The organism is Marinococcus sp. LNHM5E3-2.1 (assembly GCF_056034365.1).
The window spans coordinates 739197-795762 of sequence record NZ_JBQLIB010000001.1 but is presented as its reverse complement, the minus strand read 5'-3'; the positions used below and the strand labels follow the sequence as shown (position 1 = coordinate 795762).

The window sequence follows — 56566 nt, the reverse complement described above, 5'->3', positions numbered from 1 at the left end:
TCAGCGGCTGCCTTTGCAATGGCCAAGGTGCCGAAAAAGATTAAAAAGAAAATTTACACTCTGCGCTACCATGTGGGTGAAGCCGTCATCCATACCGGCGAAAAAATTCAGGGCCCTGCGTATGACCCTGAGCGGACCGCTGCTGATCGTGAGAACAGCGGGGAGCAGCCTTCGTCTGAAACCGGGGAAAGTGCTATAGAAGCTTCTGACAGCAGTGGAACCGAAGACGCCTGGGAGCAGGAAGAAGAGTACGAGGAAGAAAAATTTGAAGGCACGAAAGCCTCGACGCAACAACCGGCAAAAGCAATCAAAAAATTAAAAAAAGCATCCAATGCCTAAGTGAACCTATACTAATTTAATGAGGTGAAGCGAATGGAACCTAAGTTCAAGATTTTTCATAACGACGAAACATTGAGTGAAACGATTGATAAACTTCGCAATGACGGGATCCGGGACGAGGATATGTACATCCTGGCGTACGATAATGATCACGACCGCCGGTCTGCAGGGAGAAAGATTATTTATTTCCATTTTAACCAGTGTACGAATATCTCATCCAATAGACAGCAGCCATCGGAGAAAAGGGCACATACCTCTGCTGCTTACAGGGATTTTGGTGTGCGTTTCGTAATTTATCTCAAAAGTGATCATATTCCCGGAGAATGATTGTATGCTTCTGCGGTTGAAAAATACGAGTGGCACGATGGACGCTCATGCTATGGTGGAGCGGGAGCATTTTTTATCACCTATGAGGAAGGAGACGATAATCTGTCAGGTACTAAGGCGGGAATTCCTCTATAAGACAAGTGCCCGTTGCTGCTTTACAATGAAAGTACATATAAACGGTTAAGACCGCTGGCTAAACAGGCGGCTCATGCCGCTCAGATGCCAACCGAACCTAATTCTATGACGCTTGGAGTGTTTTTTTGACTATTTTACTGACTGCTTTACTTGTGATGATTTTTTCTTTTATTGCCGCTCTGGTTATTACTATTCTCCGCCCGCGTTTATTGGTTAAATCCGTTTTGCCTGCGCTTGCGCTGACATTTGTTTTAGCCGTGATTGCCAGCTACTTTTTCCTTCCAGCCTGGACGATGCTGTCACTGGCTGGGCCCAACCTCGTCGCCCTGCTGGTTTTCAGCGCCATCTTTTACTCCCTGGCCAGGACTTCAGGAGAAGGAGTGCCTGATAAAAGCATCAATATCTCCGCTCTTGGCGGTACGGTGATCCTTCTCTTTCTGATTGTGCTTCTGGTACGGAGCCTGTTTGGCTACGGGGAGACGCACGAAGCGATCGACAACAACAGCCAGGTAGCGGACAATCCCCCTTCGTTTTCCGAGGAGGAGACGCCTGTCCAGGTGGCGCCTGAATCCGCCCGTAATAAAATGCAAAAAGCAATGTCGGAAGTGGAGAACGCGCAGTTTTATGACTTTGGAGACATTCAGGCCCAGGTGATCGACGGGGAGCCGATGTATGTCGCCAATGTGGATTACACGAACCTGTTCCGCTGGTTCCGTGGTGATGGAACGCCGGGATATTTCCAGATTTCTGCGGTCGACCCGAACGACAATCCGACCTTTGTGGAATCGTCCATGCAGTACACCAACAGCAGCTTTTTTAACGAGAAGCTGAACCGGGTGATTTACAGCGCCTTTCCATCCTGGTACCAGAGCGGGAGCACCTATCTGGAGGTGGATGAGGAAGGGAAACCCTGGTACGTTCAAACGGTCTATCAGAACCGCACCTTAACGTGGCACACGGATCATACCAACGCGCAGGTGGTGATCGTTGATCCTGAAACAGGGGACGCGTCCAAGTACAAACCTGATGACGCTCCGTCGTTTGTGGAAAGTGTGTACAGCCCGGCGATGGCGAGTGACATGAACGACAAGTACGGAAAATACGGGCAGGGGCTTTTTAATTACATGTTTGGAAAAGAGGATGTGCTGATTCCAAATGAAAACGGAACCGAGAATAAGGTCACCCCGGTTTTTGATGCAGAGGGAAATATGAGCTACTTTACCGACTTTACCAGCCCGAATGAAGACTCGGACTCCACGCTCGGCGTATCCTTTATTGACGCCCGCACCGGAGAGCTTCGACTGTACAACGGCGAGGAATATACAGGGGCGATGGACACCCAGGGAGCGCGCGGCATCGTGAACCGTCAGTTCCCGGAGAAAGAATGGACCGGCAGCATGCCGATCATGTACAACATTAACGGCAATGCGACCTGGGTGGTTAATACGCTCGATCCGGCAGGTTTGTTCCGGCAGTACGCCTACATTAAAGCGAATGATGCCGACGTATACGCGTTTGGCGACACCGCGCAGGGGGCGCTGGAAAATTATCGCTCCGCGCTTGCCTCTACCGATGAAGGCGTGCAAGCGAGCGAAGCCGACCGGGAAGAAGCGGAAGGAACGGTCGACCGGGTCGTCATCACGTCCGGCGCCGAGGACGCCAATCTTGTCCAGTTTAAGCTTGAGGGCGATGAAACCCTTTATGTCTACAACACCTCCAGTGATGCTGACGCTGTGCTGATGCAGGAAGGCGACGAGATCAGCTTTACGGTCAACCGCAGCGAAGACATTGGCACGGTCCAGGAAATCACCGACCAGCCGTGGTAGGGATTAGCGGCTGGCACGATTCTTTATAATATAAGCAGCGCGCTCTCAGTAATTTAACTGCCCGCAGAGACATGTACGTGTCTTTGAAACGGCCCGGAGCGGGAGCGGTGTCTCAGGGCAATTAAAACAGCACCTACCCGCGGTTTTACAGAGCGGGAGCGTCATTTTTCCGGCGATATGCCGGAAATGATCTGAAAAGACCCCCGAAGGAGTCTTTTTTATTGCTCATGGACACAGAAAACACTTCGAGTTTCAAATGGCTCCAGGGAACGAATGGAAGCAAGAATCGTCTCAGTTGATTTTGAGACAAACAAAAAGCGGAAAATGGGCTTGTGTTGATTAAATAGCAAGGGATATAAACGGCTATTAGGAGCGAGTTAAAAAATGCTTGTAAAAAAATCGAATCTGAAACTGACGGACACGCATCAAAAGTATCTGAACAGCCGTTGAAAATGGCTGGTATCATAGCAGAATCATTCTTTTCATCAGCTGCCGGAAACCGTCATTACAATTAAAAAGTTTGTTGTCAGCTGAAATGAACAATCGTCTTGGATGCGGACAGGAATGCACGCAGTGTAAAATAATGAGCCCGGCGGGGAAAGCTTAGCATGAAGGGTATCAATTATCGCAGTTGACCTGTCGGAGTGACAGTACAGACGATTCAAGGCAAAGCCTGAATAGGAAAGCTGATTCCTGAAAGGGAAGGCGGAGATATAAAGCTAAAATGACAGCCTGACGTAATTCATTTATTTCTAGTTAACATAATATATATTATCGGAAGTTAGTGATATATTGTTTCAATACTAAAGATAACTTCGTGTTTTGAGACAAAACAAATAAAAAGCACCAGTATCATTCTGTACTGATGCTTTCTTCATTCATTGGCTTTTTTGGCATGTTCGTTTACAGCGTGACATCAATCGAAAACAGCTGAAAGCTCACGTAAAATAAACCGGCGATGAGCAAGGCGTTGATCAGCCCTTCGCCAAAGGTGGATCCGGTTTTTGTCGTAAATGGGAACCGAAAGGCATAGTGCAGCGGAAACAGCACATGGACGCCTTTGGTGGTCATCATGTCGAGCACAATATGGCTTAAAATTCCGAGGCTGATGCCCCACTGCAGTGCGAGTCCCCATCCTTCCTGCCACTGGGCAAGGGCCATGAAGACAAGCAGCACGAGCAGAAGGCTGTGGGTAAAGGTGCGGTGCCCCACCAGCTTCGAAATCAGATGGGAAACGCCCGGCACCCGCCTCCCCATCCATGAGTTTGGCTGGCAAATGTCCGGGGCCAGGCCCCCGAAAACCAGGCTTGCGACATAAATACTGGTCTCCCATTCAAAAAAGGCAAACGGCACCGGCGTCAGCCACTGGACGGCCAGGCCGCCGGTGACTGCTCCGATCACATGTGTTCCTGCTTTCATGATTGTTCAGCGTCCTTTTTGAAAGTGATCGGAGTGGGATTTACTGGTACGGAATATCCTTCCATACGGCTTCAATCACTCCGTGCTTTTTCGTATCAATAACATAGGAACCATTGCTGTAACGGTCCACCCGCCGGTATTTTGCCGGGTCAATCGTGACCGTCATATTTTTCGTCCGGGCCTGCAGCACAAATGGCTCGCCATTTAGAATATAGCTCGCGATGATCCGGTGCGGCCTGGATTTAACTTCCTTCCAGAGAACGACCCCCCGCTTGGCCCGGTTCGTTATTGGAATATCATCCAGACTCATGCGTTTAACGCCGCCGCGCTGGGTGACCATGACCGCATCCTCGGTTTTATAGGCCGAGGTTACATGTGCCCCGGTGACCACATCCCCGTCTTTTAAATCAATCGCTTTGACACCGGCCGCGCGGACACCGACGGGAGAAACCTCCTGTTCATGGAAGCGGAGACCGTAGTTTTGATGAGTCGTGAGAAACAGCTCCTGCTCCCCGTTTGTCTGGTACACGGAAAGCACTTCGTCCCCGTCCTTTACATTTACTCCAATCATGGAGCGTCCGTAGCGCGATGCCTGATAGGCGTTCATCGCCGTTTTTTTGATCATGCCCTGGCGGGTGATAAACACAAAATAATCCTCTTCGGTAAACTCCTGGACCGGCACGACGGCCACCAGCGCATCCCCCGGGTCAAGCGGGGAAATGTTGCCGATATGCTGGCCATTATCCTTCCAGCGGATTTCGGAAAGCATATGTACCGGCAGGTAGATAAACTGTCCTTTTTTCGTAAACAACAGCAGCATATCTGTTGTATTCATGTCGCGGAAAAACAACAGGGCGTCTTCCTCTTTCATCCCTGGCGGTTCGGTGTTTGAAGCCGCGTAGGAGCGCTGGCTCGTTCGTTTAATGTAGCCCTCTGCTGTGGCGGTCACAATAACATCCTCGGACGGAATCATCACTTCGCGGTCGATCTTAAGCTCTTCGATTTCCGCTTCAATCACGGTGCGGCGGGTGTCGTCATACTGCTTTTTGACTTCCTGCAGCTCCTTTTTCACGACCTGCTGCAGTTTCTTTTCGCTCGAGAGGATGCCGCGGAGCCGCTTGATTTCCTTTTCGAGCTCTCCGGCTTCTTTTTCGAGCTGGGTAACATCAGTATTGGTTAAGCGGTACAGCTGCAGGTTCACGATGGCCTCGGCCTGGGCATCGGTGAAGGCAAACTGCTCAACCAGGTTTTCCTTCGCGTTTTTCTTGTTTTCCGACTGGCGGATCGTATCAATCACCTGGTCTAGTACGCTGATCGCCTTAATCAGGCCTTCTACGATATGCTGGCGCTGCTCCGCTTTGTTGAGGTCAAACTGGGAGCGATTGGTGACGACACTCCGCCGGTGGCTGATGTAGGCATCAAGCAGCTGCTTTAAATTCATCAGCTGCGGAGTCCGGTCATTAATGGCGACCATATTGAAATTGTACGACACCTGAAGGTCCGTCATTTTGTAATAAAAGTTCAGCACGCTCTGGGCGTCGGCATCTTTTTTGAGTTCAATGACGACCCGGAGGCCGGTCCGGTCCGTGTCATCACGCACTTCGGCGACCCCGTCGACTTTACGGTCAAACCGGAGCTCATCCATCTTCTTTACGAGCGTGGACTTGTTTACTTCATACGGCAGCTCGGTAATCAGAATCTGTTCCCGGCCGCCCCGCACCTGCTCGATGCTCGTTTTGGCCCGGACGACGACTTTCCCCCGGCCGGTCTCATACGCCTGGCGGATGCCTTCCTTGCCCTGAATGACACCGCCGGTCGGAAAATCGGGTCCCTGCACGTACTGCATCAGTTCGTCGGTTGATACCGACGGCTTTTCGAGCTGCGCGACCGCGGCATCAATAATTTCCCCCAGCTGATGCGGCGGAATATCGGTCGCATAGCCGGAGGAAATGCCGGTGGATCCGTTGATCAGTAGGTTCGGAAATTTCGCCGGCAGAACCGTCGGCTCCTCCTGCGTGTCATCAAAGTTGGTCACGTGCTCCACCGTCTGTTTTTCGATATCTTTCAGCAGTTCGGACGAGACGCTCGCGAGACGCGCTTCCGTGTAACGCATGGCCGCCGGCGGGTCGCCGTCGACGGAGCCGTTGTTGCCGTGCATTTCGACGAGCGGGGCACGCACCTTCCATTCCTGGCTCATCCGAACCATGGCTTCATACACGGAGGAATCCCCGTGCGGATGATAGTTCCCGATGACGTTCCCGACCGTTTTTGCTGCTTTGCGGAATGGTTTATCCGCAGTGTTGCCGTCCTGAAGCATTGCAAACAGAATCCGGCGCTGCACGGGCTTTAACCCGTCGCGTGCGTCCGGGAGGGCACGTTCCTGAATAATGTATTTGCTGTAGCGCCCGAAGCGTTCGCCGAGAACGTCTTCGAGACGAAGATCCAAGTATTGTTCTGCATCAGCCACTTACGGTTCCTCCTTAATAATCTGCAAATCAGTGTTATCCAAAATATTCAAGTCTTCTTCCATACCGAACGCCACGTTGGATTCAATCCACTTGCGCCGGGGCTCCACTTTATTGCCCATCAGCGTGGATACGCGACGGTCCGCGCGGGCGCCGTCCTCCACGGTTACCCGGATGAGGGTCCGGCTGTCCGGATTCATGGTCGTCTCCCACAGCTGGGAGGCGTCCATTTCCCCGAGGCCCTTGTAGCGCTGGATGGCGTATCCTTTACCAATGCGCTGAATAGCTTCCTGGAGGCCATTCTCCTCCCAGGCGTATTCGGATTTCTGCTTGGGGCCGCTTCCTTTGCTGACCTTATAGAGCGGCGGCAGGGCAATATAGACTTTCCCCGATTCCACGAGCTCCCGCATGTAGCGGTAGAAAAACGTCAGCAAAAGCACCTGAATATGAGCACCATCGGTATCAGCGTCTGTCATAATCACAACCTTGTCGTAGTTCCGGTCTTCGAGGGTGAAGTCCGTGCCGACACCGGCGCCGAGGGCATAGATGATGGTCCGGATTTCTTCGTTTTTCATAATATCATCGAGCTTCGCTTTTTCCGTGTTAATGACCTTGCCGCGCAGCGGGAGCACAGCCTGAAATTTACGGTCGCGCCCCTGCTTGGCCGAGCCGCCGGCCGAATCCCCTTCGACGAGATACAGCTCATTGCGATCCGGGTTTTTGGACTGCGCCGGGGTGAGCTTGCCGCTCAAGAGCGCGTCTTTTTTCCGGTTCTTTTTACCATTCCGGGCTTCCTCCCGGGCTTTGCGCGCGGCTTCCCGCACCTGGGCGGCTTTGATGGCTTTTTTGATCAGCATTGTGCTGACCGTCGAGTTTTCCTCCAGAAAATACGTCAGGCGGTCCGTAATGTACTGATCCACCGCGGAGCGGGCCTCCGGCGTACCAAGCTTGCTTTTCGTCTGCCCTTCAAACTGCAGCAGATGCTCCGGAATCCGGATGGAGACCACGGCGGTCAGCCCTTCACGGATGTCACTGCCGTCGAGGTTTTTATCTTTCTCCTTTAACAGCTGCAGCTTGCGGGCGTGTTCGTTGAGCACCCGGGTAAACGCCGAACGGGCGCCGGACTCATGCGTACCGCCGTCGCGGGTACGGACATTGTTCACAAACGACAGCATGTTCTCCGTATAGCCGTCGGTGAACTGAAACGCAAAGTCCACCTCGATATCCTGGGCCTTTCCTTCAAAGGACACGACCGGATGCAGGGTTTCCTTGTCTTCGTTTAAATACTCCACAAACGCCTGAATGCCGGTGTCAAACTGAAACTCTTCGGTCACCGGTTCTTTGTCACGCTTATCATGCAGACGGATGCTTGTGCCCTTCAACAGAAACGCAGCTTCGCGCAGACGTTCTGCCAACACATCAAACTGGTAGTGCACCGCGTTGAACATGGAAGCGTCCGGCTTGAACCGGATCGTCGTCCCGGTTTTTTTGGTATTCCCCTTCTGTTCAAGGGTCGTCACCGGACGGCCGCCGTTTTCAAAGCGCTGCTCGAAAATCTGGTTGTCCCGGTAAATAGTGACTTCAAGCCATTCCGACAGGGCGTTGACCACCGAGGCCCCGACGCCGTGCAGCCCTCCGCTTGTAGCGTAGCCGCCCTGGCCGAATTTCCCGCCGGCGTGAAGCACGGTCAAAATCACTTCCGGAGTCGGCTTGCCGGAGCTGTGGGTGCCGGTCGGCATGCCCCGGCCGTGGTCGGATACAGAGACGCTTCCGTCCTTGTGCAGTGTCACTTCGATCACGCTGCCATAGCCGGCGATCGCTTCATCGACCGAATTATCAAGAATTTCAAAAACAAGATGGTGAAGCCCGCGGCTGTCCGTGCTGCCGATGTACATGCCCGGACGTTTCCGGACCGCTTCGAGCCCCTCCAGTACTTGAATGGATTCATCGTTATATTGATAGGATTTATCTGCTGCCACTCCTGTCTCTCCCTTCTTCGTTCTCCGTTCTAGTTATATTTCATACTAACACAGTTTGTCAATGAACGGGAACATATGTTTCAATTTCGGGGCCATCCCTTCTGCAGACAGGAAAACCTTGGCAGGAAAGTCCCGCCAAGGTTGGATGCTGTTCGGTATAATCGGTGCTTACGCGATGGCATGCTCCACTTTAATGCAGCGGTCCATGATCACCGTCATGCCTGCATTGGCCGCAATATCGTACGCTTCCTCGCTCACCAGGCCGAGCTGGGCCCAGAACACGTCTGCGTCCACCTGGGCTGCTTCCTCGGCCACGCCTTTGAGGAACTCGCTGCGGCGGAACACATTGACGATATCAATGTGGCCCTCAATGTCCTTCAGCGAGTCGACGGCCGGAATGTCAAAGACTTTTTCCACCGTCGGATTGACTGGAATGATCTCATAGCCCGCTTCAAGCATGACTTTGCTGATCTGGTAGGACGTCCGGTACGGGTTATCCGACAGGCCGACGACCGCGATGCGTTTGCTTCGGTCGAGAATGGCCCGTATTTCTTGTCGTTCAGGGTTTTTCATTGGTTCTGCCTCCTTGAGATACGAATCTACTGCCTGTTAGTTGCTGCCAAGCAGGTTGTTTTCTTCGAGGTAGTCCCGGGCTACTTCCCGGTGGTCGGCGCCTTCATAGTCCACCTCGTAGTTCATTTCCTGCATTTCTTCATTGGTAATCTGGCCGCCGAGGCGGTTTAATGCTTCTTCGAGACCAGGGTTGTCATCCAGGGTTTCCTGCTTTAACAGCGGAGCCCCCTGGTACGGCGGAAATACATTTTCATCGTCTTCAAGTACGGTAAGCCCGTACTCTATGATATACGCATCGGTGGAGTAGGCGTCAATCAAATCGATCTGGCCTTCCTGCAGAGCATTGGAACGAAGGCCGGCGTCGAGGGTTTCCACTTCGTCAAACTCAAACCCGTATGCGTCTACAATAGCGGGATAGCCATCGGTCTGACGGTCGGCGAACTCAAAGGTAAACCCGGGCACAAGCTCATCGGTGTGCGGCTCGAGATCAGAGATGGTCTCAATGCCCAGGTCTTCAGCTTCCTCTTCGCGGAGCGCCAGAGCATACGTATTGTTGTACTCCATCGGCTCGAGATAGGCGAGGTCGTCATCGGCAAGCAGAGTGCGCGCTTCCTCGTATACTTCTTCCCGGGTGCTTCCGGCCGGCACGCCCTGGTCATACAGGTTGGCGGTAACGGTACCGGTGAACTCCGGATAAATATCAATGTCATCGGACTCCAGGGCGTTAAACGCAATGCTTGTACTGCCCAGACCGGCCTCAATGCTCGTATCGAGGTCGGTGTTTTCCTCAATTAACAGCGAATACATGTTGGCGAGAATTTCAGGTTCGGCTCCTTCCTTCCCGCCGATGACGAGCTCTTCCTGCTGGGTGGAGGCAAGCGCCGGCGTGATCACCACTAACAGAGCTACGCCGAGAACGACAGCAACCGGAGCGAGCGCTTTGCCCTGGGACGTGCGTTCCGTGATCCGCAGCACCAGGTCAAAAAACAGAGCCAGAAGGGCTGCTGGAATGGCGCCGAGCAGGATGTAGGCGTTGTCCGCGCGGTCGATGCCCGTCATGATGAAATCGCCGAGGCCCCCTGCGCTGATCAGAGCTGCCAGAGTGGCGGTCCCGACGATCAGCACCATCGAGGTCCGGATGCCGGCCATGATCACCGGCATGGCCATCGGCAGCTCAATTTTACGCAGGCGCCGGAAGGAATTCATCCCCATGCCGGTGGCCGCTTCCACGAGGGCCGGGTCCACGCCGGCGATGCCGGTGTAGGTGTTGCGCAGAATCGGAAGCAGCGCGTAGGCGGTCAAAGCGACCACAGCCGGCACGGTGCCGATCTGGTTCAGAATGAGAATCATGAACCCGAGCAGGGCGAGACTCGGAATCGTCTGCAGCACCGCGGCGATCCCGATGATCGGTTCGGCAATCGACCGCCGACGGGTCAGGAGCACCCCGACCGGAACCGCAATAAAGGAGGCGCACAGAAGCGAAATCAGGCTCATGTTGACGTGCTCCCAGACGAGGGTCCAGAACTGTCCCTGCTCGTCGGTGAACAGCTGATACGTATTTTCGAGTAAGTTCATGCCTCTGTGTCACCTCCTGCAGATGCGAGTTTCGCTTTTTGCAGAAACTGCATCACGTCCTTATAGCTGAGCGCTCCGACGAGCCGTCCTTCTTCGAGTACCGGCAGCGCTTCGGCATCAGTGTCATTAAAGGTCCTGAGGGCGTCATACAGTACATGATCCGGGGAAATCACGGTTTTCTGGGACGCAATGGAGTCGCCGTCCCGGCGGCCGAGAAACGTATCGTTCTGATCGAAAATATACAGTGGAGCCGGATACAGCGGCATTTCGGGCATGTCATGGACACTTGCAATGTACTGGCTGTCGCGGCCGCTCATGACCGAACGGACCGGGGTGTCCCATTCGTCCCGGCGGTCTCCGATAAAGTCTCGCACAAAATCATTGGCCGGCTCATTTTTCAGCTCACGCGGCGTGCCAATCTGGACGATGTCACCGTCTTTCATGAGGCAGATCCGGTCGCCGAGGGCAAGCGCCTCGTCCATGTCGTGGGTGACGAAAACAATCGTTTTTTGAATGTTCTGCTGCAGGGCGCGGATGTCCTCCTGCAGCTGTTCCCGGCTCAGCGGGTCGAGGGCACTGAACGGCTCATCCATCAGGATAATATCCGGATCCGCGGCGAGGGCCCGTATCACCCCGATTCGCTGCTGCTGGCCGCCGGAGAGCTCCGACGGCTTCCGGTTGCGGTATGTATCCGGGTCGAGGCCGACCATCTGCAGCAGTTCATCGACGCGTTCTTTGATCTCGTTTTTCTTCCAGCGCCGCATTTCCGGAACGACCGCAATGTTTTCGGCAATGGTCATCGTCGGAAACAGAGCAATCTGCTGCAGCACGTAGCCGACGTTCCACCTCAGTTCATGGCGGTCCCAGTCCCGGATGTCCTTGTCCTGAATCCGGATCGTACCGGTGCTTGGTTCGATCAGCCGGTTGATCATTTTCAGCGTGGTCGTCTTGCCGCACCCGCTCGGGCCGATCAAGACGAAAAATTCCCCCTGCTCGACCGTGGCGTTAAAGTTTTGAACGGCCGGGTCGTCGGCACCGGGAAACGTCTTTGCAATGTCAGTGAATGTAATCATGCCAATCCCCCTATTATGGTTCTGTTGCAAGGGACATCTAAATTATTAGAGTCTCTACTTTATTTCACAAAAGTGCATCCTTCAAACGTCCCGGGGCGGAACCCCCGCTGCATAGGGCAGCGGGATTAGGACCAGCGGTACAGGCTCTGGTATTTATGAGACAGGTGGGCAAGCAGCGGCTCCGGGTTGGTCCCTTCCCCGGTAGCGGCTGCAATGATGTCGGCCGGCCGTTTCATCCGGCCGTGCTGGTGCACGTGCTCGGTCAGCCAGTGCCGGATTGGTGCGAGGTCACCGCTTGTGATCAGATCATCGAACGCCGGCAGGTCACGCACCATGGCCTGCTGGAGCTGGGCCGCATAGATATAGCCGAGCGCATAGGACGGGAAGTAGCCGAAGGCGCCGCCCGCCCAGTGCACGTCCTGCAGTACCCCCTCTGAGTGGTTCGCCGGCACGACGCCGAGGTACTGCTTCATTTTTTCGTTCCAAGCCTCCGGCAGGTCCTTCACCTGCAGGCTGCCTTCGATCAGAGCTTTTTCCAGCTCGTAGCGGAGAATGATATGCAGGGAATAGGTCATTTCATCGGCTTCAATCCGGATCAGGGACGGTTCGACGCTGTTGACGGCAAAGTAGAAATCGTCGAGGGCCACGTGCTGAAACTGGCCGCCGCTGAGCTCCTGGAGCCTGCCGTAATTGTTTTCCCAGAACGAGCGGGTCCGCGCCACGAAATTTTCCCAGAACAGCGACTGCGATTCATGGATGCCCATCGACGCGCCGTCCGCCAGAATCGTTCCGGCCAGATCTGCACCGAGGTTTTGCTCATACAGTGCATGGCCGCCCTCGTGGATCGTGCCGAAGACGGCGGTGCGGAAGTCGGATTCGTCGTATTTGGTGGTGACCCGCACGTCGTTTTGGTTCAGGCCGACGGCAAACGGGTGCACGGTTTCATCAAGCCGGCCGGCATCAAAATCGTACGTCATCTGCCGGAGCACATGCTCACTGAAGGCCCGCTGCCGGTCCTTCGGAAAATGGGCATGCAGAAACGATGTGTCCGGCCGCACCGATGCTGCTTTTACTTGTTCCACAAGCGGCATCAGGCCGTCGCGGAGCCTGGAAAAGGTCGTATCCAGGGTAGAGACCGTCATGCCGGGCTCAAAGTCATGCAAAAGCGCGTTGTACGGGTGTCCGTCGTAGCCGAGATAATCCGCGAACCGGCGCTGGTAGGCTACGATTTCTTCGAGGTACGGTCGGAACCCTTCGAAGTCCCCGGACGCTTTCGCCTCTTCCCAGTACGATTCCGTTTTGGATGTAAGTGTCGTAAACGCCTGATACTCGTCGCGGGGCAGACGCTCCATCCGTTCCACTTCCGTGAGCGTTTCCTCCGCGGCTCTCCGGGTGACCGCAGACACCTGCGAGGCTGCCTCCGGCTCAAGCAGATACTGGCTCATTTCCTTCAGGCGTCCGGAGGTTTTCCGGGCAAACAGCTCGGTGGCAAGGGCCCCTACTACTTCGGAGCGTTCCTCCACCCCTTTTTTGGGCGCTCCGGTCCGTGCGTCCCATCCGAGCAGGCTGAGCGCCTGATTGTAAGCGTCCAGGCTGCGCTGTTCGGTCAAAAAATCCCTTTCGATCTGTACATAATCCGGCATCGTGATTCCTCCTTGTTATGAACTCTGTTTGTTGTGACTCTCTCCTTCATGATATAACAAAGAGTGGAAGGGAGCGAAAGATACGTATGCAAATGACAATTACGGAAGAAGCAGGCCGCCACTACAAGCAGGAAATGGACCTGGCCGACGGGGCGGCTGTACGCCTGTTTGTCCGCATCGGCGGTGTGGGTTCCGGCGGGTTTTCCATCGGGGTGGAGCCCGGGGACCCGTCCGCCGCCAGTTACTGGACGGAAGCGGGCGGTCTGCGTTTTTTTGTGGAACCGCAGGACCAGTGGTACCTCGACGGCATGACCATCAGCTATCATCCGGCCATCGACTACCTCCATTTTGACAACCCCCGGCTCGGGGATACTGATCACCCGAACAATTAGGACGGGCGGGGCGGCCGTGGCCCCCAGTACTGGTAATAATCCGTTTTGATGTTGCCGTTGTAGAGCTTGCGCCGTTTGGTCGCCTGCCGGCCGAACAGGGATTCAAACCGTTCATGGGACGTGAGCACGTAGTAGGACCAGGTCGGTGTATCCCGGGCGATGCGGCCGAGCGCCCGGTACATTTCCTCCACCTCTTCCATTTCCCCGATTCTTTCCCCGTACGGCGGATTACTGATAACGGCGCCGTACTCGCTCTTTGGCTTAAAGTCCCGCGCCGCCATCTGCTTGAACGTGATCAGGCCGTACATGCCGGCTTCTTTGGCGTTTTCCTCCGCAACTTCGATGGCCTTCGGATTCAGATCGGTGCCGGTAATCATAAGCGGCTGTTCGTCGCGGATGAGGTCCTCGGCTTCCTGGCGCGCCGCCTCCCACTGCATGGCTTCGGCCCATGGCCACGTTTCGCTCGCAAACGAGCGGTTCACGCCGGGGGCCATGTTCTGGCCGATCATGGCAGCTTCAATGGGGATCGTGCCCGAGCCGCAGAATAAATCGACGAGCGGGCGGTCCGGATGCCAGTTGGCAAGCATAATCATGGCTGCTGCCAGCGTTTCCTTGAGCGGCGCCTGGGCATGCGTTTCCCGGTAGCCGCGCTGGTTCAGCCCGGCCCCGGACGTATCGAGCGACAGCACGGCTTCGTCCTTATGCAGCGCCACCTCGAGCTTAAAAAGCGATCCGTTTTCCGGAAACCATTCGCTCTCATAGGACTGCTTGAGCCGTTCCACCACGGCTTTTTTGACGATCGCCTGACAGTCCGACACGCTGAACAGCGTGGATTTGACCGATCGGCCGCTGACGGGGAACTCGGCATTTTCGGGCAGGAACTGCTCCCACGGAAGGGCCTTCGTCTGTTCGAACAGCCCATCAAACGTTTCGGCGGTAAAAGCTCCAATCTTGATTTTCACCCGGCCGGCGGTCCTGAGCCACAGGTTGGCCCGGGCAATGCCTTCAGCGGGGGCTTCAAATTCCACCCGGCCGTTTTCGGTGCGCAGGTGCCGGTAGCCGAGCGCTTTGATTTCTTTGGCGACCAGGGCTTCAAGGCCCATCGTCGCCGTAGCGATTAATGTGTATGTTGGTTGGGTCATAGGTTCCTCCTTGGACGTAAAGGTCCGTTCATATCTACTAAAAAAACCCCTGAATTATACTCCAGGGGTTTTGCTTCAAGAAGCCGGGACCGTTCGTGTAAGCCATGTTCTGTTCCCTTGTGCTGCCAGCGGCTGTTCACCTTGCACTCGGGTGGTAATCATCTATCTGCAGAAAAAGTTCTGCCCTTTCGTTCCGTTGAATTTCTTCCGAAAGGCGCCCCTACCTAATTTTGGGTTTCTCGCTCGAGGGGTTTACCGCGTTCCACTCCGGCCGTTTCCAGCCGGACTACGTCACTGTGGCACTGTTCAGGGGACTCCAGCCATATCCGGACGGACACAGGCTGTTTCCCCGCCGTCAGCTCCGAAACGAAGCTGCTCTGACTTATGGTTTCGTCAGACACGAACACTACAGCCATCTCAGGCTGTGCGAGCATGGACTTTCCTCTGTATGGGTACATACAGCGATTACCTGAACGAATCCCGGCTCTTTATGGCCAGGTGCAATTATATCGGTTCCGGGCAGAAGAAGCAAGCAAAGAAACTGGGCATCAGCAGCGATCGGTCTTGCCCGAAGCGAGCACGGCCTGTCTGGCCAGCCGGTCAGCCGCGCGGTTGTCCCGGGAGGGCACCCATTTGAGAAAACAAAGGGGCAGCTCCTCTTCGGCGCGCAGAATTTTGGATAAATACGGCTGATAAAGCTTTCGTTTCACAAACCGCTTTTCCACCGACGCATTCACAAGCTGCGAATCGGTCCGGATCGAGGCCGAATGCCAGCCGCGCTCGCGGCAGAGCTCATACGCCTGCACACACGCTTCAAATTCCGCTTCGTTGTTGGTCAGGCAGCCGAGCGGGCGGGAAAATTCCTCCACGCTGCCGTCATCGTGCTTCACAAATATGCCGATACCGGAAGGCCCGGGCTGTCCGGCGCTCGCTCCGTCAATATGAATCGTCCGCATATGCCCGCGTCCCCGCCTTTAATCGTATAGTTTCTTGCCGAATACTTCTTTTTCGAGGTTCGAGAGCCGTTTTAAAATATCGTAATTGGTTGTCCCGGCGGCCGGTTCGGCTGCGGTGGTGTTCGAAGCGGTGTCCGTACTGCCGGCGCCGCTTTCGGACCGGGTGGAGGTCGACGACGTCACGGTGCGCTGGTAGCGGGAATCCCCTTCCGGCGATGCGGCGGTCCGCTGCTCCGGCGAGCGGTTCAGCTGGTCTTCGAGCTCGCGCACTTTCTGTTCGAACCGTTCATAATCCTGAATAATAATGTCCAAAAATTGGTCGACTTCGTCTTTGTTGTAGCCTTTGACACTGTTTTTAAAATCTTTGTCTAAAATGTCTTTGGCAGATAACTGTGTCTGTTCCATCAGCAAGGACCACCTCTGCTTTATTTGTATGATACATTCGCGGCCGCCGGCACCTGCCGGGCGGATAACCGCGTATTTATCTGTTTATATTCTTTCAGAATACATAAAAAAAGTCAATTTCCTTCCCGGGACTACCCGTCCCACTCCCGTTCCGCTTCCTCGCGCACGGTTTCCTCAAGGTCTTCCGGCACGATGGTATAGACCGGATAATGATCGCTCTCCTGCCGTCGTTCGGCGGAGGCAAGCATATACCTGGGCACGCCCTCCTGTTCCTCGTCATACAAAATCAGAAGAGCGTCCGTATGGGAAATAATAAAGTCGTTTTTGGCCTTCAGCTGCGACGGATTGACGTACGGGCGCTTGGAAATCGCGTCCACGTAGTCTGCGCTCTGCTTCAGCTCCGCGTAAGCGGTGCGGACGTGCTCCGGCCAGATGGAGTCCTGTTCAAGAAACGGCTCAAGCACGGCGAGCTGAATATGGTCATACTCCTCCCGTAAGCTGTTCCATGCTTCAGCCGCCCACCATTCCACGCCGGGCTGCCCGGAAATAATCAGCCATTCGCTTCCCTCTTCAATCAGCGCCCGCAGCCGCTTTTCGAGCGTTTTTCGGATGTAGGCAATCTCTGGGGCGTCGTCTTTGAAGATGCCGAGCTCTGCCGGCTTGTACCCGGTCGCTGCGAGCCGCCTCAAGACGTCCGCCCCCGTTTGTTCATCAGCCGCTCAAGCCGTTTGTGCAGGTCCGCCTGCTGCCCGGCCGGAAGCGTGATCCCTGCCCGTTCGGCCTTGCTCTGGACCCCTGCGGCGTACAACAGCGCCCGTTCGGGGTTTTTCGCCTGGTGCTCTTCCCATTTGGCAAGCTCCACGCCAGCCTCAAGCGTATACCGCGAATCCTCGTTGCGCTCCCAGACCTTTTCAAACCAGGGAATGGCTTCGGCCTGCCGCTGCTGTTTCTTTAAATTGACGCCGTAGCGGTGCATCGTTTCGCCGTTCTCGTCCCCGCTTTCGACCATTGCGGTGTAGTGCTGGGCGCTTTTCGTCCACTCCTTCTGCTGATCAAACCACTTGGCGACGGCAAGCGATTGTTTTTCACTTGTACCGTCAGCGAGAATTCGTTTGGAAATATCAATGTAAAGCGTGATCAGTGACAAAATATCCTGCTCGTTATGCTCCATAATCCCGGTCACAAACTCGGGAAGCCCTTCGTTCACGTAGTCAAAGTACAGCATCGGCGCGAGGTAGCCCGGGGTGTCGTCGTGGCGGACAAATCCGAGAATATCCCGCTCCACCACGCTCAGCCGGCACGATTCCAGGCGTTCGGCAAACAGGCGCCGGCTCGCATGCAGAAGATCAAAGTGGCCGAAGGCCGGAAGCTTCGGCACCTGGTTGCGCACGAGGGTATGACGGGTCTGCACCTGCGGCCAGTCAAACGATTTGCCGTTGTAGGTGACCAGGTTTTCCGCCGAATAGCACTCGGTTAGAAAATAATGATACAGCGCCACCTCGTGCTCCGGCCCGGGGAGAAAGTACTGCGACACCTCGACCCGGTCCGCGTACACCCGGGCGCCGCCAAGCAGGAAGATGGTGGTGCCGGTCCCCCCTTTCAGCCCGGTCGTCTCGGTATCAAAAAACAGCAGGTCCTCCGGCCGCCGGTTCTCCGGGTGCAGCGGATGAAACGCGGGCTCCTCCTTCCAGCGGTCAAACACGGTAAACAGCTCGCCAAACGAGGCGCTGCCGTGGATATAGTCAAGCGGATACGTTACGGTTCGTTTTAAAATCGTTTCCCCGTCATAATGCTTCGGCACCGCGCCAAATGCTTCCCATTCATCGAGGTGAAAAATCCCTCCCTCCTCCCCCTTTTTTTCTTCGGTAGGAGCGGGCGCAGAAGGGGCTTCCTCCTGCAGATGCGTTTTCATTCGTTTAAGTTTATTTTTCATGCTCACGGTCGGTACTCACCTCCTGTTCGGCCTGAAGCCGGTGAATGAATGCGAGCACGGTCGCTTTCGTGTTTCCGCTCAGCATAATATCCGACCCGATGCAGGACGGGCAGCCGTCCTGGCACGGACAGGCCTCAATCAACGAGGCGCAGTCGCCCAGCACGTCGGGCAGGTCGGTGAAAATGGTGGAAGACAGCCCGACGCCCCCGGGATAGCGGTCGTATAAAAAGATAGTCGGCTGCTCCGAATGGGTCGCCTTCATCTGCGGTACCACGTGAATGTCGGACGGGTCGCACATGACCCGGACGGGCGCCGTGTGCCGGAGCACATTCGCAAGTCCCATCATCGCCTGCTCCAGCGTGTCGCGCCCAAACTCCTGGACGGTATCTTCGGGAAAATGGAGCCAGCAGGCATTTGTATGCAGCTCCTCCTCCGGCAGGTGCACGGTTCCGGAGCCGATGTTTTCAAATGTCGTCAGCTTGATTTTTTTAAAGATGGTCACCTTGGCGTGTACCATCACATCCCCAAAGCCGGCGTGGTACGACGGATAGTCGGACGTTTTATCCTCTTCGAGCACCTTCAGCTCGACGGCCATGTTGGCATCGGTGTAGTAGTCGACCCGCACCTCCTCCACATACGCTTTTTTTTCGTCCCAGTCCAGATAAATGACCTGGTACTGCACGCCCTGGTGAATGTAAATGGCTTCGTCATGCAGCAGAGTCATGGCGCTGAAGCGGTCCATCTGTCCGATCACCTTGGACGCGGACGGCACCGTCTGGTCGATGATGACGACGTTTTCCTGCGAGGCCGAGCGCAGGCTGATGCCGTGCGCCGGAAACGCATCGCTCATCCAGTACCATTTGGAGCCCCGGTGGTGCACGACGTTTTCCTCCGACAGGTACTCGAGCACGTCGTTTACATCAACCCCGCCGAACGTGTCATCGTCCCGGAACGGGAGCTCAAAGGCGGCACATTTCACATGGTCGACGAGAATGATCAGGTTATCGGGATGGATGCGCGCGGTTTCCGGATTTTTCTCCAGAAAGTAATCGGAATGCTGGATCATGTACTGGTCGATCGGGTTGGAGCTTGCGATCATGACGATCAGCGACTCCGACTGGCGGCGTCCCGCACGCCCGGCTTGCTGCCAGGCACTTGCAATCGAGCCCGGGTAGCCGGACATGATGCATACCTGCAGCTGCCCGATGTCGACGCCAAGCTCGAGGGCGTTGGTGGAAATCACGCCCATAATATCGCCGGAACGGAGCCCTTCCTCAATAGCCCGCCGCTGGTTGGGCAGATAGCCGCCGCGGTAGCCGGTCACGAGGCTCTGCTGGCCGGTCTGCCTGCTGTTCAAATGCTGCAGATGACTTAAAATGACCTCCACCATTACCCGGCTCTTCGTAAATACAATGGTCTGGACGTGCTGCTCGAGAAACGTATTGGCGAGTCGGTTAACTTCCGAAAGGACCCCTTTTCGGATATTCATCGCTTCGTTAATGACCGGCGGGTTGTAAAACACGAAATGCTTTTTCCCCTGCGGTGCCCCGTTGTTGTCCACAAGCTCAAAGGGCTGTTCGGTAAGGGTCTCGGCGAGCTCACGCGGATTGGCGATCGTTGCGGAGGTCGTGATAAAGGTCGGCTCTGCCCCGTAGTAGCGGGCAATGCGCAGCAGCCGGCGCAGGACGTTCGCCACGTGGCTCCCGAATACGCCGCGGTACGTATGAATCTCGTCAATCACGATATAGCGCAGGTGCTCAAACAGCGACACCCATTTGGTATGGTGCGGAAGAATCGCCGAATGCAGCATGTCCGGGTTGGTCATGACAATATGGCCGGCGCGCCGGATCGACTGCCGGATGGTCGGCGGTGTATCCCCATCATACGTGTAGCTGTTGATGGAAGCGCCGATCTCCTCGATAAATTCATTGATTTCGCTTTTCTGGTCCTGGGCAAGCGCTTTGGTCGGAAACAGATACAGGGCGCGTGCCTCCGGCTCGTCCATGATCGTCTGCAGCACCGGAAGGTTGTAGCACAAGGTTTTCCCGGAGGCAGTCGGCGTAATGGTGACCACATTGGCCTTGCGTCCGTAAGCTGCTTCAAACGCGGAATGCTGATGGGTATACAGCGAATCGATGCCTCGGGCGACAAGGCCGGCGCGGAGGCGCTCATGCAGCTGTTCCGGGAAAGGCGCTGTTTTAGCGGGCCGTGCTTCCACGGTATGCCAGAATTCTATATTGGGCGCAATGGACGTGTCAGTTTTCATCCACTGCATTAACTCCTGTAAGGATTGTTTTTTCATGGTTGCTCACCTCAGCATATTCCCATTATAGCGAATGTATGTTTGTTTTTCTATCCTGGCTGTTTTTGTTGTTATAACACAGAAAAGGCTTCCCGCCTATTACTGCGGGAAGCCTTTTCGGGACGTGAGCGTTATTTAGTGTTGGTGTGATAGTCATTAATCATATCGAGAATCGTCTGATTTTCCTCTTCCGGGGTATAACGGTCTTCTTTCGATCTTGTGAAATGACGCATCCTAAAATCGCTCCTTTTCGTTAATGTTGTTATAATGTAATTCAAATTATATACCGTTGTTATAATACAGTCAACGGTTATTTCTTAATTTTTTCGAATTTTTTATAAAAAAAGCCCCTCTGCTTGATCGCAGAGAGGCTCTATCGACGGTTCAGCGGGCGGCAGCAGCGCGGATGCAGCCGTCGATTGTTTTTACCAGTGTGTTAATTTCGGGCTTGCTCACCTGGGCATCGGCTCCGACTTTTTCTCCTTTGTGAAACAAATCCGCGGTAATCAGAGAGGAAAAGATAATGACTGGAAGGCTGCGGAGGCTTTCATGGTCCTTGATTTTTTTCGTCAGATGATGGCCATCCATCTGCGGCATTTCAATGTCTGTAATGACGAGATCCGGCAGGTTTGCCGCGGCATCGTCTGCCAGCAATTCCTCCAGATACTCGTACGCTTCCCGGCCGTTTTCAAAGGAGCGGTGCTGTTTGTAGCCGGCTTCTGCGAGTGTATCGACAATCAGATGCTTGAGCACCGGCGAGTCCTCTGCAATTAATACGGTCGTGTTTTCCCGGTCCGGCCTGTACGACGGCAGGTGCTGGTCAAACAGGGTGTCCGGGGAAATGTCGCTGATGATTTTTTCGTAATCAAGCAGAAAGACCATGGCGTGCTCCATTTTTACAATACCGATGGAGCGTGCTTCGAGTCCCTGGGACAGGGCATTGGGCTTTTCAATATCCTCCCAGCTGATACGGTGAATACGGGATACTTCTTCGACATGAAACGCTACCTTCACCTGATTCAGCTCGGCGATAATGTATTTGTCATGCCGGACGTCGTCCGCCCCGTCGTGATGGAGCACTTTTTTTAAGTCGATCACCGGAATCACTTCATTGCGCAGCCGGACAATTCCTTTGACGTGCTCGTGATGGTTGGGCACGGGAGTAACCTCCACCTGATGAATGATTTCGCGGACCTTTAACACATTGATGCCGAATTGACTGCTTCCGACGGAAAAAAGAACGATTTCGAGCTCATTCGTCCCGGATTCTAATAAAATGTTTTTTTCGCTTGCTAAGGACATGCCATTTCCCCTCCTGGTCTCTTTACTTTATATATCGGTCCCTGCCATCAGGTATTAAAGGCATCCAGTCAGGAGTTTTTATTTTTAGATGTTTTTGGCTCGTACGCGGAAGGTATAGGAGTGACAGGAGGCTGATAGAATGAAAGCACTTGTGATAAATGAAGCCGGAGACCCCGGCCAGTTAAAGGAAGCAGACATCGACATGCCGGAGCCGGAAGCTCATGAGCTCCGCATTAAAGTACATGCTGTGGGCTTAAACCCGGTCGATTATAAATTAATGGCGTCCCCTCTACCGGAGTGGTCTTTTCCTCATGTTTCGGGACTGGACGTGTCCGGGGTGATCGATGAAGTCGGCGCGGACGTAACCGATTGGTCAGTCGGAGATGAAGTGTATTATCACGGAAATATGACGAAAGACGGCGGATTTGCTGAATTTACCACCACCCGGGCGGATGTGGTTTCATCGGTGCCGAAAGGCCTGACGCATGTGGAAGCCGCGTCAATGCCAACGGCCGGCTTTACGGCCTACCAGTCGCTGTACCGGAAGGCCCCGCTCCGTCCAGGACAGACGATCATGATTCAGGCCGGATCCGGCGGTGTCGGCAGCTTTGCAGTCCAGCTTGCCAAGCATCTCGGCCTTACGGTCATTTCCACCTGCTCGAGCGAAAATGCGGACTATGTTAAAGATCTGGGCGCCGATCATGTGGTGGACTACCGGAGTGAAAATGTGGTGGAGGAAGTACACAAATGGACGGACGGCCGCGGCGTCGATGTGGTACTTGATCTGGTCGGACAACAAACAGCTACCGAAGCACTGGATTATCTTGCCTTCAACGGTCATTTGATTGCTGTTGTGGCATGGCCGGATCTTTCCCACTACGTAGCGAAAACGCTCGCCCCTTCGATTCATGAAGTGGCGCTTGGATTTGTGTACCGTTCCGATGACGAAGCGCAAATTAAAGATCTCGGTTTTATCGCCCGGGAGCTGGGAGAACTGGCTTCCCAGGGAAAGGTGAAGCCTTCCGTAAGCCGGACCGTCAGCTTCAGTGAGATTCCGGATGCGTTAAAAGATATGCAGGATGGTCACACACGAGGAAAAATCGTGGCATCGTTCGAGGCATAAAATGTTCCAGGGCCCTTTCTCTTATCAGAAAGGGCTTCTTTTTTAGTGATTTTTCTGCTCTTTATAATTGTGTTTTTTCATTTTAATAATAAATACGGTAATTGAAATTTTTATTATTAACCGAACAGCTATGTCCGGTTACCGGCGTGTTGTCGCTCCACCGGTAATAAACCATGGCCGCTGCTCATGCCATTGAATGCTTCCGTTCACGTCAAATGCAGTTGAAACTTCGCGATCCGTCAGGACGTTTTGTTTCTTTCCATCCGCCTGCACCCGGCCGTTTTTCATAATTGTTGCGGCTTCCACAGCTCCCGGCAGTTCTTCGAGATGATGAGTTACATACAGCACGGTCGGCGCATCGGGATGCTTCAGCGACGCTTCAAGCCCTTCGATCAGTTCTTCTCTTCCCTTTACATCAAGCCCGGTGCACGGCTCGTCAAGCAGCAGCAGCTTCGCTCCTGTTGTCCAGGCCCGCGCAAGCATCACCCGGCGCTTCTCCCCCTGCGAGAGCGCTGCATACGGCACGTCCCTGTACTGTGAAACCCCAAACGTGTGCAGCGCATTCTCTGCCCGTGCTGTGATTTCTTCCGGTGCCTGCTCATAAATACCGATGCTCGCAAAATAACCGCTTAACGCGACATTAAAGGCGGTTTCCCCAGCACGGTGCTGGTACTGATCATCCAGGGCATTGCTGACGATGCCAATTTCCCGGCGGAGGTTCTGCATGTTCACCCTGCCGTGACGGCCAAACCAGGTGTGCACTTCTCCTTCAGTTGCCCACACCTGCCCTAAAATTGCCTGCAGGAGTGTGGTTTTGCCGGAGCCGTTTAAGCCGAGAAGCGCCCGGTGCTCGCCTTGATTGACCGTAAACGAGACGTCGTCAAGCCGGACCCGGCCGTTGGTTCGTATGCTGACATTTTTCATCTCCACTAAACGCTCCATCGTCTGGCCTCCTTACGCTTCGGTGTGTTCATACAAATGAATATTGTTTGCGATTGTCTGATTTTTGTTTTTCAGCATCCATTTAAGCGTGGGATGATAGTCGAGCACCGGCGATGGCTCGATCAGGTGCAGGGTATCTTCATCGGCTGCCCGGACTTCCGGCGAGGTTCCAGGTGAAGCGTGCAGCTGGAATTCCTGAAGCCCCTGGCACCCGCCCGTGAATTCATAGGCAATCGTGATTGTCTGGTTGTCCCCGAGGCGGCGGATAGCTTCCGCTGCCCGGTCCGTTACGTTTATCTGCATAGCTTGTGCCTCCTTTGATTCTGTCCATTATAGCAAAGCTTTTCCCAGTATAAAAAAAAGAAGCCCTGAAAGGCTCCTTTTTAGGCATTCAATGGAAGCGGCCGGTGCAGAATCTTCACTCGTTCAGGAAGTTCCCCGGACTTGCGTGCTTCCATCAGTCTCCGGTACATCCGTTTACCGCCGACTGCATTGGCTGAGTGTATAGTAATCTTTGAAGGTATAATTTGTTTTTCAAGTAAATACAGCACGACGGAAAAACCATTAAAATACTTTGTTCCCAAATCGTGGTCAAGCGACAGATGGCTGACATCAGCCGTGTTTTGCAGTAATCGCATACATTCTTCAGCTGTTTTCACTAATACGTGATTATCCGGAGACTGTCGGACGTCGTCTAAAAAAATATTTGTTCCGTTCATGTCCCCATCCTTTATCTTACAGAGTAATTGTAGTATAACACACTTACTCTCTCTGTCCAACCAGCCTCCGGACCTCTGCTTCAAGCTGGGCCCATTCCCGTTCGGTTTCTCCCGTTTTTTCCTGTCTGAGCCACTCCGCCTGCCGTCGGGAAGCCGCCTCCCACTCAGCGGTGCGCTGCTCCCACCGGCCCCGTGCGGATGCCTCAGCCCATGCATAGACGTCTTTTTTTACGGTCTGCAGCTCTTGTTCCACCACGGGACGCAGCTGTTGCTCCAGCACTTCACGGTACACCTTGTTCTGCCCCTTCATGAAAAAATCATAGTGGGTCAGCGTCTTCCACTCGCCTTCAACTGCTTCTGCGATCGCCGGCACCTCCGGCGGGGAGAATTCGATTGGTGGAAAAGCCGTCTGCTCCCCCGAAAATACGTAACGGAAAGAGTCCGGAAGCTGCTTTCTCCAATACTGCTCTTCTTCGTTCATGGTACGGTGCATCCACTGCTCAATCCGGGCGGAGGTAATCCTTGTTTCCTGTATGAAGCGCTGCAGCACCTGCTGGACCGCCTCTGTCGTTTTCCGGCGAAGCTGGGAGCGAAACGACGACTGCTCGTGAAAGTAAGCCCGCGAAAACCAAAACTGAAATTCCTCCCGGTAATAATAAAACAGGCGCTGGCGCACGTAAAAAAACAACTCCTCCGTTTCCTCCGAAAGCCGCTTTTCGATGCGCTTCCATGATTCCGTCCATTTGTCCTGCGCGGTGAACTGCTCCAGCCGCGCGATGTCGCTTTGCCTTTCCTGCTCCTGTTCGGCATCCGTCCGCCCTGCCTCCGCCCGTGTCCGTTCCACATAGTCCAGGACCTCCGCAGCTTCCCGGCTGCCCTCTTTCATCACGGTCGTTTCAAGCGTAGCGGAAAGAAACTGCTCAAATACGGCCTCGAATCCTTCCAGGCCGCCAGCCATTTTGTCCTGAAGCGATACTTTCCCGGAAATGGGCAAAACAAGTGGGTCGTGAATGCCAATCGCGGCCAGCTCCTCCCGGACGTACCGGAGAACCTCCTCGAGCTCCCGCCTGCCGGCAGCCAGATCCGCTGCATTAACTAAAAAAATGAGCTTATCATAGGAAAATGTCTGGTTCACCGCAGCCAGCTGTTCCAAAAACGCTTTGTCCCCGCGGGAAAACGCATGGTTGTAATACGATAAAAACAAAATAGCGTCCGCCCGCTTCATTTCCTGAAACGAAATGTCCGCGTGCCGCTGATACACAGAATGTATACCGGGCGTATCGACGACCTCCATCCCTCTGCCGGTCCACCTCGTAGAAAGATAAACATCCGCCCGCTCGATCATCATGGCGGCCTCTTCGGCACCCGCGGCCTGCTGAAAAGCTTCCAGGGAAACCGTTTCCGGTCGGCCGGCACTGCTCTCTTGCTTTTTATAGGACGACACGTACTGATCAAGCATCCTTTTTTCTTCCTCCCGCATGGCGTCGAACGCAAGCGGCTCCAGATGCTGCTGCTCGAGTTCCGTCCGTTTCTGCTTTTCTGCTTTCTCCGAACGCTCCTGCAGCTCTTCTTCATAGGCGGCGTACCGGCTGCTCCATTCCGTCACATGCGAAAGGCGCACCTCGAACGGAGCGAGCAGGTCATTCATGTCCTGCAGGACGTCGGCCTGCTGTTTATAGTAAATCACCGCGCTCCGGTCCGGGTGCCGGCTGTCCGGCGCTTTGATATGAGTAATGGCTGCTGTGGTCGGATTTGCCGACACCGGCAGTACTGTTTCTCCGGCCATGGCATTGGCCACGGTGGATTTCCCGGCGCTGAACCCGCCGAAAAAAGAAACGCGGAACGCCTGCTCCCGAAGCCGCTGGGCCCGGGCATCAAGCCGCCGGGCAAACCCTTCAAGTGGTGCATACGGCTGTATGAGCCGGGCCAGCTTCTGCCACTTATCTGCCGCTTCCTCCGGGTCCGGGCGGGTTTCCCGCTCCCCACCGGCACTGTCCAGGTAATCCCGGTACCATTCCTGCACCGAATAGACTTCTTCCCCCGTCGAAGAAGCCACAGCCTGCGTGACTGGCTCCCGCTCTGACGGCTGCGCCAGTGGAACGGCCTCCTGGGCCCACCGCTGCTGCAAGGCCTCCAGCAGTTCTTTCACCCGGTAAAATTCTTTTCGCCACGCTTCATAAGCCTCCCATGCCTTTCGATGGGCTGCCGTTTTTGTTTCCTGCCGATGAGCTTCCGTCTCCTTATGGGCACGGACCTTCTCCAAAAACAGCGGCATCCAGTCTGCGAGCTGCCGGCGGTAGGCCGTCTGCATTTTTTCCTCCAGCGTGCGGCAGTAGGTTCTCGCATAGGCCTCGGTGAGACGTGCCCCTTTGTTTTCCGCTTCCTCGAGCATCGCGGCGTCTGCGCGCACCTCCATGGCCTCAATAGCAGCTTCCACTTCCGGATCTCTGCCGGCGTATTGTTCGGCCGTCTGCTTCATATCACGTTTTAAATGATTTTCGAGTTCATTTTTAATGTTTTCATTCAGCTCTTCCATCACCCGTGCTTCGCGTTCCTTACGCACTCTTGCTGTTTTTTGCGTCCCCAGCCAGCTTTTCACACGAAAGGTGACAAGACGGGATTCCAGATACGCATGCACGGCTGCCCGGGTGTGATAAGGCATCAGCTTGGCCCGGGCAAAGGCATCAAGAATGGTCCGGCGCATCGCTTTTTCCGCCTTCGTTTCCCAGTGCCTGAACTGTCCGGCAGCTTCCTGATCGGCCTCGAGTGCGTCATACAGGAATCCCGGTGTGGAAAACATCTCCCAGATGTGCTGCACGTCTCCGTCCGGCTCTACGGCGGCAAGACGACTCCGCAAATGGGACACAGTGATATAATAAGACCTCGAGGCGCATGTCTGGCGGATATGCTCCTTCCGCTCCCCGGAATCTTCCGGAAGCATTTTTTCCCGCAGGGTTTTCCAGGATTCAGCGGTCCGTTCTGGATAAAGAGCAGACACAAAGAAAATAGCCCCGTACTCGATCTGCCTCCGGTCCAGGCTCTGACGGATCCGGTCCTGGTAAGCCTGAAATGAAAGCTCTTCCTCTTCATGCTTATCCACCTGGTTGACGATCAGCGACGGGCGGACGTACTGCTCGTTCAACTGCTGCAGAAATAAAAAATTTTCTTCCGACTCCACCTGCTGGTAATCGGTGACATAAAACAGTTCATCCGCTATCATCCATTCCGACTTCGCCGCCCGCTGATGAGCGGCTTCGGTGGAATCGATACCCGGCGTGTCAAAAAGCGTCACTCCCGGCGGCAGCGGTAGATCCGGATGCTTCACCTCCACCCGCTCAGTCTCTCTGGCCATCATCCAGGTGTTCGTCCAGTCCTCCGGAGGTACAGCGGCTGTCTGGCCGCCGGTGGTAACCTCGTAGGAGACAGTGCTGCCGGTTGTAAATGAAACGATATTTGCACTCGTCGGTACCGGGTGGGCCGGCAGCCATTCTCCGTGCAGCAGCTGGTTGATAAGCGTGCTTTTGCCGGCAGAAAAATGGCCGCAGACGAGGACATGGTATGCCGATGCGCTATTTTTCGCCTTCAGCCGCTGTAGGTCCTTCTGCTCCTCTTCACCCAGCCCCGGCATGGCCCGCACCTCTTCCAGACCGCCGGCGACCGCTGCCTGCGAAAACGTATGCCGGGAGAAAAAGCTCCGGACCGTGTCGTTGTTCCATTGATACATATCAAGACTTGGCCGCTGCACTGTTACCGCGCTCCTTTTTATGTAAAAACGCCGCTCCCCCCACAGCAGGAGAAGCCGGCGCTGTTTACAGCAGATAATCTTTTTCATACAAAAACGCGTAAGGAATGTCCACAAACACGTACAGATCCTCCGTAATCGGATGGGAATACGTACGGATCATTTCATCGCTGTGAAAATCCGTATACATATCGGACAGAATTCCCCGCTGTTCAAAATTCATGCGTACAATGTTTTCAAGGAAATACGGGCGCCAGCTCCAGTTGCGGTTGCGCTCCTCGGTCCGGTATTCCCACGCCTCGCCGTTCTGGCGCGAGGCGTTTCCGGAAAGCTGATATCCTTCCCCGTCGCACACATACACCCGAAAGCTCATTTCCTCGAGCGACTCGGCGGTTTTCAGCGTCCATCCGTCAATGTCTTCCATCACATCCACGTGCTTGAGCCGGGCATTCAGCCGCTTGTTCAGCTCGGCGGTAAGCTGAATCTGAGCTTCAATTTTTTTGCGTTCCACATCAATGAAATGGTGAATATCTTTTTTCATCCGTTCCTGAAACTGATCCTTTTCAATGAACGTCTCTTTCGGCTTGTCGAGATAAAATCCCTGGTAGTACCGGGCGCCGTTGCGCCAGGCATAGTTCAGCTGATTAAACGACTCGATTTTTTCAAATAAAAGCGAAGCCCCAATCTTTCTCGACAGCGTCGATAACGAATGCAGTACGTCCCGGTAAATGCTCGGCACTGCAAAATTTTCAGAAAACGTCACGTCCACCTTCAGCACATTAGGCTTTAAATAGGCAATCTGCTCCAGATGAATCGCTTCCTTGCCGAGATTGTCAATCGCAATCGACAGCCTGGCGCTCTGGGCATACTGCATAAAATGCTTCAGGCGGGAGAGGTCCTGCTGGAAATCCGTCGCCTTCAGCTCCAGGCAGATTGAGGTCGGGGCTATGCCCCTTTCTTCGTACCCGAGTAGAAATTCGACCAGGCCGTCTCCCCCGTCCCCCAGAATGGTGGCCGCATCCACGTTCAAAAAGATCATGTCTCTCCGCTCCCCGGCTACAAATGTCTCCAGGGCAGCCTGGTGCACGGCACGGTCGATTTCCTGCTTATATTCCCACGGCACGTTCGGGTCCCGAAAGCAGTCTTCCAGCGTTTCGGCAGTCCCGTTATCGTTCCCGAAGCGGCCGAGTACTTCATACGCAGAAATTTCCAGCTTATCTGCACTCAGTATCGGCTGAAAGTATACCATGATCCGTTCTTTGTTCATCAATACGTCTAGCGCATCCAACTCCATCACCCAATCTTCCGCTCTCAGTCTTCGGCGGCTCTGCCAGTTTTTCACTTCTTACTGTTCGCATACGCGTCTATTATATCATCTTTTTTCCGCCGACTGAAAAAACTGTTTCCAAAATTGGAAACAGTTTTAGGCAAAATCGAACGGCGTTTCCTGATAGACATAGTAGTTCAGCCAGTTCGTAAACAGCAGCGTCGCATGGGCGCGCCACATTTTCAGCGGGGAATACAGATGATTGTCCTCCGGAAAGTAGTTTTCCGGCACGTCTGTCCCGAGACCGCGCCGCATATCACGTTCAAATTCATCGCGCAGTGTTTCTGCATCGTATTCGCTGTGGCCGGTGACATAAATCCGTTTGCGGTCCTTCGTCGCTACAATATACAGCCCGGCTTCGTCGGATTCCGACAGAATGTCAAGGTCCGGACAGGCCTCCACGTCCTCCCGTCTTGTTTTCGTGTACCGGGAATGCGGCACATAAAACTGATCGTCGAACCCGCTCAGAAGCTTTTCGTTACCGCCGTTAATGTAGTGCGGATACACGCCGAACTGCTTTTTCGGGAGCGGATGCTTATCGATGCCGTGGTGGTGATACAGGGCGGCCTGGGCGCCCCAGCAGATGTGCAGCGTGTTCGTGACGTTCTGGTCGCTCCAGTCGAGAATACTCTGCAGCTCTTCCCAGTAGTCCACTTCTTCAAATGGGATCTTTTCAAGCGGTGCTCCGGTGATAATCATGCCGTCGAATTTTCTGCTCCGCACTTCATCAATCGTTTTATAGAACGACGACAGGTGCTCACGCGGTGTATTTTTGGAGCGGTGGGTATCCGGGTGTAGAAAGGATACATCCACCTGCAGCGGCGTATTACTGAGCATCCGGAGAATCTGGGTCTCCGTGCGTTCCTTTAAGGGCATCAGGTTCAGAATGACGATTTTCAGCGGGCGGATATCCTGCAGATAGGCCCGGCTTTCGTTCATGATGAAAATATTTTCTTTTTCCAGCGTATCTTTGGCCGGTAAATAGTCAGGCACTTTTATAGGCATGCACTATCGTACTCCTTTAGCGTATTTCGGTGTTCTCTCCTTTTCTTTCTGTTATCTGTATATCAAACATTGCGCCCGGCGTCCAGTCATTCCGCATTGGTAAAAACGGATGGCCGCAAGGGACCATCCGCAGACGCTTTTATTCTTTCCACCATGTATCGTATAACGTTGCCGGCAATTCCCGTTTATGGGCTGTCCTGTTATACATGCCCACCAGCCGCTCGTGGGCTTCGGTATCGATGCTGCGGCCTTCGAGAAAGTCGTCAATCTGATCGTACGTCAGCCCAAGTGCTTCCTCATCCGGAAGGCCCGGCCGGTCGCTTTCAAGATCGGCGGTCGGCACTTTTTCAAACGTCGATGCCGGTGCTTCAAGCTCGCGCAGCAGCATTTTGCCCTGGCGCTTGTTCAGTCCAAACAGCGGTGCCACATCGCAGGCGCCGTCCCCGTGCTTCGTATAAAAGCCGGTGACCGCCTCTGCCGCATGGTCGGTGCCGAGCACCAGCAGCCCTTCAGCTCCGGCAACATCATATTGGGCCTTCATCCGCTCCCGGGCCTTTGTGTTGCCTTTGATAAAGTCGGACATAGTCGTTCCGAGGGCCTGTTCAAACGCCTGCACGGACGCGTCCACGCCCGGCTGCACGTCGATCGTATACGTTTCCTGCGGCTCGATGTATTCGAGTGCTTTCGATGCATCGTCTTCATCATGCTGTTTGCCGTACGGCAGACGGAGCGCGACGAATTTAAACGGCACGGCCTGCTCGGTTTCAAGCTCGTCCACAGCCATCTGGGCGAGCTTGCCGGCGAGCGTCGAATCCTGGCCGCCGGAAATGCCGAGAACAAAGCCTTTGGCTCCGGCCTGCTTCGCGTATTCTTTTAAAAAGTGCACCCGGCGTTCGATTTCCTGCTTCGGATCAATCTCCGGCGTCGTCTGCAGTGCTTCAATAATTTCATTCTGCGTTGCATTCATAGTTCGTGCCTCCAGATTAAATTATTTGTTTGAACGGGGAGCCTGGATACCAAACCGCTGCATCTGCGTCCACTGCTTTTCCTCGGACAGAATGTGCGCTTCATAGTCCCCCAGCAGGTCAAAATGCGGATAGTCTTCGCGGTAATGGATCCATCCGGCCTTCAGCCCGTACTGTCTGCCCCAGCGCGCAAGTGTTTCCACATCCCGGCAGGAGGCTTTTGTGACCGTATCACAGTCGGGAAAGCGCGGGTCATACCAGTAATGCGTCAGCAGGGCTACTTCGCCTGCCGCAGCCTTTCGTTTCCAGGCTTTCAGCTCATGGGCTTTAATGCCAAACGCCATCGTCTCCACCACCTTTGGCAGATCCGGCGGGTGTTTGCCCCGCCAGCCGGTTGTAGGCCTCATGCCAGTCCGGCAGTGCCCTGCGGATGGCCACCGGCTTAAACGTTTCTTTACGGACGCACACGTGGCTTGAAAACGCCCGGATGCACGTCTCTCCTTTAGCGTTAGTCACAATATACCCATATTTTACACGTACTCCGTCATAAGAATCAATCCACGTTTCAATTTCCACATCCTCGCCGTAGACGGCCGGCGTTTCGTAATCGATATCAATGTGAAGCACCGGGAACAAATAGCCGGCTTTTTCAATATCCGGATAATGAAAACCCATCTCTTTCATATGATGCGTACGTCCAATTTCGCACCAGACCACATAGGAGCCGTGATGGACGATGCCCATCTGGTCCGTCTCAGCATATCGTACTTCAATTGGTGTATGAACGCTCTTCATGTCCTTCTTCTCCTTCGGATTTCACTCGTACTTCAAGCGCATGCTTTACGTCTTCGGCCGTCAGCTCGTGTAGATTTTCATCGTTCTGCTCCGACTGGAACAGCCGGAAGGCCTGCTGCTGAAAGATTTCTTCAGCCACGTCTTCGGCGAGCCGGGCATTGCCATCCGTGTTGGAAATGGCGTACCTGCTTTCAAGCAGCTCGCGCGCTTCCGGCTCAAAATGATAGCCGAAGCGCTCGACCGAGCGCTCTGTAATCTCGGCCAGATCCTCGGGCGTATACGGCGGGAAGTAAAAGGTTTTTTTGAAGCGGGATTCAAGCCCTGGGTTCATTTCAAGCAGCTGCTGCATCGGCTCCGGATAGCCGGAAAGAACAACCACCAGATTTTCGTCGTGCTTGGTCATTTCTTCGACGAGCGTATCAAGCGCCTCCCGGCCGAAGTCGCTCCGCGAGCTCGACATCAGGGCGTACGCTTCGTCAATAAACAGGACCCCGCCGAGGGCTTCACGAACCTTCCGCTTCGTTTTCGCGGCTGTCTGGCCGACGTACTCGGCGACGAGGTCGCTTCGGCCCGCGACGATGCAGTGACCGCGCTTTAAAAACCCGTATTCCTTCAGGATGCCGGCATACACCTGGGCGAGCGTCGTCTTGCCCGTGCCCGGCGGTCCGGAAAAGACGGTATGAAGCTGGATCGGCACAGTCGGCGCCCCTTCTTCGCGGCGCTGCTGCTGTACGCGGATAAAGGAGGCAAGCTTTTTCATTTCCTGTTTGACGTGGTCGAGGCCGATGAAGTCATCGAGTTGCTGCACGGCGGAGCGTTTGTCCTTCGGCTGTTCGCCTTCCGGCTCCTGGATGTCATCAGCGGTCAACAGCGAAAAGTCGTCAATGCCGATATAGTCCTGGTTGCCGATCGCCGCCCCCTTCTGGAAAATGCTGTCGAGCACGATGTTTTTTACGGTCCGGCCGTTGCCGAACGTTTCGTCCACCTGTTCCTTTTCGATCCGTTCTTCGAGCACCCGTTTGCTTTCCTCGCTCAGGAAAAAGTCGTTTTCAAGTGCGACCTTTTCCCCGATTTCCATCAGCTCATCCATGCTGTAGTCGGGCAGATGGATATGGTTGCTTTCCGGAAACCGGCTGCGAAGACCCGGATTCGCGTGCAGAAACTGCCGCATTTCTTCCGGGTAGCCGGCCAGAATAACGGCGAACGTACCGGCGTACTCCCCGCTCGTCATCGCCGAGACCAGGGTATCAATCGCCGTCTGTCCGAAGTCGTTTCCGGCCATTCCTTCGCGTTTTAAGCTGTAGGCCTCATCAATGAACAGCACGCCGCCGACCGCTTCCTTGATCAGCGCCATGGTTTTTTCCTCGGTCTGACCGACGTATGAGCCGACGAGGCGGGAACGGTCGGTTTCAAGCACTTCATCACGCTGCAGCAGTCCGAGCTGATGATAAATTTTAGCGAGCAGGCGGGCGAGCATTGTTTTGCCCGTGCCGGGGTTGCCCGTCAGAATCATATGGAGGCTCCGTTCATCCTTCCACTGGTATCCCTGCTCCTTCCGCCGCTTCTGGTACTGCAGATAATGATACATGTTATGGACGCGGGCCTTCACACCGTGCAGGCCGATCATGTCATTCAGCTCTTCAAGCGGGTCGGCATACTCCTCGCCCACCTTCGTGAGTGAGCTCGACGCTTCGTTCCACTTTTCCTTCAGCTGCTCTACATGGCTGATCGCTTCTTTAATCTCGCGCACGGCTTCGGGCGAATAAAACGATCCCGACGCGGTGTCCATATAGGCCTGGGCGCTCGACGCCAGCCGTTCGCACGCCTGTTTGATGTTTTCAAGCAGAAACGGAAGCTCCCGCAGGTGTTCATTTTCCACCACGTTTAAAAAGTCCACGGTCAATTCTTCCGGATTCCACGTGTCAAGCGTATCATCAAGATACTGAATCATCTGTCGGCACTGCTCGCGCAGCTGTTCAGCCACGCGGTAGCGGGCCGATGCCGGATCCGTTTCGCGGAGCGGCGTCAGCTGGGTATCCAGAATATTTTCCTGAATGCTGTCGATCCGCTCCATCGGCCGGAGCTGCTGCAGAAGCGGCACCGAATCGTCAAGCTCCTCTGCTTTTTGCAGCCAGTTGCGGATCATCGGGTCAAACCGGCGCTGGTGCTTCCATCGGTCTCTGGCCATGAGCGCGTACACACGCGCGCAGCCGGAGGGCTGTTCGTTTTCCTCCAGTGTCCGGATGCACTCGTAGGCCCGTTTGACTGTGATATTATTTTCTTCTTTTTCCCATCTATCGATTATATCGTAAATGTTATTTTGCTCGTTAATTTGCAATAAAGGCACCCCCTATCGGGAAAAGGACGAAAATGAGTAGTCATCTTTATCGTATTCCCTGGTTGAACACGCATTAGTCCTTATTTTTATTATAAGAGGTTGATGAAGGTGTGACAAATTTTATCATTGCGGTATGTGAAATTTTAAACCTCTTTCAAAAGAAAACCCCGGGGAACCGGGGCCTTCTTCTAAACATTATTGATTGCGTTTTGCTTCTGCCGCTTCAAGGTTGTTGCGGAGAACCATCTGCAAAATACCACCGTGACGATAGTAATCCATCTCAACGTCACTGTCGAAACGGGCAACTACCTGGAAGGTAGTCGTTTTGCCGTCCTGATCAGTGGCAACGACGTCTATCATGTCATGCGGTTGTACGGTATTATCAATTTTTACATCGAATTGCTCTTCTCCGGTCAGACCGAGAGAATCAGCGTTTTCGCCTTCCTGGAACTGCAGCGGGAGCACGCCCATCAGCACAAGGTTACTGCGGTGAATACGCTCGAAGCTTTCCGCAATAACGGTCTTAATGCCAAGCAGGTTCGTCCCTTTCGCTGCCCAGTCACGGGAGCTTCCCATGCCGTAATCCTTGCCGGCCATTACAAGCAGGCCAGTGTTTTCCTCTTTATATTTCATCGCTGCATCATAGATGGACAGCACTTCACCGTTTGGCCAGTAGGTCGTATATCCACCCTCTGTGCCAGGCGCCAGCTGGTTTTTAATCCGGATGTTGGCGAACGTTCCGCGCATCATCACTTCGTGGTTACCGCGGCGGGAACCGTACGAGTTAAACTGTGCGGGCTTCAGTCCTTTTTCCATCAGGTAGCGGCCAGCCGGGCTGTCCTTTGCGATGGACCCTGCCGGAGAAATGTGGTCGGTCGTAACCGAGTCGCCGAATTTAGCGACAGCCCGCAGAGCGCTCAACGGTTTAATGTCTTCCGGCTCCTTGGACATTTCTTCAAAGAACGGCGGATTCTGAATGTACGTGGAATCATCGTCAAAGTCGTACAGCTGCGCATTTTCGTCCGATTGCAGCTCGTTCCAGCGCTCGTTGTTGTCAAAGACATTCTCGTACTCTTCTTTAAAGAGGTCCGGAGACACGTTTTGCGTGATAAAGTCTTTGATTTCCGTCGCGGACGGCCACAGGTCGTTAAAGTATACGTCATTTCCGTCTTTATCCTTGCCGAACGAATCACGGTACATATCAAAGTCAACTGTGCCGGCCAGCGCGTACGCTACAACAAGTGGCGGCGATGCCAGGTAGTTGGCTTTGACGAGCGGGTGAATCCGTCCTTCAAAGTTACGGTTACCGCTCAGTACGGATGATACGAGCAGATCGCTGTCTGTAATCCCTTTTTCGATCTCTTCGAGCAGCGGTCCGCTGTTGCCGATACACGTGGTACAGCCATAGCCGACCAGGTTAAACCCGAGATCGTTCAGATACGGCATCAGGCCGGAATCGTCAAGATAGCGGGTAACAACTTTGGAACCTGGAGCGAGAGATGTTTTGACGTATTCCGGTACTTCAAGCCCTTTCTCCACCGCGTTACGGGCGACAAGGCCTGCACCGATCATCACGTATGGGTTGGACGTGTTCGTACAGCTTGTGATAGCTGCGATGGCAAGCGCCCCGGTTTTCATCGTCGACGTTTTGCCGTTTGGATGTTCGATAGTCGCTTCGTTGTCGATCTCCTCCGGAGACAGGCCGAATCCCTGGTTGCCGGCTGGAGCCGTAAGCGCATCATTGAACTGTTTTTTCATGTCGGATAAAGTAATCAGGTCCTGCGGGCGCTTCGGTCCGCTCAGGCTTGGTTCAATAGCCGCCAGGTCAATTTCAATCACCTGGGTGAACTGCGGTTCTTTTTCGGATGGATCAAAGAAGATGTGGTTGTGCTTGCAGTAGTCTTTTACAAGCTGCACATGCTCTTCATCGCGGCCGGTCAGGCGCAGATAGTTGAGCGCTTCTTCGTCAACCGGGAAGAACCCACAGGTCGCGCCGTATTCCGGTGCCATGTTGGAAATCGTCGCCCGGTCAGCAAGCGGCATTTCCGCCAGGCCTTCGCCGAAGAATTCCACAAATTTGCCGACAACGTTCGTTTCCCGGAGCTTTTGGGTAACGCGCAGCGCCAGGTCTGTCGCTGTCGAACCATTCGGCAGGGAGTTTACGAGACGAACGCCGACCACTTCCGGTGCCGGGAAGTAGGATGGCTGCTGCAGCATGCCCGCTTCCGCTTCGATACCGCCAACACCCCAGCCAAGGACGCCAAGGCCGTTGATCATAGTCGTGTGGGAGTCCGTACCAACGAGTGTATCCGGATACGTGTCCACTTCGCCGTTTTCTGTTTCTTTTGTGTGTACGACGGAAGCAAGGTACTCCAGGTTCACCTGGTGCACAATGCCTGTAGCCGGCGGTACAGCGCTGTAGTTGTTAAACGCTTTGGTTGCCCAGCTGAGGAGCTTGTAGCGCTCTTCGTTTCTCGAAAATTCAAAGTTCATGTTCTGGTTTAACGAGTCATCAGTACCGTAACGGTCCACCTGTACTGAGTGGTCCACCACAAGATCAACCGGAATTGCCGGGTCGATGACATCCGGGTCTCCACCGAAATCATTCATTGCTTTTCGAAGCGATGCAAGGTCCACGACTGCCGGAACCCCGGTAAAGTCCTGAAGAATAACGCGGGATGGTTTGAATGGCACGTCATACTTGGAGCCTTCTTCCGATCCCCATTTTGCTAAGCTTTCTACGTGTTCCTGTTTAATTACGTGTCCGTCCAACTGTCTTAGTACAGATTCGAGCAGCACACGAATGGAATATGGCAGCTTCGACACATCGCCGACTCCTGCATCCTGAATAGCTTTAATGTCGTAATAATAATACGTTTTGCCATTCGATTCAAAAGCCTTGCGAGCATTGAATACGTCTTGATTTTGAGCCATATGTACCCCTCCTTCTTGATCTATTATACAACAATCCAATAACGTTGTCGAAAAAGTAGATGAGGATAAGCAGAAAGGCCTGCAACTGTATTACTTCACTGCCGCCTTTCCTGATCTGTTTCTCGACCCACTTTCATAGAATAGCAAAACTTTCCTCAAAGATAAATATTTTCGGATAAAAATTCGGAAAACGCTTGCCTCTTTTTTTCGTTTGTCAGATTCCGAGCAGCTTTTTCCACCACGGTTTTTTCTCTCCTGCATCCGGATTTCCGGCATCTGCTTCCGGTTCATCCTCGGCAAACACGTCCTCGCGGTTAATCGCGGTGTCGGACGTGACGACCAGTCCGTACGTGCCCTCCGGATCGTCGTGCGTGACGCGCCGGTAGGGAACGCGCCGGGTTTCGGCTGCTTTCCGGTACGGCCGCAGCGCCTCAAGGCTCAGATGGCCGTCGACGAGTACTTCCTTCGCCTTACGGTCGTGCATTGCATTCAGCACTTCCTGGCGTATTCCTTTTTCCATCACCTGTTTTTTTGTCAGCGCCAGAATGACGCGTTCGCGGTACGTATCAAGATACAGACGCCGCTCCGCTTCATTAGGCAGTTTCTTTCCGTGTATTTCATTTTGAAGGTGTTCGTTTACATCATTGGACATGGGCACTTCTCCCTTTCATTAGGATGAATGACGGGAGGGTACGGAGCTGTCAGGCTCCGGCTCCCGCTGAAGAACCTTTTCGAGCTGTTTGTATTTCACGGCCATGTAGACGCGCCACGGCACGAGCATGGCAAATGCCAGCAGAAAGAACATTCCGGCAAGCACTGCGGGCTCAATCGCATCGCCGATGATCAGCTTAATGATCGTCCGCACAATTAAGAGGCCGACCAGAATGAATGAAAAAGCTTTGGACCGTCGAACAAAAATCCGGCGTTCCCTTATTTCAAAAGACGTGGTGGCCATCAGCAGAAAGGAGAAAACAAACCCGACGAGAAGCGCCTCGCCGACCTCAAGCCCGGTCGGACGGGCCGGCGGGTAAACAAACATCAGCGCGCCCGTCGCCATGAAAAACGGCGGCAGCACGATTTTTTTGAATGTCGCCGGCTGCTTAATGGCTTTCATACGGATGACGATCACGACAGAAGCCATAAAAAAGGCCGTGAGGGTCGTAATAATCAGCAGTGTACTCACTTCGGCCGCCTTCCTTTCTATAAAAATAGGGTGTATCACATGAAGGCTTTCCTGCCTTTATGATACACCCCGAAGCGGCGGCCCGCAATTGTTCCCTCTTTTACAGCACCTCTTCATTTTCATGCTGCAGCCGGTACATTTTTTCATACAGTCCTCCGGAGGCAAGCAGCTCCTGGTGCGTCCCGCGTTCAGCAATTTCACCCTGATGCAGGACGATAATCTGATCGGCGTGCCGGATCGTGGAGAGCCGGTGGGCAATCATGATGGTCGTCCGGTTTTCCAGGAGGCTTGCAAGCGCCCGCTGGATAACTGCTTCACTTTCGCTGTCGATATTTGCTGTTGCCTCATCGAGTACGAGCACCTTCGGGTCATGGGCGACGGTCCGGGCAAACGTGATCAGCTGTTTTTCCCCATTCGAAAACGAGCTCCCCCGCTCTCCCACCTGTTCGTCGTACTGGTCCGGGAGTGCTTCGATAAACTGATCCGCCCCGACAAAAGCAGCCGCCTGCCGCACTTCCTCGTCGCTCAGCCGGTGGTTGTGCATCGCAATGTTTTCCCGCACCGTGCCGGTAAACAAAAACGGATCCTGCAGCACGAGTCCGACGTGACGGCGCAGTGCCTCTTCCGGCCAGCGCTGCAGGTCCTTGCCGCCGAGAAAGATGGTGCCGGCATCGTGTTCATAAAACCGGAGCAGCAGGTTAATGATGGAGCTTTTACCGCTGCCGGTATGGCCGACAATCGCAATCGTCTCGCCTTCTTTTACCGACAGATTAATATCCCGGAGGACCGGGTGCTCGCCGTCATAGCTGAACGTCACGTGATCAAATTCGATCTCTCCGCTACGTGAGGCTTCTCCAGTCTGCCGTCCCCTGGTCACTGCTGCCTCCTGACCGGTCACATCCATTAAATGAAATACCCGGCCGGCGGAAACAATCGACTGCTGATACAGCGACATCTGCTGCATGATTTCATTCACCGGTTCAAAGAAACGCTCAAAATAGTTGACAAAGGCATAAATCACTCCGACCTGTACGGCCCCTTCCATGGATAAAATGCCAAAATACGACAGTACGCCGACAAGAGCAAGCACCGACACGAGGTCGATCGCCGGGCGAAGCAGCAGGCCGTCAATTTTCATGCTTTTCAGACCGGCTTCGTAGTGGGCATCATTGATCCCGGAGAATTCCCGTTTCATCCGGCTCTCCTGCCGGAACAGCTGTATCACCGACATGCCCTGCAGGCTTTCATTAATTTTCGTGTTCAGCCGGCTCAGCTTGCCGCTCATTTCCCCGTAGTACCTGGCGCTGTAACGGCGGTAGAGCATCATCAGCATAAGCAGAAGCGGCATAATCAGTATCGCGGCTGCCGCGAGGCGGACATCCAGAAAGAACATGGCGATAAGCACCCCGGCCAGAAACACCCCGTTCTGGATAAAGGTCGATAGCACTTCCATGTACAGCTCCCGGATCCGTTCGGTGTCGTTGGTTATCCGGCTCACGAGCGCCCCGGACGGTGTCTGGTCGTAAAAACGCATCGATGCGCCCTCGACGCTCGAAAATACGTCAACACGAATCTGCTGGATGCTTTTCAGCGCAATGCGCTGAAACCAGTACGTATGAAAATACACCATCACCGCGGAAAGAACGGTGGCCGCTGCGAAAATGGCCGCGAGCCACGCCAATTCATCCGCCGGAAATACTCCCGGCGTCACGTAGCTGTCAATAAAGACCTTTACGAGATACGGACTGAGAAGCTCCGCGCCGACGCCGATCACAAGAAACGTACAGGCAAACGCCAGCAGCTGTTTGTGGACACCCGCGTACTTTAACAGCCGCTTCACGATCGCCCGCTGCTCCTGTTTGGTTAACACTTTATCCTCGTGCAGCATCAGCGGTCCCCCCTTTCCACCTGGGCCTTCAGTTCTTCTCGCTCCACCATTTCTGCATAGATGCCTCCGGCTTCCATTAAAGCACGGTGAGAGCCGTTTTCAATGATCGTGCCGTGCTCCATCACCCATACCGCATCCGCTTCTTTTACCGTGCTCATGCGGTGCGTAACAATAAAGGTCGTTTTCCCCTTCCGCTCCTGCTTCAGCGCTTCAAGGATCTGCTGCTCGGTGTTTGCGTCCACAGCGGACAGGGCATCATCGAGGATGAGAATTTCCGGATTCTGCAGAAGAGCCCTCGCAATCGAAATCCGCTGCTTCTGGCCTCCGGAAAGAGTGACACCGCGCTCCCCGACAGCTGTCGCGTACCCGTAGGGAAGCGCCACAATATCGTCATGAATGGCTGCGAGTCCGGCCGCACGCTGAATGTCCTGCTGGGTGGCCTCCGGGTTGGAGAAGGCGATATTGTCCGCCAGCGTCATCGAAAACAAAAAATGCTCCTGCGGCACATTTCCGAATGCTAGGCGGTACGTATCCAGATAATAGGCCTCCGCCGGCGTTCCGCCAATTGTAATGGCTCCGTCCCCGCTTTTCAGCTCCCGGAGAAGCAGCCGTAAAAGTGTCGTTTTCCCGCTACCGGTCCGCCCGACGATCCCGATGGTCTGTCCCGGCTGCACGGACGCGTGAATATCGTGCAGCGCGCTCGTTTCCGAACGCGGGTAATAAAATTCATCTATATCTATCTGCACCGCCCCGGCCGGCACGTCCTGCACTCCGGCTTTCTGGTCGGTAATGTCAGTCCGCTCGGCCATCAGGTTACGAATGCGGTCGTACGACGCGTGCCCGCGTTCAATAATGTTAAAAAACCATCCAAACGCAAGCATCGGCCAGATCAGCATACCCAGATAAACGCTGAACGTCGTTAACTGCCCGATGGTAATCGTTCCGTCGTTCACATATCCGGCACCAAAGCCAATCGCGAGCAGATAGCATACACCGATGATAAGGGTGATTGTCGGATCAAACAGGGCGTCAATGCGGGCGACTCGCTCGTTTTTGTCCACAACGTCCCGGGACTGCTCATCAAACGCTTCGATGTCTTCCTGTTCGTACCCGAACGTTTTTGTTACCTTCACGCCGGAAATGCTTTCCTGCGTCCGGTTGTTCAGCTGCGAAAAGGACTGCTGGGCAGCGCCAAACCGCTGATGAAGCAGATGGCCGTACCAGCTTGTTAACAGAGCCATCAGCGGCATCGGCAGAAGCGTAATCAGCGTCAGCTGCCAGCTGATGCCGATCGCCATGGCCAAAACGACGAACCCCCCCATGACGAGCGAATCCACAATCGTTAAGACGCCCTGCCCGGCCATCATCTGCACCGCGGTAATATCGTTGGTGGCGTGTGCCATCAGATCCCCCGTCCGCTTCCGCCCGAAAAAATCACTGCTCATCCGCGTGAAGTGCTGATACAGATTGTAGCGGAGCGTACGGCCGAGATGAAGCGAGGAACCGAAAATCATAATACGCCAGACATACCGGAGCACGTACATACATATCCCTGCTGCAACCATTGCCCCCATCCAGCCGGTCAGCATGCCCGTCGTCAGGCGGCTTTGTTCGATCGCATCGACCACCACTCCGACCACATACGGCGGCAGAAGAGAAAGCAGGGCCACAATAATGAGCAGCAGGATCCCGAAGCTGTACTTGAACCGCTCCTGCCAGAAAAACCAGCGCAAATCCCAAAAAGCGCGCATCCGTCTCATCCTCTCTCTATGGATAAAAAAGCACCCTCTAGAAGCTAGGAGGGTGCTGATCGTTATTTCTTATCTTGTTGTCGCTGCATTGCTTTCATCATTTGGTTAATCTTCTTCTGGGATGGGTTCTGCCCCATCTGCATCATCATAACGCGCAGCATTTGTTCATTAATAGGAGGATTCTTTTTCAAATAGTTCATCATCGTTTTTCTTGCGATAAAGAAACCGATGGCTATACCAACTAGTAAAATGACAATGCCGATAATTGTTAACCATAGCCAGCCCATGTGTCTTACCCCTTTCCCGAATACCTAACATATATGTGTGTGTTGTTAGCGTCTCTAGACAGACCTTGTTTATTATAACGCATTCTTTTATGTAAAGAAAGCACCGATTCGAAAGATTAAGCACCGGTGCTTAATTTTTCACCCGGATGAAAATAAGAGAAAGCAGCCGGGCGGCTGCTTTCTCATCAACACATAATTATTTGATCAGCTGTCTGGCTGCTTCAGCCACCTTGTCCGGCGTAAAGCCGTACTTTTCAACGACTTCCCCGCCCGGCGCGGACGCACCGAAGCGGTCGATGCCGTACACGGAGCCGTGGGAGCCGACATACTTGTACCATCCGAAGGACGATCCCATTTCCACGGCCATCGCCGGTACGCCGTCCGGTAGCACGGACCGGCGGTATTCCTCAGATTGATGATCGAACGCATGGAAGTTCGGCATGCTGACGACGTTGACCGTCCACCCGTCGTTCTGCAGCTGGGCTTTCGCATCCACCGCGAGGGACACTTCCGATCCCGCAGCGACGAGAAGGAGATCCGGCTTTTCGGCCTGTTCGCCGATCACGTAGGCTCCTTTGCGGACGCCTTCCACCGCTTTTTCCTTCGTGTCTTCGAGCGTCGGTACGCCCTGGCGGGTCATGACGAGCGCCGTTGGCGTCGATTCGCTTTCCATCGCCACGCGCCACGCAGCGACCGTTTCGTTGCCGTCCGCTGGACGGATCACGTTCAGGTTCGGAATCGCCCGGAGCGCCGCCAGCTGTTCCACCGGCTCATGTGTCGGGCCGTCTTCACCGACCGCGATGCTGTCGTGCGTGAATACCTGAGTCAGCGGCAGCCCCATCAACGCGCTCAGGCGCAGCGCCGGACGAAGGTAATCGGAAAAGACCAGGAAGGTCGAACCGAACGGCTTCAGACCGCCGTGCAGCTGAATGCCATTCACCGCTGCCGCCATGGCGAATTCGCGGACACCGAACCAGATGTTGCGGCCGGTGTAGTCGTTACGGCTGAAATCATTCTCCGCTTTGATCAGTGTCTTGTTGGAGCCGGCCAGGTCGGCCGATCCGCCGAAGAGCGACGGCACGGCGGCCGCTACTTCCTGCAGCACATCGCCGGATGCGGCACGGGTCGCTACTTTTTCATCCGTAAAGACCGGCAGATTGGCATCCCAGCCTTCCGGCAGCTCGCCGGCAATCGCCTGTTCGAGTTCGCCGGCGAGTTCCGGGTTCGCCTGCTTGTAGGTGTCAAACAGCTCGTTCCATTCCTGTTCGGCCTTCGCACCGGCCTGCTTGACTTCGTCAAACAGCTCGGTTACTTCCGGCGGGATATGAAACGCGTCGTAGTCCCACTGGTAGGCTTCTTTCACCAGGTTGTACTCCTCGTCGCCGATCGGCGCGCCGTGGGCCGCATTCGTGCCGCCTTTGTTCGGTGCTCCGTAGCCGATGACGGTTTTCACTTCGATCATCGACGGTTTCGGGGACTGCTTCGCTTCTTCGATCGCTGCTTCAATCGCATCAACGTCGTTGCCGTCTTCGATAAAGACCGTGTGCCAGCCGTAGGCTTCATAGCGCTGCAGCACGTTTTCGGAGAACGACTGGTGAAGCGCGCCGTCAAGCGACACGTCGTTGGAGTCGTACAGCACGACCAGGTTGCCGAGCTTCAGGTGGCCGGCGAGGGACGCCGATTCCGAAGCAACGCCTTCCATCAGGTCGCCGTCGCCGCAGAGCACGTACGTGAAATGATCCACCACGGCGTGGTCGTCGGTGTTGTACTTGGCTGCCAGATGGCGCTCCGCCATCGCCATCCCGGTGCCCATGGCCAGTCCCTGGCCGAGCGGGCCGGTGGTTGCCTCCACGCCGGCGGTATGCCCGTATTCCGGGTGGCCCGGTGTCTGGCTTCCCCACTGGCGGAAGTTTTTCAGTTCCTCGAGCGAGAGGTCGTAGCCGCTCAGGTGCAGCATGCTGTATAGAAGCATCGATCCGTGTCCGGCGGACAGCACGAAGCGGTCGCGGTTAAACCAGTCCGGATTGGCCGGGTTGTGGTTCATGGATTTGGTCCAGAGCGCGTACGCCATCGGCGCCGCTCCCATCGGAAGCCCCGGGTGACCCGACTGGGCTTTTTCAATACTTTCGATGGACAGCGTCCGAATCGTGTTAATTGCTAACTGTTCTGTGCTAATTGCCATGCATATGTCCCTCCACTGTATGTATTTTTGGGTGGAAACCCGCACTTATGAGTTGACCCCGCGGGAATTTCCGTGTTCTAGTACGCTTTTATGATAAAGGTTTTAAAACGATTACACAAGCGTGTTAATAGAGAAGAAAATCAAAAGACCTGCTCTTTGTTAAGACCAGGCCTCTCTTTTATCTTAATGCCGGAAGCTGCGGTTCCGTCGTTTGACACGCTCGAGCTTGCTTGGAGTTACATCCGTGCCTTCTTCATCCACCACTTTTACGTTTTCGAGCTGGTTTTTAAACGAGGAACGGAATTTACTTAAATATTCCTGACGCAGCGCCTGCTGTTCTTCTTGTTCTTCTGCAGTCAGCCCCGACGATTTTTGACGTTTGGCTAACTCATTAATCCGGTCAATTTTTTCTTTCGAAAGCATAAGTTGCCTCCCTTAAAATGGCGTTCCTTTTTTATTATATTAAAAACAGCGACGTACCGCAAACAAATCACTGCGGTTCTATCTCTGCGCGCTGCTGTTCATATTCTTTATAACGGCGGTGCACCGTCGCTTTAGAAATATCATAGCCCAGGCCCCGGAGCGTCAGAGCGATATCTTTAAACGTCAGCTCCCGCTGTTTCAGCTTAACAATTTCTTCAATGGGCACCTCTATTTTCTTCCGGCCGCCGCTGCGGTTTAATCCGAAATTTTCTTCCGGGTGGTACCCATTTTCCACCGCCCGCTGCATCCCCCGCTTAATTTTAAAATTATGCAGCCGGCGCTGATGCTCTTCCACTATGGACAAGATTTCCATAATCATATGATCGGTATCCGCAATTTCGAGCTCCCCGTCGTCCTTCACTGTATAGATGGACGTGCCCCTTTTCTGCAGTTCATGGAGCACGGCGATTTTAGCATTTCCGCGTCCAAGCCGCGTATCATCGGTAATCAGCAGTGTATCCGCCCCGGTGTCATCGAGGAGCTCAAACACACGGAGAAGCCCGTCCCGTTCCACGGAATAGCTGCTCTCCTGTTCTGTCACGGTCTGCTGCACCGCCCAACCGTTCGCTGCAGCAAGAGCCTCCAGCTCCTCCTGCTGCCTGGCAAGCGAGGACTGCTGTTCTTCTTTTTCCGTACTTACCCGGGCGTAAATGATGCATGCTTTCATTTATCTGCGTTCCTTTCCGTTCGTGTTTTACTGTTCGGCAGCGTCAAACGAAACCGTTCGTTCCCACGGCTGTTCCTGATACCCCGGCCTGTCCTTCAAAACCGGATGCTCCTGTTCATAGACGATTTCTGCCGGCCGGTCTGCTTCCGTGCCGCCCAGCGTGTCCGGAGTGATCGAAGCGTCCGCTGAATATACCAAAAATAAAAGCGCGAATGCAAATAAGGCAAGCATCGTCCAGTCCGTTGAAGTGAAGGTTTTGAGTTTATTCATATGCATGTTCCCCCTGAATGAGAATGTATGTTCTTATATTCATCCAGTATACCAGAATACCTGTTCCCGTCAACAGAAATATTAGAACGGGTGTTTGCGTTTTTGTTCCCCTCATGCTATACTTTACTCAGAAAAATTCCTCAAAAGGAGGTGCGGAGATGAAGCTATCCAAGCGCCAGCAGCAAATTCTTGATTATATAAAAGAAGAAGTAAAAGAAAAAGGCTATCCGCCTTCGGTCCGGGAGATCGGAGAAGCCGTGGGGCTCGCCTCGAGTTCAACGGTGCACGGGCACCTCGCCCGTCTTGAAAACAAAAATTTAATCCGCCGCGACCCGACTAAGCCGCGGGCAATTGAAGTGCTTGAGCTTGAAGACCAGGGCAGCGAGCCGATTCACGAAAGCAAAGCTGTGTACGTGCCGGTGATCGGTAAAGTCACGGCCGGGGAACCTATCACTGCGGTGGAAAATGTAGAAGAATACATCCCTCTTCCGGAGCGCATGGTGACCGACGAAGAACAGGTATACATGCTTACCATTCAGGGGGACAGCATGATAGAGGCCGGCATTTTTGACGGGGATCTTGTTGTCGTTCAAAAACAGCAGACCGCTGATAACGGCGATATTATTGTCGCTATGACCGATGAAATGGAAGCAACGGTCAAACGGTTTTATAAAGAAGAAAACTTTATTCGCCTGCAGCCTGAAAATGCCACCATGGACCCGATCATTTTAGAAAACTGTACGATACTCGGCAGAGTCACCGGCGTTTTCCGCACCATCTTTTAATCACATAAACGGGGCCGCCTGCTTTAATGAAGCAGGCGGCCCCGTTTCTATTATGCTCGGCACGCAAGCGTCCGGTACGACGTAACAATTTTATTTCCTTCAACATCTCTATCCGTAATCACTATCACTGTGGCTGACGTAATATTTTCCTGTTCGATAAATTCAAGCCCCCGGTGCCAGAGCCATTCATACACCGTTGTCATGTCTACGTTCAGTTCATTTTTCCCCAGCGCTTCTGCCGTAATCTGCATCGACAGCAGCAGCTGGTCGCCCTCAAAGATGTGAAGCACCGGTCCATTAAAATGTTCAGACTCTCCCGGGCTGCCTTCATACGGTCCGTGGTAAAAGTCAAGCAGGCGTGCCATCACGATTCCCCCTTTAACGACTTCGGCGCCGATGCGTGCCTGAAGTTCGTTTTTCTATTGGTGAATTGTGATTCCTTTTCCCTGCACCTTTGCTGCTAAACCCGAATTTCTTCCCCGTCTCCTGAAGGGTTACTGGTCGAGCCACTCTTTAATCTGCTGCTTGTCGTTATCATCAAGGTTGCCTTCTTCAATCCAGTAATTCACCAGCTTCATCATGCCCTGCTTGGAGAGCCCCACCCGGCTGCTGTCGGATGGATGGCTGCTGATGTCCGTTTTTCCGTATTGGTAAATGGATACATACGGCGCCTCCGCGTGGTTTAAATTGTGAAGATCCTTCTTTTCAAAGTGCAGCATTTGTATGCCCCTTTCTATTTTCCAGAATATTTTTTGTACCTGCGTCCGCCACAAAAAAGAGCCTCCCGGGAAGGAAAGCTCCGCTTAGCGTTTGTTTACATGGATTTAGAATACGGTTTGTGACAGATCGAATGATCGATGGTTTCATCGGGTTCACCGCTGTACACACAATCGCAGGTATCTAATACGTAAGTATGCTCTTTGGCGTGAATGACCTGACTTCCCTGATGAAATAACAGTTTTTCATCGGCCGGCTGAAAATCACTCATCGAATGAAGCACCACTTCATAGCCATCGGCGTATTCAATCACCTTGTAATGAATTTCATGACCGTCACTGCTATAGGTCACCTGCGGCTGCGTTCTGCATTTGAATTCCACTAAAGCCACTGTCATCCACCCCCTCCACTTATTTATACCACAGTTTTTTCGGTTCGAGAAGACACCCGGCCGTTTTTTTCCGAAAGAATTTCCTTCCCAAATGAGTGAAAACCGTTTCTCTCTCTGCCTGCCGGAAAAGAAGCCTTTAGCCATTTTCTTCTATATAAATAAAAACAAAAAGCACCCTCTCAGCTCGAGGGCGCTTCGAAATCTCTCAATAAATTGTCGTACGTTTTGTTTATTTCTCCGTCCGTCACGTCCTGCACGGTAATGACAAGACGCTTCCTTTCCGTCGGTGCTTCCTGTTTCAGATAATCCAGGCCGATGCTCCACAGCCAGTCTGGTACGTTTTCTTCCTTTAAACTCGCTTCGGCTGCCATCGCCGAGGTGGTCACCTGGACGAGCAGCACGAGTTCTTCGTCCTGATACACTTCGACTGATTCCCCGGCAAAATGAAGCGGGCGTACGTGGTAGCCTTTCAGCCCTTCCTGGGAAAAATCCGCTTCCTGTGTCATCATCATCCTCCTTTTATTCGATTACGATTGTTCCTGAAGGGCACTGCTTCCTTCAAGCTCTATGCTTTTCTGATCCGACCGGGTGATGTAGGCCTGTCCGCCAAACTGGAACCCTTCCCTGGTGTAAAAATATAAATCCAGCGCAGGAGAAGCACTGTCGAATGCCTGGTGGAAAAATTCCTCGTTGTCGCAGTCTGTAATGGAAACGGTCCAGCGTTCAAGCGGTCCACCGCCTGCCTGAAGGTGACCTTCATTTACCTGAATAACTTCATTTGTGGAGACTGTTTTAACAGCTTCTAGTGCTAGTGTCGGCATCGCGTCCTCCTGAATTTCATTCTTTTAAAAGGGCGGCTTGTATAAAACCGCCCGCGGGATGCGTTAATTTCTATTCGTCTACCTGCCGTTTGTATTCTTCATAAAGCTCGCGGCCTTCTTTTGTGATTTTAATACCGCTGTAAACCGCCTGGTCTTTTTCTCCGGAGGCATCGTCATACGTAACATATCCATGCTCCGCAAGCTCCTGAAAACGATCCTGCTCGATTTCATCCACCGGCGACCATTCGGCGCCGATTTCCCCCCGCTCGACTCTTCCGGCCAGCTGGGCCATTGCTTCTTTTCTCGGACTCATGACTTTCTCTCCTTTCCAATCTTTGAGCATCTTTTCACAGCTATAATCCCCGAATTCGCACGTATTAAACGTTCCCCCGATTTCCGGTTTTCGTGCATATAAAAAAACAGGCGCCAGCTTCCGCTGTCACCCGTTGTCATACCTGCTTTATATCTGCACCAGTTCATCAAGACCATCGAGGTGGCAATGCTTCTTCCCGCCGCCTTCAATGTTTTTAAATTGAACGAGCCCCTGATACTCTGCTTCTTCAGTTTTGAACCGTATACTGATGCTGTTTCGATTGATAAACTCTTCGGAAAACTCCTGTTCTGCATTATAAATGGCCATCGTCCAGGCGCTTTCCCCGATCCGGTCCGGATCGGACGTTTCGAGATACAAGTATGCAGACTCAAATCGCAGCTCCGATTCGTCGAGTACAATTTCGTTAATTTCCTGGGTTTCCTGTTTCATTTTTGTCGCCCCTTCACTCTAATAGGTGCTGCATGTGCCGGCAGAATTCCCGGCTTCTTTTTATGCTATTACACCTCGACGCCGGTTTGAAACCTCGGAAGAGCAGCAGCCGGGCTTACTTCTTCCATTTATGAATGACGTAAAAAGCCACTGCCGGGGTCGGAAACTGTGTTAATCCCCACAGACCCCACTTCCATTTGGCTTTGCCCTGCTTTTCGGCTTCCCGGTAAAGCCACCAGGCCTGAAGCAAAAGCAGCGGAGCCAGCAGCCAGGCGGTATTTCTTTTTTTGTCCATCATCATCTTCCTCTCTGACAAAGACTGGGAGGTGCTTTATTCATTATACTACGCCAATGCCTTTAATACTCCCCCACCTAATAAAAAACCGGACTTCCTGGAAAAAGTCCGGTCCCCCTGTAAGTAATAAAAAAATCCCCCCGGTCCGGTCCCGGCCTGAACGAATCATGTTACATATTGTCCTTCTCTTTCCACTGTTCATTTAACACCGGCAGGTCGCTTACGACAGATATGATTCGTTCGTTTTCCCGAAAATCCCGTATGCCTTTGAGCAATTCCTCTTCAGTGTTAAAAATATGCTTTTCTTTAGCCGGAAATTTTTCCCTAATGTCTTCTTTAGTCCCTACGAACACTTCATTTCCTTCTTCATCGATCACATAAGAAAATTGAGAGATAGCGCATGCTCCTTTCAACTTCTGTTCCACCCAAAGCATAACACTCCTCCGCCCTATTGCATAGGAAACAAACGTTACCAACGCGGTATACATGCGGCACCCTTTTGAAATTACATTGATTCTGCTCCAGTACAAATGTATATAAAAAGAAACAAAAAGGATTTCAGGACAACTACATCACTACAAATAATTATTTCATACAACATATTGTAGTGTATATTTTAAAATACAAAAAACGTCCAGAAACACTGAACACCCTTCATTTATTATCAGCATACGGATGGTTAATATAAAATATATGTGTTTCCGTGAAGCGTCATTGTTTCCTGGTCAAATGGCATATAAATCCTGTCGTACTTCGGGGAAAACGAGCTGTCATCAAGCGCGTGGATGTCAAAGACAAATCCGTCATCGGTTTCCCAGGTTAAACAGTGCAAAAGACTCCCCTCATCGCTTAACAGTACCTGCACATAACGGACATGACGGTTGACATACACGGTAGCCATCGTTTATCCCCCTCTCCTTTATAATACTTCAATTTCAAGTAATAAAGTACTATTATTTTTCTAAAATTACAGAATTTATTTTCTGGTTCTTTTTAACCTGATCCAGCATTTTTCATCGCTGTATATATTCCGTTGTTTTATGTGTTGATACAAAGCGCTGCATTTTACTACATGGTATTGTTTTTAAACTACACATATCGAAATAAAGTCACAAAAAAAGCCCGGAATATATCCGGACTGCAACTGTTGTTTTTATTCTTCTATATAAGGAAGCAGAGCCTGCTTAAATAACATCGATGCCTGTTCTTCATTAAAAACAGTGCCTGTTTCCGTTTCCCATCTGCAGGTATTCAAGTCCTTCAGATAAGCACTGCGGGGACGGACGTCGCTGACGTTGTAGGCAGAGTCGTTGATACGGATTTTAAAGCTCATTTCCAGAAAGCCTTTACGGGTGAACACCTCGCCGGTCTCAATAATAAGCTCGGAAACGCCGTAAAAATATTTTACATGCTTGTTGCTTTTTACTTTTTCTACTTTTAAATCCGACCGGCCGTTAATGGTTCCCATTAATTCATCGAACATGCCTGTAAGCTCCTCGGAGCAGGCGCGTATGCTTTCCATCTGTTTTTCTTCCTCCACGGTGGACGCCTGTTTTTTATTCTGGCGGGCCGTGCTTGATAATTGATGAATCCAATCGTCCATGTAAGAGTCCTCCCTTTAGCGCAGAAATTTCATTTTGCTGTTCACGTCATCGTCAAGCGGCGCGTAGGCCCCTTCGATGTAGTGCCACTTGATCAAGAATTTTGAGCGGACAAACTTTTTCTCGCGCTGTGTCTGCAGCAGCTTTTCCCCGTCTTCATCTTCATCGAGCTCGGCTTCAATTTCGTGTTCGATCCATATGCCCATTTCATCGATGGAATCGATTTTGACGATAATAAACTTTTCCATCGTTTTAGGCGCAAGAATCAATTGCAGAACCTTATCTTCTTTTGCTATATCTGCGAGGGCGATTCTAACATTTTTTCCTATTGAATTTCGAAATGACATATTTACCTCCTGGGGGAAATTTTTTTAAGCTGCTGGTCAGTATCCGGAAGCTTCGAATTCTTTCAGAAGATTTTCATAGGGAGTAATCAACTTGCCGTTATCCAGATCTTTTTCTGTAATTACCATCCGCTGACGGTCGCCGGGATCATTTTTTTCCAAATAATCGACCCCGGTATCCCACAGCCAGTGCAGCAGGTTCGCTTTATCCGGCCGGTGTGTCGACTCCACTGCCCCATCGGTCATCTGAATAAGCAGGGCAAGCCCGTCAAAATCCATTATTTCTATGGAATGCGAAGCGTTCAGTGCGTTCGGGAAAAACGGACGGTATTCAGGATGGTTATAATACGTGTCCATAAAAATTCCTCCTTTAAGGACGGCATGTTCATGGAAAAAGCACCCCGGGCGGGATGCTTTATTAGTACTTGCTAATTTTCCCCTGGCCTTTAATAACAATATTTCCTTCTGCTTCTTCATCGCCTGTTTTTGAGGCCTTGCCTTTTCCTTCATACTCCACCAGGCTGTTATCCTTAATCCGGAACTCGTTGCCCTGATCCGAAAACAAATCCATGCCTCCGGTAAAATTAATCAGTTCCGCCTGCCATGTATTGTCGTCTTCGATCGTCAATATGCCGCTTTCTATCGGGATTTCTCCCCGTTTATCACATGTTATAAATTGGAATTCCAGTTTTTCCATTCCTATTGTCCTCCTCCATATGCTGTGAGGCAGCAAAGCTTTCATCTGCCATTCTTTCTATTCCCGTCTTTCCCTGTTATAGCCGGGTTAAAAACCGGGATCGCCAGTTTTTGTGATGAAACTACAGTTTTTTTGCCCAGACGATCGTGTCATGGACAGCCTTGGCCTCATGACGCAGTTCATTGCTTTTTTTCATTCTGTCGATTCTCACAAGTACTGTCGCAGCATGGAGCTTTCCTTCGAACCGCTCCGACAGCTCGTCTGCCACCTTTAGTTCGTGGGATTTTCCCCTGTCCTTCAAATATTCGATAATTAAATTATCCAGCTGTTTTTTCTGCTTTTTATTCACGTTGGTGCCTCCTTTGACGTGCGTATTATAGCCGTTAGTCACTTTTACCCGCTTTTACTGCCGGGGTAATCCTTTTTCTGCGACGGCTGAAATTCGATCAATAATTTTAGTTAACATAATCATATTATATGAATAAAAGCGGTACTGGTCAGCGTGCCAGCCATTTCCGTGCCTGTTTCTTTTCTGTCTGCCCGAAATGCTTTGTTTCCACTCCAGGCAGAAGCTTACCAAAGGATTCCACTGCTTTGATGCCTTTTTCATCACTGACAATCGCCATTTTTTGAAATTCCTTTATGCGCCTCAGCCACTTCAGGTCCTCCATAACCGCCTGTGGCGTCATTCCTTTCCAGTCCGTCACCACTACAAGCAGATTGAGCGGAGTGTCGTCCTGCTTCACGGCGTCAAACGATTTCCCGAACGTTTCATAATCGTGCTCTGTTATCTTTCCGCTGATTTCCATCTCGATCATATGGCCTGTTTCTGCCGAAATAACGATCAGCACGTTAACGCACCTCCAGCGAGCTTTTATTTGTTTTAATTCCCGGCAGCACCGTCTCTTAATCGGTCCCAGGACAATTTTTGCGTTCGTTAAAAGGAAAATATGCTTACCAGCTAGAAGTACGCAGTGAAAACACAATAATTTCTTTAGGAGGCATATCATGCATACAATGGACGTTATTTTAGTTGCTGTGGACGGCTCTGAAGAGGCAGATTACGCATTTGAAACAGCTCTTCCGCTTGCCAAATCACAGGGGTCGCAGCTTGTAATCACCCACGTCATCAACCGTAACTCATACCGCCCGATGAGTAACTATGACTCCTCACTCATCGGTGAAGTGGAGGACGAAGCGCGCCAGCTCCTCGACAAGTACAAAAAACAGGCGGAGGAGTTTGGTATCACGAATGTGGTGGCTGACATCGAATACGGATCACCGAAAACAGCTATTCCACGGGATATTGTGCCAAAATACAACGTCGATTTAATTATCACGGGCGCTACCGGATTAAATGCCGTCGAGAAAATTTTCCTTGGCAGCGTTTCCGAGCATATTACAAAAAATGCCGACTGCAGTGTGATGGTCGTACGGTTATAATCCCGGAAACGCCAAAAACCCGGCGCCTGAAAAAGGCACCGGGGGACCATGATTTTATGACGTTTGGCGTGGCTAAAGACGGCATATTTCACTGGAGCAAAGGTTGTCAAGCGGGCAGTTGCACAGCCTGCGCAGATAGAGCATGTTATGAATAACAATGAGGCCGTTCTCATAGGAAATGATGCCGGCCTTTTTCCACTCGTTCAGGCAGCGGTTCACGCCCTCCCGGGATAAGCCGATGTATTCTCCGAGCTCAGTGTTGGTCAGCTTCAGCTGCAGGATGGTGCCGCTCTCCACCTCCCTGCCGTGCGTTGTGCTGAGGCGGATCAGGGTTGAGGCCAGGGCGCCATTTTTTCCGTACAGCAGCAGATCCCGGAATTTTGACTGCTCCTTTAACGTGTTGCTGCCCATCCACTGCATCATCTTGAGGGAAAAGGCGCCGGATTCTTTAATTAATGCCTCCATTTCTGTTTTTTTAATTACACCTATCGTACTGGCGGCTGAGACCTTCGCCGAAAAATCATGGCGCACCGCATTCAGATTGCCATATTCACCGGCCAGGTCTCCGCTTCCAAGCAGCGTAATTGTTAATTCTTTTCCGTCACTTGTGCTTTTTTGAATTTTCACGGTTCCTTCGTAGAGAAAATAGAAATAATCAGAAGGGTCTCCTTCTAAATACAGGTACGTTCCGGCCCGTTTGTGCGCCAGCTGCGTGCGCTCCTGAAAACGGTCAAACTCTTCAGGAGAAAGCATACTTGCAAAAGATCCGCTCGGCTTCTCGTTCACGGGGAGACTTTGAAGGGGCCTGCTCATTATTTCCATCTCCTTCGATAGTATTACCATGATACTATCAAAGGAGTTTTCTAAAAAATATAAGGGAAAACCCTTAATTATTTTCTCCTGTTTTTTTTACACTTGATGGTTAATGCTATAGGCATGTATTCCCGAAAGGCTCCGTCCAAGAACGCCTAACCCCAGCGTAAGAAGGTGAGCGCATGATTTCGATCGTTTTAGTAAGCAGACGTCCGATCTACCAGAAAGCGTTAAAAATACTGCTCGAAGAAGCTCCTGACTGTACCGTCATTAAGGAAACAGCCGGATGGCCGTCTGCAGAGGCTTTACCAACCGGAGGCCGCAAGCCCGTCTATGTCATTGATGCGGGCACGCTTTCACCGGAAGCAGCTATCTTCGAACGCCCTCTGCTTCCGGCCGTTTTTCTAGTCTCCGGGGAGGAAACGCCTGCTTTCCTGCAGCAGGTGTACGAACGCGCCTCCACCGGGTGCCTGCTGCATACCGATCCCCTGGACGATTTATACGGGGCCATCCGGGCGGCCGCCCGGCATAACCGCTACGCCTCTGCTTCCTTCAAGGCCCTGGTGCAGGCCCATAACACACCTCCTGCCTTCGGCAATCCGAAGAGGCTCTCCCCGAGGGAATGGGAGGTGCTCTATTATATAACGCTTGGCTACGCCAATAAAGAAATTGCCGAGACGCTCGTGATCAGCGTGAAAACCGTCGAGGCCCACCGCACTAATTTAATGGAAAAGCTCGCGATGAAAACCCGGAAGGAGCTGGTGGAGTACGCCTATCAAACCGGGCTGATTCATTCCAGAAAATAATTCTACTGCTCTCTATGCTCGAGCGGCTGCCGCACAATCAGCACATCACAGATCGCCCGGTGGGCAATACCCTCCGCCACACTTCCAAGCAGCAGCCGCTCCGTCCTGTTCCTGCCGGACGCTCCGCTCACAATCAGATCAATTTCATGCTGCACGGCGTATTCCTGAGGAATAATCAGCTTTGCCGAGCCGTACAGCAGAGACGTCGTTACGTTAGCGACGCCGAGACGCTCCGCCTGGGTTTTGTAATCCTCCAGCATTTTCCGGTCATCGTCCTCCATGAACTTCTGCACATCAGTATTTAGTACGGTAGAATACAGCAGGTTGGAGTTGTACACGTGCACGATAAACAATTCCGCCTCCGTCTGCAGCGCGAGCTGGACGCCCTTTTCAAATGCCAGGGCCGCTTCCTCGGAGCCGTCCACGGCTATCAGAATTTTTTTATGTCCGCCCTCGCTTTCCTTCCGGACGATAAGCACATCCTCCCTGGCCCGGCGGAGAACACCGCTCGATACGCTCCCCATCACTAATTTTTCCACTGTGCCCATGCCGGAAGCTCCGGTAACGATCAGGTCGGCCCCGAAATCAGGGGCGAGCTCCGCTGGGACTGTCGACTTGGGTGCCCCGGAGCGCAGCACCGTCTCCACCTTCACCACTCCCGCATGTTCGGCTTCGGATGCGTACTGCTGCAGCATTGCTTCGT

General features: G+C 53.1%; 60 protein-coding genes and 1 other RNA gene (2 of these 61 only partly in view). 8 read left to right on the top strand and 53 right to left on the bottom strand.

All coding sequences use genetic code 11. The features are described from left to right. The 3 genes from ACTRXH_RS04120 to ACTRXH_RS04110 form a co-directional block, all read left to right on the top strand. Positions 1-339, top strand: the 3' portion of a protein-coding gene (locus ACTRXH_RS04120) for a hypothetical protein (protein WP_474280706.1). 258 nt of this gene lie to the left of the window's left edge; 339 of the gene's 597 nt are visible here — the last part of the coding sequence; its start codon lies off the left edge, out of view; its stop codon occupies positions 337-339. Positions 340-372: 33 nt separating this feature from the next. Beyond that, on the top strand, positions 373-666 hold the full coding sequence (locus ACTRXH_RS04115) for a hypothetical protein (RefSeq protein ID WP_474280704.1): 294 nt from the start codon (positions 373-375) through the stop codon (positions 664-666). A gap of 260 nt (positions 667-926) precedes the next feature. Then, positions 927-2627, top strand: coding sequence for a DNA-binding protein (locus ACTRXH_RS04110; RefSeq protein WP_474280702.1), 1701 nt, complete (start codon positions 927-929; stop codon positions 2625-2627). Between the two features lie 903 nt (positions 2628-3530). Here the strand turns inward: ACTRXH_RS04110 and ACTRXH_RS04105 are convergent. The 7 genes from ACTRXH_RS04105 to ACTRXH_RS04075 all read right to left on the bottom strand — a co-directional run bounded on the left by ACTRXH_RS04105 (position 3531) and on the right by ACTRXH_RS04075 (position 13354). Beyond that, positions 3531-4046: a metal-dependent hydrolase gene (locus ACTRXH_RS04105; protein ID WP_474263406.1), complete on the bottom strand. Its 516-nt coding sequence runs from the start codon at positions 4044-4046 to the stop codon at positions 3531-3533. A gap of 40 nt (positions 4047-4086) precedes the next feature. Continuing rightward, positions 4087-6513 (bottom strand): DNA topoisomerase IV subunit A, encoded by a 2427-nt coding sequence (parC, locus tag ACTRXH_RS04100; RefSeq protein ID WP_474279350.1) that lies wholly within the window; start codon positions 6511-6513, stop codon positions 4087-4089. Beyond that, a complete protein-coding gene (parE, locus tag ACTRXH_RS04095; RefSeq protein ID WP_474263402.1) occupies positions 6514-8490 on the bottom strand; it encodes a DNA topoisomerase IV subunit B in 1977 nt (658 codons plus the stop codon). A gap of 168 nt (positions 8491-8658) precedes the next feature. Then, a complete protein-coding gene (locus tag ACTRXH_RS04090) occupies positions 8659-9063 on the bottom strand; it encodes a CoA-binding protein (RefSeq protein WP_322525042.1) in 405 nt (134 codons plus the stop codon). 36 nt (positions 9064-9099) lie between these two features. After that, positions 9100-10638, bottom strand: a complete 1539-nt coding sequence (locus tag ACTRXH_RS04085; protein WP_474279352.1) for an ABC transporter permease/substrate-binding protein — start codon at positions 10636-10638, stop codon at positions 9100-9102. After that, the gene (locus tag ACTRXH_RS04080; protein WP_474263398.1) at positions 10635-11711 is read right to left on the bottom strand and encodes an ABC transporter ATP-binding protein; all 1077 of its coding nucleotides are present in this window, start codon (positions 11709-11711) and stop codon (positions 10635-10637) included. The genes ACTRXH_RS04085 and ACTRXH_RS04080 overlap by 4 nt, the downstream gene beginning before the upstream one ends. 125 nt (positions 11712-11836) lie before the next feature. Further along, positions 11837-13354, bottom strand: a complete 1518-nt coding sequence (locus ACTRXH_RS04075) for a carboxypeptidase M32 (RefSeq protein ID WP_474279354.1) — start codon at positions 13352-13354, stop codon at positions 11837-11839. Positions 13355-13440: 86 nt separating this feature from the next. On the opposite strand from ACTRXH_RS04075, the gene ACTRXH_RS04070 reads away from it, so the two are divergent. Then, positions 13441-13746: a HesB/YadR/YfhF family protein gene (locus ACTRXH_RS04070; protein WP_474279356.1), complete on the top strand. Its 306-nt coding sequence runs from the start codon at positions 13441-13443 to the stop codon at positions 13744-13746. On the opposite strand, the gene ACTRXH_RS04065 is transcribed toward ACTRXH_RS04070, so the two are convergent. The 8 genes from ACTRXH_RS04065 to ACTRXH_RS04030 all read right to left on the bottom strand — a co-directional run bounded on the left by ACTRXH_RS04065 (position 13743) and on the right by ACTRXH_RS04030 (position 21786). Next, positions 13743-14888 (bottom strand): THUMP domain-containing class I SAM-dependent RNA methyltransferase, encoded by a 1146-nt coding sequence (locus ACTRXH_RS04065; protein ID WP_474280700.1) that lies wholly within the window; start codon positions 14886-14888, stop codon positions 13743-13745. The two genes, ACTRXH_RS04070 and ACTRXH_RS04065, sit on opposite strands and share 4 nt — an antisense overlap. A gap of 93 nt (positions 14889-14981) precedes the next feature. Next, positions 14982-15365: RNase P RNA component class B (gene rnpB / locus ACTRXH_RS04060), an RNA gene on the bottom strand. A 71-nt stretch (positions 15366-15436) separates the two neighbouring features. After that, the gene (locus ACTRXH_RS04055) at positions 15437-15844 is read right to left on the bottom strand and encodes a ribonuclease HI family protein (RefSeq protein WP_474263390.1); all 408 of its coding nucleotides are present in this window, start codon (positions 15842-15844) and stop codon (positions 15437-15439) included. Positions 15845-15862: 18 nt separating this feature from the next. Then, positions 15863-16255: a cell division regulator GpsB gene (gpsB, locus tag ACTRXH_RS04050; RefSeq protein WP_474263388.1), complete on the bottom strand. Its 393-nt coding sequence runs from the start codon at positions 16253-16255 to the stop codon at positions 15863-15865. A 125-nt stretch (positions 16256-16380) separates the two neighbouring features. Beyond that, on the bottom strand, positions 16381-16938 hold the full coding sequence (locus tag ACTRXH_RS04045) for an SLOG family protein (protein WP_474263386.1): 558 nt from the start codon (positions 16936-16938) through the stop codon (positions 16381-16383). Further along, the gene (locus tag ACTRXH_RS04040; RefSeq protein ID WP_474279376.1) at positions 16935-18182 is read right to left on the bottom strand and encodes a ribonuclease H-like domain-containing protein; all 1248 of its coding nucleotides are present in this window, start codon (positions 18180-18182) and stop codon (positions 16935-16937) included. The genes ACTRXH_RS04045 and ACTRXH_RS04040 overlap by 4 nt, the downstream gene beginning before the upstream one ends. After that, the gene (locus tag ACTRXH_RS04035) at positions 18172-20484 is read right to left on the bottom strand and encodes a DEAD/DEAH box helicase (RefSeq protein WP_474279360.1); all 2313 of its coding nucleotides are present in this window, start codon (positions 20482-20484) and stop codon (positions 18172-18174) included. Before ACTRXH_RS04035 ends, ACTRXH_RS04040 begins: the two co-directional genes overlap by 11 nt. A 384-nt stretch (positions 20485-20868) precedes the next feature. After that, positions 20869-21786, bottom strand: a complete 918-nt coding sequence (locus tag ACTRXH_RS04030; protein ID WP_474279362.1) for a chemotaxis protein — start codon at positions 21784-21786, stop codon at positions 20869-20871. Between the two features lie 139 nt (positions 21787-21925). Between ACTRXH_RS04030 and ACTRXH_RS04025 the strand changes: the two genes are divergently transcribed. Further along, a complete protein-coding gene (locus tag ACTRXH_RS04025; protein ID WP_474279364.1) occupies positions 21926-22909 on the top strand; it encodes a zinc-binding dehydrogenase in 984 nt (327 codons plus the stop codon). Between the two features lie 138 nt (positions 22910-23047). Here the strand turns inward: ACTRXH_RS04025 and ACTRXH_RS04020 are convergent, their stop codons facing one another. The 20 genes from ACTRXH_RS04020 to ACTRXH_RS03925 all read right to left on the bottom strand — a co-directional run bounded on the left by ACTRXH_RS04020 (position 23048) and on the right by ACTRXH_RS03925 (position 46387). Then, positions 23048-23851, bottom strand: a complete 804-nt coding sequence (locus ACTRXH_RS04020) for an ABC transporter ATP-binding protein (RefSeq protein ID WP_474280698.1) — start codon at positions 23849-23851, stop codon at positions 23048-23050. Positions 23852-23863: 12 nt separating this feature from the next. Beyond that, complete coding sequence (locus ACTRXH_RS04015) at positions 23864-24154, bottom strand: iron-sulfur cluster assembly accessory protein (RefSeq protein WP_474280696.1); 291 nt, start codon at positions 24152-24154, stop codon at positions 23864-23866. 80 nt (positions 24155-24234) lie between these two features. Continuing rightward, positions 24235-24570, bottom strand: coding sequence for a cyclic-phosphate processing receiver domain-containing protein (locus ACTRXH_RS04010; protein ID WP_079476470.1), 336 nt, complete (start codon positions 24568-24570; stop codon positions 24235-24237). A 43-nt stretch (positions 24571-24613) separates the two neighbouring features. After that, positions 24614-28315 (bottom strand): dynamin family protein, encoded by a 3702-nt coding sequence (locus ACTRXH_RS04005; RefSeq protein ID WP_474280694.1) that lies wholly within the window; start codon positions 28313-28315, stop codon positions 24614-24616. Between the two features lie 64 nt (positions 28316-28379). Beyond that, positions 28380-29606: an EAL domain-containing protein gene (locus ACTRXH_RS04000; RefSeq protein WP_474280755.1), complete on the bottom strand. Its 1227-nt coding sequence runs from the start codon at positions 29604-29606 to the stop codon at positions 28380-28382. Between the two features lie 129 nt (positions 29607-29735). Further along, positions 29736-30644 carry a homoserine O-acetyltransferase MetA gene (gene metA, locus ACTRXH_RS03995; RefSeq protein ID WP_474280692.1) on the bottom strand — a complete coding sequence of 303 codons (909 nt, stop codon included), beginning with the start codon at positions 30642-30644 and terminating at the stop codon, positions 29736-29738. Positions 30645-30783: 139 nt separating this feature from the next. Next, a complete protein-coding gene (gene nadE / locus ACTRXH_RS03990) occupies positions 30784-31611 on the bottom strand; it encodes an ammonia-dependent NAD(+) synthetase (protein ID WP_474280690.1) in 828 nt (275 codons plus the stop codon). 21 nt (positions 31612-31632) lie between these two features. Further along, a complete protein-coding gene (locus ACTRXH_RS03985; protein WP_474263368.1) occupies positions 31633-31953 on the bottom strand; it encodes a hypothetical protein in 321 nt (106 codons plus the stop codon). Further along, positions 31937-32404: an acyl-CoA thioesterase gene (locus ACTRXH_RS03980; RefSeq protein ID WP_474279374.1), complete on the bottom strand. Its 468-nt coding sequence runs from the start codon at positions 32402-32404 to the stop codon at positions 31937-31939. Before ACTRXH_RS03980 ends, ACTRXH_RS03985 begins: the two co-directional genes overlap by 17 nt. Further along, complete coding sequence (locus ACTRXH_RS03975) at positions 32379-34742, bottom strand: AAA family ATPase (protein WP_474280688.1); 2364 nt, start codon at positions 34740-34742, stop codon at positions 32379-32381. Before ACTRXH_RS03975 ends, ACTRXH_RS03980 begins: the two co-directional genes overlap by 26 nt. A 195-nt stretch (positions 34743-34937) precedes the next feature. Next, the gene (gene acnA / locus ACTRXH_RS03970; protein ID WP_474280686.1) at positions 34938-37676 is read right to left on the bottom strand and encodes an aconitate hydratase AcnA; all 2739 of its coding nucleotides are present in this window, start codon (positions 37674-37676) and stop codon (positions 34938-34940) included. A gap of 214 nt (positions 37677-37890) precedes the next feature. Next, positions 37891-38328 carry a DUF1694 domain-containing protein gene (locus ACTRXH_RS03965; protein WP_474263360.1) on the bottom strand — a complete coding sequence of 146 codons (438 nt, stop codon included), beginning with the start codon at positions 38326-38328 and terminating at the stop codon, positions 37891-37893. 18 nt (positions 38329-38346) lie between these two features. Then, positions 38347-38859, bottom strand: a complete 513-nt coding sequence (locus ACTRXH_RS03960) for a CcdC family protein (RefSeq protein ID WP_462867003.1) — start codon at positions 38857-38859, stop codon at positions 38347-38349. Positions 38860-38959: 100 nt separating this feature from the next. Next, positions 38960-40747 (bottom strand): ABC transporter ATP-binding protein, encoded by a 1788-nt coding sequence (locus ACTRXH_RS03955; protein WP_474280684.1) that lies wholly within the window; start codon positions 40745-40747, stop codon positions 38960-38962. Then, complete coding sequence (locus ACTRXH_RS03950) at positions 40747-42498, bottom strand: ABC transporter transmembrane domain-containing protein (RefSeq protein WP_474280682.1); 1752 nt, start codon at positions 42496-42498, stop codon at positions 40747-40749. The genes ACTRXH_RS03955 and ACTRXH_RS03950 overlap by 1 nt, the downstream gene beginning before the upstream one ends. A gap of 62 nt (positions 42499-42560) precedes the next feature. Next, complete coding sequence (locus ACTRXH_RS03945; protein ID WP_022792130.1) at positions 42561-42785, bottom strand: YneF family protein; 225 nt, start codon at positions 42783-42785, stop codon at positions 42561-42563. Between the two features lie 196 nt (positions 42786-42981). Next, positions 42982-44967, bottom strand: coding sequence for a transketolase (tkt, locus tag ACTRXH_RS03940; protein WP_474280680.1), 1986 nt, complete (start codon positions 44965-44967; stop codon positions 42982-42984). Positions 44968-45150: 183 nt separating this feature from the next. Next, positions 45151-45390, bottom strand: coding sequence for a DUF896 domain-containing protein (locus ACTRXH_RS03935; RefSeq protein WP_474260822.1), 240 nt, complete (start codon positions 45388-45390; stop codon positions 45151-45153). A 67-nt stretch (positions 45391-45457) separates the two neighbouring features. Then, positions 45458-46117, bottom strand: coding sequence for a YneB family resolvase-like protein (locus ACTRXH_RS03930; RefSeq protein ID WP_474260821.1), 660 nt, complete (start codon positions 46115-46117; stop codon positions 45458-45460). Positions 46118-46144: 27 nt separating this feature from the next. Continuing rightward, positions 46145-46387 carry a hypothetical protein gene (locus tag ACTRXH_RS03925; RefSeq protein ID WP_474260820.1) on the bottom strand — a complete coding sequence of 81 codons (243 nt, stop codon included), beginning with the start codon at positions 46385-46387 and terminating at the stop codon, positions 46145-46147. Between the two features lie 158 nt (positions 46388-46545). Between ACTRXH_RS03925 and lexA the strand changes: the two genes are divergently transcribed. After that, positions 46546-47172, top strand: coding sequence for a transcriptional repressor LexA (gene lexA / locus ACTRXH_RS03920; protein WP_022792125.1), 627 nt, complete (start codon positions 46546-46548; stop codon positions 47170-47172). A 50-nt stretch (positions 47173-47222) separates the two neighbouring features. On the opposite strand, the gene ACTRXH_RS03915 is transcribed toward lexA, so the two are convergent. From ACTRXH_RS03915 to ACTRXH_RS03840, 16 genes are all read right to left on the bottom strand, one after another. Further along, entirely contained in the window at positions 47223-47537 is a 315-nt protein-coding gene (locus ACTRXH_RS03915; RefSeq protein ID WP_474280678.1) for a hypothetical protein, read from the bottom strand. A 129-nt stretch (positions 47538-47666) separates the two neighbouring features. Beyond that, complete coding sequence (locus ACTRXH_RS03910) at positions 47667-47891, bottom strand: hypothetical protein (protein ID WP_322525010.1); 225 nt, start codon at positions 47889-47891, stop codon at positions 47667-47669. Between the two features lie 95 nt (positions 47892-47986). Beyond that, complete coding sequence (locus ACTRXH_RS03905) at positions 47987-48286, bottom strand: hypothetical protein (protein ID WP_474260816.1); 300 nt, start codon at positions 48284-48286, stop codon at positions 47987-47989. Positions 48287-48459: 173 nt separating this feature from the next. Further along, on the bottom strand, positions 48460-48786 hold the full coding sequence (locus tag ACTRXH_RS03900; RefSeq protein ID WP_474280675.1) for a hypothetical protein: 327 nt from the start codon (positions 48784-48786) through the stop codon (positions 48460-48462). 21 nt (positions 48787-48807) lie between these two features. Next, entirely contained in the window at positions 48808-49101 is a 294-nt protein-coding gene (locus tag ACTRXH_RS03895; RefSeq protein ID WP_474260814.1) for a hypothetical protein, read from the bottom strand. A 70-nt stretch (positions 49102-49171) separates the two neighbouring features. After that, positions 49172-49414 carry a hypothetical protein gene (locus ACTRXH_RS03890; protein WP_022792118.1) on the bottom strand — a complete coding sequence of 81 codons (243 nt, stop codon included), beginning with the start codon at positions 49412-49414 and terminating at the stop codon, positions 49172-49174. A 147-nt stretch (positions 49415-49561) separates the two neighbouring features. Continuing rightward, on the bottom strand, positions 49562-49864 hold the full coding sequence (locus tag ACTRXH_RS03885; RefSeq protein ID WP_474280673.1) for a hypothetical protein: 303 nt from the start codon (positions 49862-49864) through the stop codon (positions 49562-49564). 115 nt (positions 49865-49979) lie between these two features. After that, positions 49980-50159 (bottom strand): sigmaY antisigma factor component, encoded by a 180-nt coding sequence (locus ACTRXH_RS03880; RefSeq protein WP_474280671.1) that lies wholly within the window; start codon positions 50157-50159, stop codon positions 49980-49982. A 170-nt stretch (positions 50160-50329) separates the two neighbouring features. Next, positions 50330-50593, bottom strand: coding sequence for a hypothetical protein (locus ACTRXH_RS03875; RefSeq protein WP_474280669.1), 264 nt, complete (start codon positions 50591-50593; stop codon positions 50330-50332). Between the two features lie 245 nt (positions 50594-50838). Next, entirely contained in the window at positions 50839-51060 is a 222-nt protein-coding gene (locus tag ACTRXH_RS03870; protein ID WP_462867031.1) for a hypothetical protein, read from the bottom strand. A gap of 252 nt (positions 51061-51312) precedes the next feature. Beyond that, a complete protein-coding gene (locus tag ACTRXH_RS03865) occupies positions 51313-51762 on the bottom strand; it encodes a hypothetical protein (RefSeq protein WP_474280667.1) in 450 nt (149 codons plus the stop codon). 15 nt (positions 51763-51777) lie between these two features. After that, positions 51778-52107, bottom strand: a complete 330-nt coding sequence (locus tag ACTRXH_RS03860; protein ID WP_474277693.1) for a hypothetical protein — start codon at positions 52105-52107, stop codon at positions 51778-51780. A 36-nt stretch (positions 52108-52143) separates the two neighbouring features. Beyond that, positions 52144-52461 carry a hypothetical protein gene (locus ACTRXH_RS03855; protein WP_474280665.1) on the bottom strand — a complete coding sequence of 106 codons (318 nt, stop codon included), beginning with the start codon at positions 52459-52461 and terminating at the stop codon, positions 52144-52146. Positions 52462-52522: 61 nt separating this feature from the next. Then, complete coding sequence (locus ACTRXH_RS03850) at positions 52523-52801, bottom strand: hypothetical protein (protein WP_474260806.1); 279 nt, start codon at positions 52799-52801, stop codon at positions 52523-52525. Positions 52802-52922: 121 nt separating this feature from the next. Continuing rightward, positions 52923-53150, bottom strand: a complete 228-nt coding sequence (locus tag ACTRXH_RS03845; RefSeq protein WP_474260805.1) for a hypothetical protein — start codon at positions 53148-53150, stop codon at positions 52923-52925. A gap of 148 nt (positions 53151-53298) precedes the next feature. Continuing rightward, positions 53299-53652, bottom strand: a complete 354-nt coding sequence (locus ACTRXH_RS03840; RefSeq protein WP_474280663.1) for a SpoIIAA family protein — start codon at positions 53650-53652, stop codon at positions 53299-53301. Positions 53653-53809: 157 nt separating this feature from the next. Here ACTRXH_RS03840 and ACTRXH_RS03835 point away from each other — a divergent pair, with 157 nt between their 5' ends. Further along, complete coding sequence (locus ACTRXH_RS03835; RefSeq protein ID WP_474280661.1) at positions 53810-54244, top strand: universal stress protein; 435 nt, start codon at positions 53810-53812, stop codon at positions 54242-54244. A gap of 72 nt (positions 54245-54316) precedes the next feature. On the opposite strand, the gene ACTRXH_RS03830 is transcribed toward ACTRXH_RS03835, so the two are convergent. After that, positions 54317-55057 carry a Crp/Fnr family transcriptional regulator gene (locus ACTRXH_RS03830; RefSeq protein ID WP_474280659.1) on the bottom strand — a complete coding sequence of 247 codons (741 nt, stop codon included), beginning with the start codon at positions 55055-55057 and terminating at the stop codon, positions 54317-54319. 182 nt (positions 55058-55239) lie between these two features. Here ACTRXH_RS03830 and ACTRXH_RS03825 point away from each other — a divergent pair, with 182 nt between their 5' ends. Next, on the top strand, positions 55240-55863 hold the full coding sequence (locus tag ACTRXH_RS03825) for a response regulator transcription factor (RefSeq protein WP_474280657.1): 624 nt from the start codon (positions 55240-55242) through the stop codon (positions 55861-55863). Between the two features lie 2 nt (positions 55864-55865). On the opposite strand, the gene ACTRXH_RS03820 is transcribed toward ACTRXH_RS03825, so the two are convergent. Further along, positions 55866-56566, bottom strand: partial view of a universal stress protein gene (locus ACTRXH_RS03820; protein ID WP_474280655.1) — the 3' portion only. The gene runs 184 nt beyond the window's last position; only the last 701 of its 885 coding nucleotides appear in the window; its start codon lies beyond the right edge, outside the window; its stop codon occupies positions 55866-55868.

Excerpts from the sequence above, each read along its gene's own strand:
- ACTRXH_RS04115 (WP_474280704.1), top strand. The coding sequence starts at position 373 with ATGGAACCTAAGTTCAAGATTTTTCATAACGACGAAACATTGAGTGAA.
- ACTRXH_RS04105 (WP_474263406.1), bottom strand. The coding sequence starts at position 4,046 with ATGAAAGCAGGAACACATGTGATCGGAGCAGTCACCGGCGGCCTGGCC.
- ACTRXH_RS04090 (WP_322525042.1), bottom strand. The coding sequence starts at position 9,063 with ATGAAAAACCCTGAACGACAAGAAATACGGGCCATTCTCGACCGAAGC.
- ACTRXH_RS04085 (WP_474279352.1), bottom strand. The coding sequence starts at position 10,638 with ATGAACTTACTCGAAAATACGTATCAGCTGTTCACCGACGAGCAGGGA.
- ACTRXH_RS04080 (WP_474263398.1), bottom strand. The coding sequence starts at position 11,711 with ATGATTACATTCACTGACATTGCAAAGACGTTTCCCGGTGCCGACGAC.
- ACTRXH_RS04075 (WP_474279354.1), bottom strand. The coding sequence starts at position 13,354 with ATGCCGGATTATGTACAGATCGAAAGGGATTTTTTGACCGAACAGCGC.
- ACTRXH_RS04070 (WP_474279356.1), top strand. The coding sequence starts at position 13,441 with ATGCAAATGACAATTACGGAAGAAGCAGGCCGCCACTACAAGCAGGAA.
- ACTRXH_RS04065 (WP_474280700.1), bottom strand. The coding sequence starts at position 14,888 with ATGACCCAACCAACATACACATTAATCGCTACGGCGACGATGGGCCTT.
- ACTRXH_RS04055 (WP_474263390.1), bottom strand. The coding sequence starts at position 15,844 with ATGCGGACGATTCATATTGACGGAGCGAGCGCCGGACAGCCCGGGCCT.
- ACTRXH_RS04040 (WP_474279376.1), bottom strand. The coding sequence starts at position 18,182 with ATGAAAAATAAACTTAAACGAATGAAAACGCATCTGCAGGAGGAAGCC.
- ACTRXH_RS04035 (WP_474279360.1), bottom strand. The coding sequence starts at position 20,484 with ATGAAAAAACAATCCTTACAGGAGTTAATGCAGTGGATGAAAACTGAC.
- ACTRXH_RS04030 (WP_474279362.1), bottom strand. The coding sequence starts at position 21,786 with ATGTCCTTAGCAAGCGAAAAAAACATTTTATTAGAATCCGGGACGAAT.
- ACTRXH_RS04025 (WP_474279364.1), top strand. The coding sequence starts at position 21,926 with ATGAAAGCACTTGTGATAAATGAAGCCGGAGACCCCGGCCAGTTAAAG.
- ACTRXH_RS04020 (WP_474280698.1), bottom strand. The coding sequence starts at position 23,851 with ATGGAGCGTTTAGTGGAGATGAAAAATGTCAGCATACGAACCAACGGC.
- ACTRXH_RS04015 (WP_474280696.1), bottom strand. The coding sequence starts at position 24,154 with ATGCAGATAAACGTAACGGACCGGGCAGCGGAAGCTATCCGCCGCCTC.
- ACTRXH_RS04010 (WP_079476470.1), bottom strand. The coding sequence starts at position 24,570 with ATGAACGGAACAAATATTTTTTTAGACGACGTCCGACAGTCTCCGGAT.
- ACTRXH_RS04000 (WP_474280755.1), bottom strand. The coding sequence starts at position 29,606 with ATGGAGTTGGATGCGCTAGACGTATTGATGAACAAAGAACGGATCATG.
- metA (WP_474280692.1), bottom strand. The coding sequence starts at position 30,644 with ATGCCTATAAAAGTGCCTGACTATTTACCGGCCAAAGATACGCTGGAA.
- nadE (WP_474280690.1), bottom strand. The coding sequence starts at position 31,611 with ATGAATGCAACGCAGAATGAAATTATTGAAGCACTGCAGACGACGCCG.
- ACTRXH_RS03985 (WP_474263368.1), bottom strand. The coding sequence starts at position 31,953 with ATGGCGTTTGGCATTAAAGCCCATGAGCTGAAAGCCTGGAAACGAAAG.
- ACTRXH_RS03980 (WP_474279374.1), bottom strand. The coding sequence starts at position 32,404 with ATGAAGAGCGTTCATACACCAATTGAAGTACGATATGCTGAGACGGAC.
- acnA (WP_474280686.1), bottom strand. The coding sequence starts at position 37,676 with ATGGCTCAAAATCAAGACGTATTCAATGCTCGCAAGGCTTTTGAATCG.
- ACTRXH_RS03965 (WP_474263360.1), bottom strand. The coding sequence starts at position 38,328 with ATGTCCAATGATGTAAACGAACACCTTCAAAATGAAATACACGGAAAG.
- ACTRXH_RS03955 (WP_474280684.1), bottom strand. The coding sequence starts at position 40,747 with ATGCTGCACGAGGATAAAGTGTTAACCAAACAGGAGCAGCGGGCGATC.
- ACTRXH_RS03950 (WP_474280682.1), bottom strand. The coding sequence starts at position 42,498 with ATGCGCGCTTTTTGGGATTTGCGCTGGTTTTTCTGGCAGGAGCGGTTC.
- ACTRXH_RS03945 (WP_022792130.1), bottom strand. The coding sequence starts at position 42,785 with ATGGGCTGGCTATGGTTAACAATTATCGGCATTGTCATTTTACTAGTT.
- tkt (WP_474280680.1), bottom strand. The coding sequence starts at position 44,967 with ATGGCAATTAGCACAGAACAGTTAGCAATTAACACGATTCGGACGCTG.
- ACTRXH_RS03935 (WP_474260822.1), bottom strand. The coding sequence starts at position 45,390 with ATGCTTTCGAAAGAAAAAATTGACCGGATTAATGAGTTAGCCAAACGT.
- ACTRXH_RS03930 (WP_474260821.1), bottom strand. The coding sequence starts at position 46,117 with ATGAAAGCATGCATCATTTACGCCCGGGTAAGTACGGAAAAAGAAGAA.
- ACTRXH_RS03925 (WP_474260820.1), bottom strand. The coding sequence starts at position 46,387 with ATGAATAAACTCAAAACCTTCACTTCAACGGACTGGACGATGCTTGCC.
- lexA (WP_022792125.1), top strand. The coding sequence starts at position 46,546 with ATGAAGCTATCCAAGCGCCAGCAGCAAATTCTTGATTATATAAAAGAA.
- ACTRXH_RS03915 (WP_474280678.1), bottom strand. The coding sequence starts at position 47,537 with ATGGCACGCCTGCTTGACTTTTACCACGGACCGTATGAAGGCAGCCCG.
- ACTRXH_RS03910 (WP_322525010.1), bottom strand. The coding sequence starts at position 47,891 with ATGCTGCACTTTGAAAAGAAGGATCTTCACAATTTAAACCACGCGGAG.
- ACTRXH_RS03905 (WP_474260816.1), bottom strand. The coding sequence starts at position 48,286 with ATGACAGTGGCTTTAGTGGAATTCAAATGCAGAACGCAGCCGCAGGTG.
- ACTRXH_RS03900 (WP_474280675.1), bottom strand. The coding sequence starts at position 48,786 with ATGACACAGGAAGCGGATTTTTCCCAGGAAGGGCTGAAAGGCTACCAC.
- ACTRXH_RS03895 (WP_474260814.1), bottom strand. The coding sequence starts at position 49,101 with ATGCCGACACTAGCACTAGAAGCTGTTAAAACAGTCTCCACAAATGAA.
- ACTRXH_RS03890 (WP_022792118.1), bottom strand. The coding sequence starts at position 49,414 with ATGAGTCCGAGAAAAGAAGCAATGGCCCAGCTGGCCGGAAGAGTCGAG.
- ACTRXH_RS03885 (WP_474280673.1), bottom strand. The coding sequence starts at position 49,864 with ATGAAACAGGAAACCCAGGAAATTAACGAAATTGTACTCGACGAATCG.
- ACTRXH_RS03880 (WP_474280671.1), bottom strand. The coding sequence starts at position 50,159 with ATGGACAAAAAAAGAAATACCGCCTGGCTGCTGGCTCCGCTGCTTTTG.
- ACTRXH_RS03875 (WP_474280669.1), bottom strand. The coding sequence starts at position 50,593 with ATGCTTTGGGTGGAACAGAAGTTGAAAGGAGCATGCGCTATCTCTCAA.
- ACTRXH_RS03870 (WP_462867031.1), bottom strand. The coding sequence starts at position 51,060 with ATGGCTACCGTGTATGTCAACCGTCATGTCCGTTATGTGCAGGTACTG.
- ACTRXH_RS03865 (WP_474280667.1), bottom strand. The coding sequence starts at position 51,762 with ATGGACGATTGGATTCATCAATTATCAAGCACGGCCCGCCAGAATAAA.
- ACTRXH_RS03860 (WP_474277693.1), bottom strand. The coding sequence starts at position 52,107 with ATGTCATTTCGAAATTCAATAGGAAAAAATGTTAGAATCGCCCTCGCA.
- ACTRXH_RS03855 (WP_474280665.1), bottom strand. The coding sequence starts at position 52,461 with ATGGACACGTATTATAACCATCCTGAATACCGTCCGTTTTTCCCGAAC.
- ACTRXH_RS03850 (WP_474260806.1), bottom strand. The coding sequence starts at position 52,801 with ATGGAAAAACTGGAATTCCAATTTATAACATGTGATAAACGGGGAGAA.
- ACTRXH_RS03835 (WP_474280661.1), top strand. The coding sequence starts at position 53,810 with ATGCATACAATGGACGTTATTTTAGTTGCTGTGGACGGCTCTGAAGAG.
- ACTRXH_RS03830 (WP_474280659.1), bottom strand. The coding sequence starts at position 55,057 with ATGAGCAGGCCCCTTCAAAGTCTCCCCGTGAACGAGAAGCCGAGCGGA.
- ACTRXH_RS03825 (WP_474280657.1), top strand. The coding sequence starts at position 55,240 with ATGATTTCGATCGTTTTAGTAAGCAGACGTCCGATCTACCAGAAAGCG.